Annotated in this window: 18 protein-coding genes (2 of these 18 running past the window's edge); 8 read left to right on the forward strand and 10 right to left on the reverse strand. The window is 63.4% G+C overall.

Annotated elements, in window-relative coordinates; all coding sequences use genetic code 11:
• The 3 genes from AD666_RS22215 to AD666_RS22225 form a co-directional block, all read right to left on the reverse strand.
• On the reverse strand, positions 1 to 32,098 hold the 5' portion of the coding sequence (locus AD666_RS22215; protein ID WP_053156856.1) for a non-ribosomal peptide synthase/polyketide synthase. Its footprint begins 11,492 nt before the window's first position; only the first 32,098 of its 43,590 coding nucleotides appear in the window; it begins with the start codon at positions 32,096 to 32,098; the stop codon falls past the left edge of the window.
• 304 nt (positions 32,099 to 32,402) lie between these two features.
• Positions 32,403 to 34,100 (reverse strand): cyclic peptide export ABC transporter, encoded by a 1,698-nt coding sequence (locus tag AD666_RS22220; protein WP_053156859.1) that lies wholly within the window; start codon positions 34,098 to 34,100, stop codon positions 32,403 to 32,405.
• A 34-nt stretch (positions 34,101 to 34,134) separates the two neighbouring features.
• Entirely contained in the window at positions 34,135 to 35,178 is a 1,044-nt protein-coding gene (locus AD666_RS22225; protein ID WP_053156862.1) for a TauD/TfdA family dioxygenase, read from the reverse strand.
• Between the two features lie 336 nt (positions 35,179 to 35,514).
• Between AD666_RS22225 and syrB1 the strand changes: the two genes are divergently transcribed.
• The 3 genes from syrB1 (at position 35,515) to syrC (ending at position 39,588) form a co-directional block, all read left to right on the forward strand.
• Positions 35,515 to 37,362, forward strand: coding sequence for a syringomycin E biosynthesis L-threonine--[L-threonyl-carrier protein] ligase SyrB1 (syrB1, locus tag AD666_RS22230; protein ID WP_053156865.1), 1,848 nt, complete (start codon positions 35,515 to 35,517; stop codon positions 37,360 to 37,362).
• 17 nt (positions 37,363 to 37,379) lie between these two features.
• Positions 37,380 to 38,315: a syringomycin E biosynthesis L-threonyl-[L-threonyl-carrier protein] 4-chlorinase SyrB2 gene (gene syrB2, locus AD666_RS22235; RefSeq protein WP_053156868.1), complete on the forward strand. Its 936-nt coding sequence runs from the start codon at positions 37,380 to 37,382 to the stop codon at positions 38,313 to 38,315.
• A 61-nt stretch (positions 38,316 to 38,376) separates the two neighbouring features.
• The gene (gene syrC / locus AD666_RS22240; RefSeq protein ID WP_053156872.1) at positions 38,377 to 39,588 is read left to right on the forward strand and encodes a syringomycin E biosynthesis aminoacyltransferase SyrC; all 1,212 of its coding nucleotides are present in this window, start codon (positions 38,377 to 38,379) and stop codon (positions 39,586 to 39,588) included.
• Positions 39,589 to 39,642: 54 nt separating this feature from the next.
• On the opposite strand, the gene AD666_RS22245 is transcribed toward syrC, so the two are convergent.
• The 4 genes from AD666_RS22245 to AD666_RS22260 all read right to left on the reverse strand — a co-directional run bounded on the left by AD666_RS22245 (position 39,643) and on the right by AD666_RS22260 (position 41,731).
• Complete coding sequence (locus AD666_RS22245; protein WP_053156875.1) at positions 39,643 to 40,002, reverse strand: GFA family protein; 360 nt, start codon at positions 40,000 to 40,002, stop codon at positions 39,643 to 39,645.
• Between the two features lie 195 nt (positions 40,003 to 40,197).
• Positions 40,198 to 40,452 (reverse strand): DUF2790 domain-containing protein, encoded by a 255-nt coding sequence (locus tag AD666_RS22250; protein ID WP_053156878.1) that lies wholly within the window; start codon positions 40,450 to 40,452, stop codon positions 40,198 to 40,200.
• A gap of 109 nt (positions 40,453 to 40,561) precedes the next feature.
• On the reverse strand, positions 40,562 to 41,032 hold the full coding sequence (gene cynS / locus AD666_RS22255) for a cyanase (protein ID WP_053156882.1): 471 nt from the start codon (positions 41,030 to 41,032) through the stop codon (positions 40,562 to 40,564).
• Between the two features lie 39 nt (positions 41,033 to 41,071).
• A complete protein-coding gene (locus tag AD666_RS22260) occupies positions 41,072 to 41,731 on the reverse strand; it encodes a carbonic anhydrase (protein ID WP_053156884.1) in 660 nt (219 codons plus the stop codon).
• Between the two features lie 110 nt (positions 41,732 to 41,841).
• On the opposite strand from AD666_RS22260, the gene cynR reads away from it, so the two are divergent.
• The 4 genes from cynR to AD666_RS22280 all read left to right on the forward strand — a co-directional run bounded on the left by cynR (position 41,842) and on the right by AD666_RS22280 (position 44,701).
• Positions 41,842 to 42,729: a transcriptional regulator CynR gene (cynR, locus tag AD666_RS22265; RefSeq protein ID WP_053156887.1), complete on the forward strand. Its 888-nt coding sequence runs from the start codon at positions 41,842 to 41,844 to the stop codon at positions 42,727 to 42,729.
• A 129-nt stretch (positions 42,730 to 42,858) separates the two neighbouring features.
• A complete protein-coding gene (locus tag AD666_RS22270; RefSeq protein ID WP_053156890.1) occupies positions 42,859 to 43,557 on the forward strand; it encodes an AzlC family ABC transporter permease in 699 nt (232 codons plus the stop codon).
• The gene (locus tag AD666_RS22275) at positions 43,554 to 43,865 is read left to right on the forward strand and encodes an AzlD domain-containing protein (RefSeq protein ID WP_053156894.1); all 312 of its coding nucleotides are present in this window, start codon (positions 43,554 to 43,556) and stop codon (positions 43,863 to 43,865) included. The genes AD666_RS22270 and AD666_RS22275 overlap by 4 nt, the downstream gene beginning before the upstream one ends.
• Before the next feature lie 8 nt (positions 43,866 to 43,873).
• Entirely contained in the window at positions 43,874 to 44,701 is an 828-nt protein-coding gene (locus tag AD666_RS22280; protein WP_053156897.1) for an AraC family transcriptional regulator, read from the forward strand.
• Positions 44,702 to 44,805: 104 nt separating this feature from the next.
• Here the strand turns inward: AD666_RS22280 and AD666_RS22285 are convergent, their stop codons facing one another.
• The 3 genes from AD666_RS22285 to AD666_RS22295 all read right to left on the reverse strand — a co-directional run bounded on the left by AD666_RS22285 (position 44,806) and on the right by AD666_RS22295 (position 47,945).
• Entirely contained in the window at positions 44,806 to 45,417 is a 612-nt protein-coding gene (locus AD666_RS22285) for an aspartyl/asparaginyl beta-hydroxylase domain-containing protein (protein ID WP_047700989.1), read from the reverse strand.
• A 156-nt stretch (positions 45,418 to 45,573) separates the two neighbouring features.
• Complete coding sequence (locus tag AD666_RS22290; RefSeq protein WP_053156900.1) at positions 45,574 to 46,944, reverse strand: MFS transporter; 1,371 nt, start codon at positions 46,942 to 46,944, stop codon at positions 45,574 to 45,576.
• The gene (locus tag AD666_RS22295) at positions 46,941 to 47,945 is read right to left on the reverse strand and encodes a cupin-like domain-containing protein (RefSeq protein WP_053156903.1); all 1,005 of its coding nucleotides are present in this window, start codon (positions 47,943 to 47,945) and stop codon (positions 46,941 to 46,943) included. Before AD666_RS22295 ends, AD666_RS22290 begins: the two co-directional genes overlap by 4 nt.
• Positions 47,946 to 48,310: 365 nt before the next feature.
• Here AD666_RS22295 and AD666_RS22300 point away from each other — a divergent pair, with 365 nt between their 5' ends.
• Positions 48,311 to 57,671 carry the 5' portion of a non-ribosomal peptide synthetase gene (locus AD666_RS22300; RefSeq protein WP_053156907.1) on the forward strand. It continues 6,752 nt past the right edge of the window, so the window shows 9,361 of its 16,113 coding nt (coding positions 1–9,361); its start codon is at positions 48,311 to 48,313; its stop codon lies beyond the right edge, outside the window.

Here is a 57,671-nt window from a genome sequence, read left to right on the forward strand (position 1 = left end):
GCGAATGGCCGCCCAGTTCGAAGAAATGGTCGTGGCGACCAACCTGCGGCAGACCCAGCAGCTCTTGCCAGATCTGCGCCAGGGTGGTTTCGATCTCGCCTTGAGGGGCTTCGTAGCCACGGGTAATCACCGAATCCTGATCCGGCGCCGGCAACGCCTTGCGGTCGAGTTTGCCGTTGGGGGTCAGCGGCAGCGCATCCAGGCGCACGTAGGCCAAAGGCACCATGTATTCCGGCAGTTGCGCTTGCAAATGGCTGCGCAGACTTTCGATGTCCGCCGTTGCCGATTCGGTGAAATAGGCGACCAGACGCTTGTCGCCCGGTACATCTTCACGGGCCAGCACCACGGCTTCCTTCACGGCATTGTGTTGAGCCAACCGCGCCTCGATCTCGCCCAGTTCGATCCGGAAACCGCGGATCTTCACCTGATCGTCGTTACGATCCAGGTATTCGATATTGCCGTCCGGCAGGTAACGCCCCAGGTCGCCGGTCTTGTACATCCGGGCGTTCGGAACAGCGCTGAACGGATCCGTTAGGAAGCGCTCGGCCGTCAAGTCATCGCGATTGAGATAACCGCGAGCCACCCCAGCGCCACCGATGTAGATCTCGCCCGGCACGCCCAAGGGCACCAGTTGCCGGTGTTCATCCAGCAAGTAAAACTGGGTGTTCGCCACCGGTTTACCGATGTGCGCGGCGAAACCATCTTCACGGGCCATGGATACCCAACTGGAGTAAGTCGTGGTTTCCGAAGGACCATAGAGGTTGCACAAGCGCTTGACGGTGGTCTGCTCGAACAACGCTTCCACCAGACTGCGCTTGAGCGCTTCGCCGGCGACGTTGACGGTGTCCACGCCCTCACCCAAGCCACCGGACTCCAACAACGCCTTGAGCGCCGAGGGCACGGTGTTGATCAGGGTGATGTCGTGCTCGCCCTGTTGCAGTTCCAGCACATTAGTGACCACGTCGATGCTGCCGCCACAGGTCAGCGGCGCGAAGCATTCGTAAACCGCGAGATCGAAGTTCAGCGAGGTGGAGAACAGGGTTTTCGACAAGGTGTTGGTATCGAACGAACGATGAGCCCAGGTCAGGAAATTCACCGTGTTGCGGTGTTCGATCATTACGCCTTTCGGCAACCCGGTGGAACCGGAGGTATAGATCACATAGGCCAAATGCGACGAAGTCAGTTCAGGCACCTGAGGGTTGGGGGCTGCTTCGTCCTGCCAGACACCTTTATCGAGGTCGATCACCGGCGCTGCCGTCTCACCCAGCAAGGCCCGCGTGCTGCCTTGCACCAGGATTGCCGCCGGGGCGCTGTCCTGAAGCATGTAGGCGATCCGATCCGCCGGATACGCTGGATCCAGCGGTACGTAACCACCGCCCGCCTTGAGAATCGCCAGCAGCCCCACGACCATGTCGAGACCGCGCTCGACACAGATCGCCACCCGCGAATCCGGCTGCACGCCCTGTTTTTGCAGGTAATGCGCCAGCCGGTTGGCAAGCCCGTTGAGTTCCCGGTAGTTGAGTCGCTGCCGGCCATGGCGCACCGCCACGGCATCCGGCGTGCGCCGTACCTGTTCCTCGAACAGGCCATGGATCGTTTGTTCCTGTGGATACTCCGCTTCAGTGGCGTTGAAGGTTTCCAGTAACTGCTCGCGCTCCACTGCCGGCACGATTGCGATTTCACGCAGTGCCGTGTCAGGGGCCTGCTCCAGCGCTTGTACCAAGCCTTCCAGTGCCGTGTGCATGTAGCCGCAAACACGTTGCGCACCCACCTGCGCCACTGCCTGGGCCGTGAGCAGGAAGCCCTCGCCCAGGTCATCCACCGACAACATCAATGGATAGTTGGTGCGTTCTTCCATGCTCAGGGTATGGATCCCGTGCCAGGCCGAGATGGCCGGGTCGGACGGCGTTTGCGCCGCGCTGTGCCGGTAGTTCAGCAAGGCGCTGAACAGCGGCAGCGACGCCGGCACGCCACTGCAGCGTTGGGCCAGGGATAACGAGGCATGCTCGTGCCCCAGCAGCGCCGACAAGCGCCCGTGGGTCGCCCGGACGCCGGCACGCACCCCTTGTGTGCCCACGCTGATGCGCAACGGCAAGGTGTTGATGAACATGCCCAGGGCACGGTCAGTCCCTTCACCGCCCTGCATCCGGCCCATCAGGACCGTGCCGAACACCACCTCTTCGCGGCCCGAGACGCGCCCGATCACCTGAGCCCACGCCAAATGGACCAGGCTCGCCGCGCTTACGCCAAGCTGACGGGCCTGAGTCCGTAGACGCTCGGCCAGTTCGGCGTCCACCGCCTGCTGCGTCTCTTCGATACCGCTGCCATCACCCTGCACGTCCTGCAGGCCGAACGGCAGCGTCGGCTCGTCAATGTCAGCGAGCATGTCGCGGAAAAACGCTTCGTGTTGTTCACGACTCACGCCCAAGCGGGCCTGCGCCACATGATTGCGGTATGGCACGGCCGGTGCGAGCTGCTCCGACTGGCCCAGCAGGTTGGCCTGCATTTCATGCACCACCACCTCGAGGGCTGTATGGTCCAGCGCCATGTGATGGAACAGCAGCATGCCGACCCAACGCTGGTTCGCCAGGTCCTGCGCGTAGGCCACACGCATCAATGGTGCCTGGGCGATATCGAGCCGGTAATGCCGAGGATCGAAACGCTCGTGCAACTGCTGCACCACATCGCCCGCTGTGGCGTCCACCTCGATCTCTTCGAGCGCCAGCGTTGCATGGCGCCAGACCACCTGCACCGGTGCCGGCAACCCTTGCCACGCCATGCTGGTGCGCAGGATATCGTTTCGCGACACCACGCTTTGCAAGGCCTGGGCAAAGGCTTGCAGTCGCTCGCGGTTGTCAAAGCCGAACATCACCTGCAACACATAGGGATCGCCCTGCTCCGCGGCCAGGTGATGGTAGAGAATCCCTTCCTGCAACGGCGCCAAGGCATAGATGTCCTGCACATTGGCGACGCCACCGGGCACGGTTGCCACGATCCGGTCGATGGCGTCCTGGTCCAGGTCGGCCAACGGCAGCATGTCCGGGGTGATCCGCGAACAATCGTCCGGAATCAGATTCAATGGCACCACCACTTCGCGCGCACCGCCAACGGCTGCCGCCAACGCGGCCAGTGTCGGCTGACCGAACAACACCCGCACGTCGGCGGCCAGCTCGACCTGGCGCATGCGCTCGATCAATTTCACCGCCAGCAATGAATGCCCGCCCAGCTCGAAAAAGTTGTCGTGGCGACCGACCTGCTCGACCTTGAGCAAGTCCTGCCAGATCCGGGCAATGGCAATTTCGATTTCGCCTTGCGGGGCCTCGTATCCGCGGCTCACCACCGCCGACTGATCGGGTGCCGGCAACGCCTTGCGATCCAGTTTGCCGTTGGTGGTCAGCGGGAAGGCGTCGAGCAACACGAAGGCGCTCGGCACCATGTAGTCCGCCAGCGAACCCAGCAACTGGGCACGCAGGTCGGCTGCGGATGGCTGCGCGTCTTCTTTGGCGATCACATAAGCCACCAGGCGCTTGTCACCCGGTTCGTCTTCACGAGCGATGACCACGGCCTCGCTGACGCCTTCGCAGGCCGCCAGCGTAGCTTCGATTTCACCCAGCTCGATACGGAAACCACGGATCTTCACCTGGTCGTCGTTACGGCCCAGGTACTCGATGCTGCCGTCCGCCAGCCAGCGACCCAGGTCACCGGTCTTGTACATCCGTGCGTTCGGTTCACGGCTGAACGGGTTGGCGAGGAAGCGCTCGGCCGTCAGCTCGTCGCGGTTCAGGTAGCCACGGCTGACGCCCGCGCCACCCACATACATTTCGCCCGCCACGCCGACCGGCACCGGCTCGCGCTGGGCGTCGAGCACGTACAACTGCAAGTCAGGGATGCGCTTGCCGATGGGGCTCACGCCGGTCAGTTGTGCGTCGGCGGCTTCGAGGGCGCGGTAGGTCACGTGCACGGTGGTTTCGGTGATGCCGTACATGTTCACCAGTTGCGTGCCGGCATTGATTGCCCGGGCGTACCACGGTTTGAGGATGCCGGTTTCCAGGGCTTCGCCACCGAAGATCACCTGGCGCAGGCTGTGGCGCAGATCACTTTCACCCTGGGCCGCGATCAACTGGCGGAACGCGCTCGGCGTCTGGTTCAGCACCGTGACACCGGTCTCGCACAGCAACGCATAGCAGTCCTGCGGCGAACGGCTGACCAGTTGCGGCACCACCAGCAGGCGGCCGCCATGGGTCAAGGCGCCCCAGATTTCCCAGACCGAGAAGTCGAAGGCAAAGGAATGGAACAGTGCCCAGACGTCCTGCGGGCCGAAGTCGAACCACGATTGCGTGGCCGAGAACAGCCGCACGACGTTGCGGTGTTCGACCATCACGCCCTTGGGCAGCCCGGTGGAACCGGAGGTGTAAATCACATAGGCCAGATGGCTGGGATCCAGACCAGGCACCTGCGGATTACCGACGGACTCGTCCTGTCCGGCGCGGCTATCCAGATCGACCACAGGCACCGTGACGCCGGCCAACAATCGACGTGTCGCGGCCTGCGCCAGCACCGCCACCGGCGCACTGTCGTCCAGCATGAAGGCCAGGCGCTCCGCCGGATAAGCCGGATCCAGCGGTACATAACCGGCGCCGGATTTGAGAATGCCCAACAGGCCGACAATCATGTCCAGGCCGCGCTCGACGCAGATCGCCACCCGGTCATCCGGACGGATCCCCAGGGCCAGCAAGCGATGGGCAAGCTGGTTGGCGCGGGCGTTGAGCTCGCCGTAGGTCAGTGCGCGATCCTCGAACATCACCGCCACCGCATCGGGTTGCGCGGCGGCCTGAGCTTCGAACTGCCCGTGGATCAGCGCGTCGTGGGCGTAGCTTTGCGGCGTGGCATTCCAGGTTTCCAGCAGTTGCCGGCGCTCGGCCTCTGGCAGGATCTGCAATCCGTTCAGCGGGGCCAGGGGCGACTGCTCCAACGCCTGGACCAGATTCTCCAGCACACATTGCACGTAGTTGCAGACCCGTCCGGCGCCAATCGGTGCCTGGGCCATGACGGTCAGGTTGAAATCCTCCCCCAGGTCGTCCACCGACAAGGTCAGCGGATAATTGGTCCGCTCCTCGCCGTCCAGCACCTGGATACCTTCCCAAGCTGCCAGGGCTTCGCTGGTGGCCGTCTGCGTACCGAGATGTCGATAGTTGAGTAAGGCACTGAACAGCGGCGCCGGCGCCGCCACGCCGCTGCAACGCTGCGCGAGGACCAGCGAGGCATGCTCATGCCCCAGGAGAGCGGTCAGTCGGCCATGGGCGGCCTTGACGCCGGCCCGTACCCCCTGGCCTTGCAGATTCACCCGCAACGGCAACGTGTTGATGAACATCCCCAACGCTCGGTCAGCGCCCTCGCCGCCTTGCATCCGGCCCAGCAACACGGTGCCGAATACCACATCGTCCTTGCCCGACACGCGGCCCAGTACCTGGGCCCAGGCCAGGTGATACAGGCTGGCCGCACTCACGCCCAGCTGACGAGCCTGGACCCGCAGGCGCTTGCAGAGCGAGGCATCGACCCGCTGCCGGACCTCTTCGATCCCGTGCCCGTCACCCTGCACGTCCTGCAAACCGAACGGCAGCGTCGGTTCGCTCACATCGCCGAGCATGTCGCAAAAGAATGCTTCGTGCTCCTCGCGGCTGACGCCCAGTCGCGCCTGGGCCACGTAATTGCGATAAGGCACGGAGGCCGGCAACAAATGCCCGCGCCCGACCACATGGGCCTCGATTTCCGCCGTGAGCATGCCCAGGGATGTCGCGTCATCGACCATATGATGGAACAGCAACATGCCGACCCAACGACCGTTCGCTGCATCTTCGGCATACCCGAGGCGCATCATCGGCGCCTGGCGGATGTCCAGGCGGTAATGACGGGGGTCCAGGTGTGCCCGCAGTTGTTCGGCGATATCGCCCGCCGCGGGGTCCAGCACCACTTCATCGAGGCCCAGCGGCGCTTCGCGCCAGACCACCTGTACCGGCTCGTCCAATCCTTCCCATACCACCGCCGTGCGCAGGATGTCATGCCGCGACACCACGCCTTGCAAGGCCTTGGCGAAGTCATCCAGCCGTGCGCGACTGTCGAAAGCGAACAGAATGTATTGCAAATAGGGGTCGCCTTGAACCGCAGCGAGGTGGTGATACAGAATCCCCTCCTGCAAGGGTGCCAGGGCATAGATGTCCTGCACGTTGGCCACGCCGCCCGGCACCGTCGCCAGCACGCGGTCGATGCCGATCTGGTCCAGGTCAGCCAGCGGCAGCATGTCCGGAGTGATTCGCAGGCAGTCATCCGGAATGACATTGGCCGGCACCCGGATCTCATGACGTCCCCCCACGGCCGCCGCCAGCGCCGCCAGGGTCGGCTGTCCGAACAGCACGCGTACGTCGGCCGTCAGGTCGACCTGGCGCATGCGCTCGATCAGTTTCACCGCCAACAGCGAATGGCCGCCCAGTTCGAAGAAATGATCATGGCGACCGACTCGCTCCAGGTGCAGCAGGTCCTGCCAGATCGCGGCGATGACCGTTTCGACTTCGCCTTGCGGGGCCTCGTATTCACGGCTCACCACCGCTGACTGGTCGGGCACCGGCAAAGCCTTGCGATCGAGCTTGCCGTTGGTGGTCAGTGGGAACACCGTCAACATCACGAAGGCGCTGGGCACCATGTATTCGGCCAGGGAACCCAACAGTTCGGCGCGCAGCTCAGCCGCCGTAGGAGGCTCGCCATCTTCGGCAATCACATAGGCCACCAGGCGCTGATCGCCCGGCGTGTCCTGGCGCGCCAGCACCACGGCTTCCCGCACACCCGTGCACGCGGCCAGTTTGGCTTCGATTTCGCCCAGCTCGATACGGAATCCGCGAATCTTCACCTGATCGTCGTTACGCCCCAGGTATTCGATGCTGCCGTCCGCCAGCCAGCGACCCAGGTCGCCGGTCTTGTACATCCGGGCGTTCGGTTCGCGGCTGAACGGGTTGGCGAGGAAGCGCTCCGCCGTCAACTCGTCGCGGTTCAGGTAGCCACGGCTTACGCCTGCGCCACCCACGTACATCTCGCCGACCACGCCGACCGGCACCGGCTCGCGCTGGGCGTCGAGCACGTACAACTGCAAGTCAGGGATGCGCTTGCCGATGGGGCTGACGCCGGTCAGCTGTGCGTCGGCGGCTTCGAGGGCGCGGTAGGTCACATGCACCGTGGTTTCGGTGATGCCGTACATGTTCACCAGTTGCGTGCCGGCATTGATTGCCCGGGCATACCACGGCTTGAGGATGCCGGTTTCCAGGGCTTCGCCGCCGAAGATCACCTGGCGCAGGTTGTGGCGCAGGTCACTTTCGCCCTGGGCTGCGATCAACTGGCGGAAGGCACTCGGCGTCTGGTTGAGGATGGTCACCCCAGCCTCGCACAGCAATGCATAGCAGTATTGCGGCGAACGGCTGACCAGCTGCGGCACCACCAGCAGGCGGCCGCCACGGGTCAGCGCGCCCCAGATTTCCCAGACCGAGAAGTCGAAGGCAAAGGAATGGAACAGCGCCCAGACGTCCTGCGGACCGAAGTCGAACCATGGCTGGGTGGCCGAGAACAACCGTGCGACGTTGCGGTGTTCGACCATCACCCCTTTGGGCAGGCCGGTCGAGCCCGAGGTGTAAATCACATAGGCCAGATGACTGGCGAGCAGACCCTGCACATCAGGGTTGTGCGACGGTTGCTGGCCGATGACATCGAGCGGGTCGAGCATGACGATCGGCACGCTGATGGGTGGCAGGTTGTCGCTGCATTGCGACTGAGTCACCAGGGCCACCGGACGGCTGTCGTGCAGCATGTAGGCAAGGCGTTCCGCCGGATACGCAGGATCCAGCGGTACATAGCCGGCGCCGGACTTGAGGATGCCCAGAAGGCCGACGATCATGTCCAGGCCGCGCTCGACACAGATCGCTACCCGATCATCCGGACGGATCCCCAAGGCCAGCAGGCCATGGGCCAACTGGTTGGCCCGCCCATTGAGCTGGGCATAGGTCAGTGTCTGGTCTTCATACGCCACGGCTACCGCGTCAGGCTGGGTGACGGCCCAGGCCTCGACTTGACGGTGGATCAGGGCGTCCCCGGCATATTCGATGTCGCAGCGGTTCCAGGCATCGACCAGTTGCTGGCGCTCGGCCGCGGGCAGGATGGACAAGGCTTGCAAGGGCGTCTGTGGCGCCTGCTCCAGGGCCTCGACCAGATTATTCAGGGCTGTCTGCATATAGCCGCAGATACGCGCCGCACCGATGGAGGCGTCCACCAGGGCCGTGAGGGAAAAATCTTCGCCAAAGTCGTCCACGTTCAGCGTCAATGGATAATTGGTTCGTTCATCACCGTTCAGCGCCTCGATCCCGCTCCAGGCCGAGCGCGCGTCCTGGCTCACCTCGACGGCGCTGTGCCGGTAGTTGAGCAAGGCACTGAACAACGGCGTCGGCGCGGCCACGCCGCTGCAACGCTGGGCCAGGGCCAGGGAAGCATGTTCATGCCCCAGCAGCGCTGTCAGCCGGGCATGGGTCGCCCTGACGCCGGCGCGAACATCCTCGGCCCCCACGTCCACCCGCAACGGCAACGTGTTGATGAACATCCCCAACGCCCGGTCGGCACCCTCGCCGCCCTGCAGACGCCCCAACAGCACCGTACCGAAGACCACCTCCTGCCGGCCGGAGACCTTGCCCAATACCTGGGCCCAGGCCAGATGCACCAGGCTGGCGGCAGTGACGCCCAACTGGCGTGCCTGCGCCCGCAGGCGCCGAGACAGTGCCGGGTCCACGGCCTGGCGGGTTTCATCGATCCCGTGTCCGTCACCCTGCACATCCTGCAAGCCGAAAGGCAGGGTCGGCTCGTCGATATCGCCAAGCATTTGCTGGAAAAACGCTTCGTGCGCGGCTTCGCTCGCCCCCAGACGCGACTGGGCCACGTAGTTGCGATAAGGCATCGCCTCACCCAACTGCGCCCCCTGCCCCAGCAGGAGCAGTTGCATTTCATGCTGCATCACGTCCAGCGCGGTATGGTCCAGCGCCATGTGATGGAACAGCAGGATCGCCACCCAACGGTCCAGCGCCTCGTCCTGGGCATAGACCAGCTGCAGCATCGGCGCCTGATGCAAATCGAGACGGTAATGCCGCGCATCGAACCGGGTCGCCAGTTGCGTAGCCACGTCGCCGGCGGTGGCCTCGGGCTCGAAGCGTTGCAGCGTCAGTTGCACCTTGCGCCAGACCAGTTGCAGCGGTTCGTCCAGCCCTTCCCAGACGAGGCTCGTGCGCAAAATGTCATGCCGATCGATCACGGTTTGCAACGCTTCGACGAACGCCTCGAAACGCGCCAGGCTGTCGAAGGCGAACTGCGACTGCAGCACGTACGGGTCGCCCTGCTCGGCGGCCAGGTGGTGATAGAGGATCCCTTCCTGCAACGGCGCCAATGGGTAGATGTCCTGCACATTGCGGGCACCGCCCGGCACCGTAGCCACCACCCGATCGATCGCATCCTGGGTCAGGTCCACCAGCGGCAGCAGGTCCGGGGTGATGTGTGCGCAATCGGCCGGAATACGGTTGGCCGGCACGCGGATTTCCTTGCCACTGCCCACCGCCGCCGCCAGTGCCGCCAGGGTTGGCTGGCTGAACAGCACGCGCACGTCGGCGCTCAGACCGGCCTGGCGCATGCGCTCGATCAGCGTCACCGCCAGCAGCGAGTGACCGCCCAGTTCGAAGAAGTGGTCATGCCGCCCGACCTGCTCGATCTTCAGCACATCGGCCCAGATCTGCGCCAGGGTGCTCTCGATCTCGCCTTGCGGGGCTGCGTATTCGCGGCTGGCATAGGCCTCGGCATCCGGCGCCGGCAGTGCACGACGGTCCAGCTTGCCGTTGGCGGTCAGCGGGAAGGAGGACAGCACGACAAAGGCGCTCGGCACCATGTAGTCGGCCAGGGTGCTGGCCAATTGGCTGCGCAGGTCATGCACCGACAGGGTGATGCCCGGCTCGGGAATCACATAGCCCACCAGGCGCTTGGGCCCGGTTTCGTCCTGCCGGGCCAGGACCACGGCGTCTTTTACGCCGGCACATTGACCCAAGCGGGCCTCGATTTCGCCCAGTTCGATACGGAAACCGCGGATCTTCACCTGGTCGTCGTTGCGGCCCAGGTAATCCACGGCGCCGTCAGCACGCCAGCGTGCCAGGTCGCCGGTGCGGTAAAGCAAGGCTGCCGGATCGGCGCTGAACGGGTCGGCGACGAACTTCTCGGCGGTCAGCTCAGGGCGATTCAAATAGCCTTTCGCCACGCCGTCGCCACCGATATACAGCTCGCCCGCCACGCCCACTGGCACAGGCTGTTGATGAGCATCCAGCACGTAGACCCGGCTGTTGCCGACAGGACGGCCAATGGGAATACCGCCCTCGCCCACGCTTCTGATTTCGTGGGTGGTGGTGAAGGTGGTGGCTTCGGTCGGGCCGTAGCCGTTGAGCAGGTGCTGCGGCGCGCCCTCTTTCAGCACGCGACCGATCACCGCCGGATCGAGCACGTCGCCGCCGACGATCAGGTAGCGCAACTGTTTGAACACCGACATCAGGCCGGCGGCGTATTGATGGAACAGCCCGGCGGTCATCCACAGCACGCTGACCCGCTGTTCCGTCAGCAACTGGGCAAAACGCGCCTGGGTCAGCAACACGTCCTGTTCGACCACCACCACGCATCCGCCGTTGAGCAACGGCGCCCAGACGTCCAGGGTACTGGCGTCGAACGCCGGGTTCGAGGCGAATGCCACCCGGTCCTGGGCGGTGAAATCCGCATAGCCATTGTTGATCACCAGGCGATTGATGGCCCGATGTGGCACCAATACACCCTTCGGCGTACCGGTGGAGCCGGAGGTGTACATGATGTAGGCGACCGACTCGGCGCTCTGGGGCAGATCGAGGTTGCCGCAGGCTTCATCCAGCGTCACACGGTCCAGGTCGACCCGCACAGGGCCTTGCGCCACAGTTGCAGAACTCAGGGCCAGCAGGACTTTCGCCCCGCTGTCTTCAACCATGAACTGCTGGCGCTCCAAGGGTGCGTGGATATCCAGCGGCACAAAGACCGCGGCGCACTTGAGCACGGCCAATTGGCTGACCAGCAATTCAAGGGAGCGCTCCAGCAGGATCGCCACGCGCTCACCCGGTTGCACACCCAGGTCGACCAGATGACGAGCCAGTTGGTTGGCCCTGGCGTTGAGCTCGGCGTAAGTCAGGCTGTGGGGCTGATGCACCGCTGCCAACGCCTCGGGGTTGGCCTGGGCCTGGGCTTCGAACAGCCCGTGGACAGTCCTGTCCTGGGGGTAGCGACGAGTGGTGGCGTTGAAGTCCAGCAGCAGTTGGCGACGTTCGGCCGGCGGCAGGATCGACACGCTCGCCACCGGTGTAGAGGGCGTCTGCTCCAGGGCAGCCACCAGGTTCTCCAACGCCACATTCATATAGCCGCAGACTCGCTGCGCACCGATCTGCGGCACCGCCAGCGCGGTCAGGCTGAAACCTTCGCCCAGGTCGTCCACCGACAGGGTCAGTGGGTAGTTGGTGCGTTCCTCGTTGCCCAGGATCTCGATGCCGTGCCAGGCCGCCCGTGTATCGGCCGAAGTCACATCCACATTGCTGTGCCGGTAGTTGAGCAAGGCGCTGAACAACGGCATCGGCGCAACCACGCCGCTGCACCGCTGGGCCAAGGCCAGCGAAGCGTGTTCATGACCCAACAGGCCGGTCAGCCGGGCATGGGTCGCCTTGACACTGCCGCGCACATCCAGCTCGCCAATGTTCACCCGCAGCGGCAAGGTGTTGATGAACATGCCAAGCGCATGCTCGGCGCCGTCGCCGCCCTGCATCCGCCCCATCAGCACCGTACCGAACACCACGTCCTGCTTGCCGGACACCTGGCTCAGGACACGCGCCCAGGCCAGGTGATGCAGGCTCGCCGTGCTCACGCCCAACACCCGGGCCTGGGCGCGCAGACGGCGGCTCAAGTCGGCACAGAGCTGCAACCCGGCCTCTTCGATGTCGCTACCGTCGTTGCGTACCTCCTGCACGCCGAAAGGCAGCGTCGGTTCTTCGATGTCACCGAGCATCTGGCGGAAGAAGACCTCGTGCTCTTCGCGGCTGACGCCCAGGCGCGCCTGGGCCACGTAATTGCGGAAAGGGGCCGCTTCGCCCAGTCGATCGGCCTGGTCCAGCAGATGCGCCTGCATTTCATGGCGCACCACTTCCAGCGCCGTATGGTCGAGTGCCATGTGATGGAACAACAGCAACGCAACCCAGCGCTGGTTCGCGCTGTCATGGGCAAACGCAATGCGCATCAGCGGCGCCTGTTGCATGTCGAGACGGTAGTGCAGCGTGTCGAAGCGCTTACGCAGCTGAGCGACGATGTCCCCCGCCTCGGCCGCCAGTGTCACCTCTTCCACAGCCAATTGCGCCTTGCGCCAGACTACCTGCACCGGCTCGTCAAGACCTTCCCAGACCACCGAAGTACGCAGAATGTCATGGCGGTCGATGACCGCCTGAAGCGCGTGGGCAAAGGCATCCAGGCGCTCACGGTCGGCAATGTTAAACGTGGCCTGCAATACATAGGGATCGCCCGTGGCCGCCGCGATGTGGTGATAGAGGATGCCCTCTTGCAGCGGCGCCAGCGGATAGATGTCCTGCACGTTACGCGCACCACCCGGCACCGTCGCCACGATACGGTCGATGGTCTGTTGGTCCAGATCGACCAGCGGCAGCATCGACGGGGTGATCCGGGTGCTGCCCAAGAGGATGCCATTGTCCGGCACCTGGACATCGCGACCGCTGCCAATGGCGGCCGCCAGTGCCTTCAAGGTCGGCTGGCCGAACAACACGCGGATGTCCGCCGACCAGCCCAGCTGGCGCATGCGCCCGATCAGGCTGACGGCCAGCAAGGAATGACCGCCCAGTTCGAAGAAATGGTCGTGCCGGCCGACCTGCGGCAGGCCCAGCAGCTCCTGCCAGATCTGCGCCAGGGCGACTTCGACGTCGCCTTGGGGGGCTTGGTATCCACGGGTAATCACCGAATCCTGATCCGGCGCCGGCAAGGCCTTGCGGTCGAGTTTGCCGTTCGGGGTCAGCGGCAAGGCATCCAGGCGCACATAGGCCACGGGCACCATGTATTCGGGCAGTTGCGCTTGCAGGTGGCTACGCAGGGATTCGATGTCCGCCGTTGCCGATTCGGTGAAATAGGCGACCAGACGCTTGTCGCCCGGTACGTCTTCGCGGGCCAGCACCACGGCTTCCTTCACGGCATCGTGTTGAGCCAACCGCGCCTCGATCTCGCCCAGTTCGATCCGGAAACCGCGGATCTTCACCTGGTCGTCGTTTCGGCCCAGGTACTCGATGTTGCCGTCCGGCAGGTAACGCCCCAAGTCACCAGTCTTGTACATCCGGGCGTTCGGTTCACGGCTGAACGGATCCTTGAGGAAGCGTTCGGCGGTCAGGTCATCGCGATTGAGATAACCGCGCGCTACGCCAGCGCCACCGATGTAGATCTCGCCCGGCACGCCCAAGGGCACCGGCTGCCGGTGCTCATCCAACAGGTAGAACTGGGTGTTCGCCACCGGCTTACCGATGTGCGCAGCAAACCCGTCTTCGCGGGCCATCGACACCCAACTCGAATAGGTCGTGGTTTCCGAAGGACCGTAGAGGTTGCACAAGCGCTTGACGGTGGTCTGCTCGAACAACGCTTCCACCAGACTGCGCTTGAGCGCTTCGCCAGCGACGTTGACGGTGTCCACGCCCTCACCCAAGCCACCGGACTCCAATAACGCCTTGAGCGCCGAGGGCACGGTGTTGATCAGGGTGATGTCGTGCTCGCCCTGTTGCAGTTCCAGCACATTAGTGACCACTTCGATGCTGCCGCCACAGGTCAGCGGCGCGAAGCATTCGTAAACCGCGAGATCGAAGTTCAGCGAGGTCGAGAACAGGGTTTTCGACAAGGTGTTGGTATCGAACGACCGATGGGCCCAGGTCAGGAAGTTCACCGTGTTGCGGTGTTCGATCATCACGCCTTTCGGCAATCCGGTGGAACCGGAGGTGTAAATCACGTAGGCCAGGTGCGAAGAGGTCAGCTCAGACACCTGCGGATTCGAGACGGATTCGTCCTGCCACAGCCCGCTACCGAGGTCGATCACCGGCATCGTTGCATCAACCAGCAAGCCAAGGGTCGCCGTCTGGGCCAACACCGCCGCCGGGGCGCTGTCTTGCAGCATGTAGGCAATCCGATCCGCCGGATAGGCCGGATCCAGCGGCACGTAACCGCCGCCGGCCTTGAGGATTGCCAGCAGGCCCACGACCATATCGAGACCACGCTCGACGCAGATCGCCACCCGCGAATCCGGCCGTACGCCCTGCTTGCGCAGGTAATGCGCCAGGCGGTTAGCCCGCTCGTTCAGTTCGCGATAATTGAGATGCTGTTCGCCGTGCAGGACGGCCACATCGAGTGGAGTCCGTTGCACCTGTTCCTCGAACAAGCCATGAATGGTCTGCTCAAGCGGATACTCCGCTTGCGTGGCATTGAATGTCGCCAGCACCTGTTCGCGCTCGGAAGCCGGCAGAATCGGCAGGCGATACAATGCCGCCTGCGGTGTCTGCTGCAACGCCTCCACCAGATTCTCCAGCGCTGCCTGCACATACCCGCAGACCCGCTGCGCGCCGATCCGGGCGTCCACGAGCACCGTCAGGCTGAAGCCGTTACCCAGGTCGTCGACGTTCAGGGTAAGCGGATAGTTGGTGCGCTCCTCGCCATCCAGGGCCTGGATACCGCGCCACGCGTGCATCGCAGGTGCCGAAACCGTGCCGGTGACGCTGTGTCGGTAGTTCAGCAAGGCGCTGAACAGCGGCAACGGCGCCGCCACGGCGCTGCATCGCTGGACCAAGGCCAGGGAAGCGTGCTCATGCCCCAGCAGGGCCGTCAACCGCTCGTGGGTGGCCTTGACGCCCGCCCGCACCCCTTGCTGCCCGACCGCCACGCGCAATGGCAGGGTATTGATGAACATGCCCAGCGCCCGGTCGGCGCCCTCGCCGCCCTGCATCCGGCCCATCAGCACGGTTCCGAACACCACGTCCTGGCGACCGGACACCTTGCCCAGCACCTGGGCCCAGGCCAGATGCACCAGGCTCGCGACGCTCACGCCCAATTGCCGGGCCTGCTGACGCAGGCGCAGGTCCAGGGCCGGATCCAATGCCTGCCGGGCCTCTTCGATATCATGACTCTGACCCTGTACATCCAACAGGCCGAACGGCAATGTCGGCTCGTCGACATCACCGAGCATGTCGCGGAAAAACGCCTCGTGCTGTTCACGACTCACCCCCAGTCGTGCCTGCGCCACGTAGTTGCGATAGGGCACCGTGGCCGCCAGTTGTGCGGTTTCGCCCAGCAAGTACGCCTGCATCTCCTGCTGCACCACTTCCAGCGCCGTGTGGTCGAGCGCCATATGGTGGAACAGCAGGGTCGCCACCAGTCGACGATTGGCCTCGTCCTGCCCGTAGACCAGGCGCATCAGCGGGGCCTGGCCCACGTCCAGGCGATGGTGACGCGGATCGAAGCGCTGGCGCAGCTGCGCCACGGCATCGCCGGCGGTCGGGTCGAACTCCACCGCATCGAGGTGCAGCTTCGCCTCGCGCCAGACCACTTGCACCGGCGCCGTCAGGCCATCCCAGACGACGCTGGTACGCAGGATGTCATGGCGATCGATCACCGCTTGCAACGCCTGGACAAACGCCTCGAGACGCTCACGGTCGTCGAAGGCGAACTGCGCCTGGAGGACGTACAGGTCGCCCTGTTCAGCCGAAAGATGGTGGTAGAGAATACCCTCCTGCAACGGTGCCAGCGGGTAGATGTCCTGCACATTGAGCGCACCACCCGGCACCGTCGCCACGATGCGGTCGATGGCCTGCTGGTCCAGGTCGACCAATGTCAGCATCGATGGGGTGATCCGGGTGCATCCCGGCACGATACCGTTGTCCGGCACCTCGACTTCGTGACCGCTGCCGATGGCGGCCGCCAGTGCCTTCAAGGTCGGCTGGCCGAACAATACGCGCACGTCCGCCGACCAGCCCAACTGGCGCATGCGCCCGATCAGGCTGACGGCCAGCAACGAGTGACCGCCCAATTCGAAGAAATGGTCGTGGCGACCGATGCGTTCGACCTGGAGCAGGTCTTGCCAGATCTGCGCCAAGGTGATTTCGGTTTCACCTTGAGGGGCTTCGTATCCGCGGCTGATGACCGAGTCCTGATCCGGGGCTGGCAGCGCCTTACGGTCAAGTTTGCCGTTGGGGGTCAGCGGCAGTGCGTCGAGGCGTACATAGGCCACGGGCACCATGTATTCGGGCAGTTGCGCTTGCAAATGGCTGCGCAGACTTTCGATGTCCGCTGTTGCCGATTCGGTGAAATAGGCGACCAGACGCTTGTCGCCCGGTACGTCTTCGCGGGCCAGCACCACGGCTTCCTTCACGGCATCGTGTTGGGCCAGTCGAGCCTCGATCTCGCCCAGTTCGATCCGGAAACCGCGGATCTTCACTTGGTCGTCGTTTCGGCCCAGGTACTCGATATTGCCGTCCGGCAGGTAACGCCCCAAGTCGCCGGTCTTGTACATCCGGGCGTTCGGTTCACGGCTGAACGGATCCTTGAGGAAGCGTTCGGCGGTCAGGTCATCGCGATTGAGATAACCGCGAGCCACGCCGGCACCGCCGATGTAGATTTCGCCCGGCACGCCCAGCGGCACCGGTTGCCGGTGTTCGTCCAACAGGTAGAACTGGGTGTTCGCCACCGGCTTGCCAATGTGCGGAACAAACCCATCTTCGCGGGCCATCGACACCCAACTCGAATAGGTCGTGGTTTCCGAAGGACCGTAGAGGTTGCACAGGCGCTTGACGGAAGTCTGCTCGAACAGCGCCTCAACCAGACTGCGCTTGAGCGCTTCACCGGCGACGTTCACCGTGTCCACGCCGTCACTCAGCCCACCCGACTCCAGCAACGCCTTGAGCGCCGACGGCACGGTATTGATCAGGGTGATGTCGTGCTCGCCCTGTTGCAGTTCCAGCACGTTGGTCACGACTTCGATGCTGCCGCCACAGGTCAGCGGCGCGAAGCATTCGTAAACCGCGAGATCGAAGTTCAGCGAGGTCGAGAACAGGGTTTTCGACAGCGTTTGAGCGTCGAACGACCGATGGGCCCAGGTCAGGAAGTTCACCGTGTTGCGGTGTTCGATCATCACGCCTTTCGGCAATCCGGTGGAACCGGAGGTGTAAATCACGTAGGCCAGGTGCGAAGAGGTCAGCTCAGGCACCTGCGGATTCGAGACGGATTCGTCCTGCCACAGCCCGCTACCCAGGTCGATCACCGGCATCGAGGCACCGGCCAGCAAGCCAACCGTGGCCGCCTGGGCCAATACCGCCGCCGGGGCGCTGTCTTCCAGCATGTAGGCAATCCGATCCGCCGGATAGGCCGGATCCAGCGGCACATAACCACCACCGGCCTTGAGGATCGCCAGCAGGCCCACGACCATGTCGAGACCACGCTCGACACAGATCGCCACCCGCGAATCAGGCTGCACACCCTGCTTGCGCAGGTAATGGGCCAGGCGGTTGGCCCGCTCGTTCAGTTCGCGATAATCCAGGCGCTGCCCACGGTGGAGCACCGCCAGCGCGTCCGGCGTACGCTCTACCTGAGCCTCGAACAAGCCGTGAACGGTCTGCTCAATCGGATACTCCGCTTGCGTGGCATTGAAGCCATCCAGTTGCAGGCGTTCGGTATCGCCCGGCAAGACGATTTCACTGACTACGGCACGGGCATCGGCCACCATCGCCCGCAACATGCGCTCCAGATAACCGAGGTAGCGTTCCATGGTCGTCCGGTCGAACAACGCCGTGGCATATTCCAGGGTGCCTGAAATCAGGCCATCCACTTCACCCAGGTTCAACGACACATCGAACTTGGCGCTACGCCCCGGTGCCTCCACGGTTTGCAGAGACAAGCCTTCCAGCACAAGGCTGTGCCCATCGGCGGCCAGCCATGACAGCATGGCCTGGAACAGCGGGCTATGGGACAGGCTGCGCACCGGCTTGACCCGCTCCACCACTTGCTCGAACGGCAAGTCCTGATGGGCCTGGGCGCTCAAGGTCTGCGCCTTGACCCGCTGCAGCAGCGTTTCGACATTCGGCCGTCCCGATACGTCGATGGGCACGGCCAGGGTGTTGACGAAGAACCCGATCAACTCCTCGACCTCGGCACGTCGACGGTTCGCCGTCGGCGAGCCAATGACGACCGTGTCCTGCCCCGAGAGCCGGCCGAGCACGGCGGCCCAGGCAGCCAATACCGTCATGTAGAGCGTCGTGCCGTGGCGCTGACTCAACGCTTTGAGATCCGCCGTCAGCGCTTCATCGAAAATCACCGACAGGGTCGCGCCGGCATAATCCTGCTGCGCGGGTCGCGGACGGTCCGCGGGCAACGTCAACAGAGGCGGCGCGTCTGCCAGGGTCCGTTGCCAATAGGCACTCTGTTCGCTCAACACCTCCCCGCTCAGCCAGCGGCGTTGCCACACGGCAAAATCGGCATACTGGATCGGCAGCGGCGATAACGGATCGGCTGTGCCATGCAGGCAAGCCTGGTAGAGCGCGCCCAGTTCACGGGTCAGCACGCCCATCGACCAGCCATCCGAGACAATGTGGTGCATCGTGACCAGCAGGACATGCGCCTCCTGCGCCAATCGCACGAGGCGACCGCGGATCAACGGCCCTTGGTGCAGATCGAATGGCGCGTGTGCTTCTTGCGCAGCCAGCCGGGCCAACTCATCCTCGGCGTCGACGCGATTGGACAGGTCATGGAATGTCAGAGCAAAGCCGCTCTCTTCGGCGGCAATGCGTTGCACGACGTCACCCCCGACCTTGTCGAACGTGGTGCGCAAGGCTTCATGACGCGCCACGATCCGGTCCAGGGCATCACGCAGAGCCTGCGGTGCCAGCCGGCCATTGAGGCGAAGTCCACCGCAGATATGATAGGCGGCGCTGCCACCCTCCATCTGCGCCAGGAACCACAGGCGCTGTTGCGCAAACGACAAGGGCAAGGGCTCGTTGCGAGACACCGCCACGATGGGCGGCAATGTACTGGCCGTCGCCTGCGTGACCCAGGCTGACAAGCCCATCAGCACCGGGTTGGCGAACAGCTCCGCCAGGCTCAGTTCCACGTCCAATTGCTGGCGCACCTGAGACATCAAGCGCACTGCCAGCAACGAATGCCCGCCCAGCTCGAAGAAATCGTCATGACGACCAACCTGCTCCACGCCCAGCAAACGGGACCAGATCTCCGCCATGCGGGTTTCCATCTCACCCACTGGCGCTTCGTAGCCGCGGCTTGAATAGGCATCGCTGTCAGGCGCCGGCAGCGCCCGGCGATCAAGCTTGCCGTTGGCCGTCAGGGGCAACGCGTCGAGTCGTACGTAGGCCGATGGCACCATGTGCCGTGGCAAGTGCACCTGCAACCGGGCACGCAGGTTGTCGGCCGTCAGGTCGTGATGTTCGCCTTCGTGTGTCGTGTAGTAGGCCACCAGGCGCATGTCATCCGGCGTCTCCCCAAGGGCAATCACCACCGCGTCGCGCACACCGGGACAATCGCCGAGCCTGGACTCGATTTCACCGAGTTCGATACGCAAACCGCGTATTTTCAACTGACCGTCGTTGCGCCCCAGGTAATCGATATTGCCGTCAGGCAAGTAGCGCCCCAGGTCGCCGGTACGGTACATCTTCGCGTGCTGCACAGGGCTGAACGGGTCCTGCACGAAACGCTCGGCCGTCAGTTCAGGCCGGTTCAAGTAGCCCCGCGCAACCCCCGCGCCGCCGATATAGAGTTCCCCCGTCGCGCCAACCGGAACCGGTTGCAAGTGGGCATCGAGCAGATAGACCCGTGTATTGCCCACCGGCTTACCGATATGCAGCTGCGCCTCGCCGGCGTCGATCCGGCCTGAGGTGGCGACCACCGTGGTTTCCGTGGGTCCATAGTTGTTGATCAGCGTGAAGCCCGGGTCGATGGGCAGCTTGCGCAGGCGGTCACCGCCAATCAGCAAGGTGCGCAAGCGCTCATGACCCAGGTTGCGGCCAAACGCGTATTCGGCAATGGGGGTGGGCAGGAAGCACACATCCAGCGCCTGGGCCTGCCACCAATCGAGCAATGCATCGACATTGTCACTGCCCGCATGGGCCGGCGGCAGCAACAGCGTGGCTCCGACGCACAGCGCCGGCCAGATCTCCCAGGCGGCGGCGTCGAAACCGAAGCCGGCGACGCTGGAGGTGCGGCTGCCACGTTTCACATCGAAAGCCTGGCAATGCCAGCCCACCAGGTTGTTGAGGTTGCGATGCTCGACCATCACGCCCTTGGGCAGGCCGGTCGACCCCGAGGTGTAGATGACGTAGACCAGATGACTCGGATCGAGGCCCGGCACCACCGGATTGGCGACCTCTTCGTCCTGAGCGATGTCATGTTCAAGATCAAGTACCGGCAACGTGTCCCCCGCCATGAGGGCTTTGGTCACCGGGTGCACCAGAACCGCTACCGGTGCGCTGTCTTGCAGCATGTAGGCGATACGTTCTGTCGGATAGGCCGGGTCCACGGGTACATAGCCCGCGCCGGACTTCAGGATGCCCAGCAACCCGACGATCATGTCCAGGCCGCGCTCGACACAGATCGCCACCCGGTCATCCGGGCGAACACCCATCGCCAGCAAGCGATGAGCGACCCGGTTCGCGCGGGTGTTGAGTTCGCCATAGGTCAATGCCCGACCTTCATGCACCACCGCCGTCGCCTCGGGCTGCGTCACCGCCCGGGCTTCGACCTGGCGATGGATCAACGCTTCATCGGCGTACACCGCCGCCGTCGCGTTCCAGGTTTCGAGCAATTGCCGACGCTCGACCGCAGGCAAGATTTCCAGGCTGTGCAACGGTGTTTGCGGCGCCTGCTCCAATGCGTCGACCAGGCTCTCCAGAGCCCTCGACATATAGCCACAGATACGCTGGGCGCCGATCCGGGACTGGACCTGCACCGTCAGGCTGAAGCCTTCACCCAGATCATCCACCGACAGCGTCAGCGGATAGTTGGTGCGCTCCTCGCCACCCAGGGCCTCGATCCCCTGCCAGGCCGATGACGACTGCAGCGCGACGGGCTCGGCCACCGTATGCCGGTAGTTGAGCAACGCACTGAACAAGGGCGTCGGGGCAGCCACACCGCTGCACCGCTGGGCCAACGCCAGGGAAGCGTGTTCATGGCCCAACAGCCCGGTCAGCCGATCATGGGTTGCCCGTACACCGGCGCGCACATCCTGTTCGCCCAGCCGCACGCCAATCGGCAGGGTGTTGATGAACATCCCCAATGCCCGATCGGCGCCGTCGCCGCCCTGCATGCGACCCATCAACACCGTGCCGAACACGACATCCTCGCGACCCGATACCCGGCTCAGCACCTGAGCCCAGGCCAGGTGATGCAGACTGGCGGCGCTCACGCCCAACTGGCGCGCTTGCCGGCGCAGACGGCGGCTCAGGTCTGCGGGGATGTCCTGCCTGGCTTCTTCGATGGCATTGCCGTCGCCGCGCACATCCTGCAAGCCGAACGGCAGCGTCGGCTCGTCGATCTCGCCGAGCATTTCGCGGAAGAACCCTTCGTGCTCCTCTCGACTGACACCCAGGCGCGCCTGGGCCACGTAGTTGCGATAGGGCACCGCCTCGCCCATCCGGTCGGCCTGGCCGAGCAGATGCGCCTGCATTTCGTGGCGCACCACTTCCAGCGCCGTGTGGTCCAGCGCCATGTGGTGGAACAGCAGCGTCGCGACCCAGCGCTGGTTGACGGCATCCTCGGCAAAACGGATGCACATCAGCGGTGCCTGGCGGATGTCCATACGGTGGTGCCGGGCGTCGAAACGGGCCTGCAACTGGCCGGCGATATCGCCGTCCTCATGGTGCAACTCCACATGCTCGATCCCCAGCACCGCCTCGCGCCAGACCACTTGCACCGGCTCGTCCAGGCCTTCCCAGGCCATGGAGGTGCGCAAGATGTCGTGGCGATCGATCACGGCCTGCAAGGCCTGGGTGAACGCGTCGAAGCGTTCGCGGCTGTCAAAGGCGAATTGCGCTTGCAGCACGTAGGGGTCACCCTGTCCGGCTGCAAGGTAGTGATAGAGGATGCCTTCCTGCAACGGCGCCAGCGGATAGATGTCCTGCACGTTGCCCGCACCGCCCGGTACCGCCGCCACGATGCGGTCGATAGCGTCCTGGCTCAACGAGACCAACGGCAGCATGGCCGGGGTGATGGCCGCGCAGCCGGAGGGGATCAGATTCGCCGGGACAGTGACTTCGTTGCGGTCATGGTTGCCGACAGCCGTCGCCAAGGCAGCCAGGGTGGGCTGGCTGAACAGGATGCGTACATCGGCACTCAAGCCGGCCTGGCGCATCCGTTCGATCAGGCTGACGGCCAGCAACGAGTGGCCGCCCAATTCGAAGAAGTGATCGTGACGACCGACCTGTGGCAGACCGAGCAGCTCCTGCCAGATCTGCGCCAGGGTGGTTTCGATCTCGCCCTGCGGGGCTTCGTATCCACGGGTAATCACCGAATCCTGATCCGGGGCCGGCAAGGCCTTGCGGTCAAGCTTGCCGTTCGGAGTCAGCGGCAGTGCGTCGAGGCGTACATAGGCCACGGGCACCATGTATTCGGGCAGTTGCGCTTGCAAATGGCTGCGCAGACTTTCGATGTCCGCCGTTACCGATTCGGTGAAATAGGCGACCAGACGCTTGTCGCCCGGTACATCTTCGCGGGCCAGCACCACGGCTTCCTTCACGGCATCGTGTTGAGCCAACCGCGCCTCGATCTCGCCCAGTTCGATCCGGAAACCGCGGATCTTCACCTGATCGTCGTTACGGCCCAGGTACTCGATATTGCCGTCCGGCAGGTAGCGACCCAGGTCGCCGGTCTTGTACATCCGGGCGTTCGGTTCACGGCTGAACGGATCCTTGAGGAAGCGCTCGGCCGTCAGATCGTCGCGGTTCAAATAACCCCGAGCCACCCCAGCGCCACCGATATAGATTTCGCCCGGCACGCCCAAGGGCACCGGCTGCCGGTGCTCCTCCAACAGGTAGAACTGGGTGTTCGCCACCGGCTTACCGATGTGCGCAGCAAACCCGTCTTCGCGGGCCATCGACACCCAACTGGAATAGGTCGTGGTTTCCGAAGGGCCGTAGAGGTTGCACAGGCGCTTGACGGAAGTCTGCTCGAACAGCGCTTCCACCAGACTGCGTTTAAGAGCCTCACCCGCCACGTTGACGGTATCCACACCCTCACCCAACCCACCCGACTCCAGCAACGCCTTGAGCGCCGACGGCACGGTATTGATCAGGGTGATGTCGTGCTCGCCCTGTTGCAGTTCCAGCACATTAGTGACCACTTCGATGCTGCCGCCCGACGTCAGCGGCGCGAAGCACTCGTAGACCGCCAGGTCGAAGTTCAACGAAGTCGAGAACAGGGTTTTCGACAAGGTGTTGGTATCGAACGATCGATGAGCCCAGGTCAGGAAGTTAACCGTGTTGCGGTGTTCGATCATCACGCCTTTCGGCAACCCGGTGGATCCCGAGGTATAGATCACATAGGCCAAATGCGACGAGGTCAGTTCAGGCACCTGCGGATTCGAGACGGATTCGTCCTGCCACAGCCCGCTACCCAGGTCGATCACCGGCATCGAGGCACCGGCCAGCAACCCAACCGTGGCCGCCTGGGTCAGCACCGCCGCCGGGGCGCTGTCTTCCAGCATGTAGGCAATCCGATCCGCCGGGTACGCCGGATCCAGCGGTACGTAACCGCCACCGGCCTTGAGGATCGCCAGCAGCCCGACGACCATGTCGAGGCAACGCTCGACACAAATTGCCACCCGTGAATCCGGCCGTACGCCCTGCTTGCGCAGGTAATGGGCCAGGCGGTTGGCCCGCTCGTTCAGTTCGCGGTAGTTCAGATACTGTTCGCCATGCAGAACGGCCACATCGAGTGGAGTCCGTTGCACCTGTTCCTCGAACAAGCCATGAATGGTCTGCTCAAGCGGATACTCCGCCTGCGTCGCGTTGAATGCCTGCAACACTTGCCGGCGCTCTTCTTCGCAGAGAATCTCCAGCTCATTGACGGCCGATTCGGGGGCAAATTCCAGCGCCTCCACCAGGCTCGCCAGGGCGGTCTGCATGTAGGCGCCGACCTGCCGGGCATCGACCCCGCCAGCGGTCTGTACGCTTAGCAGGAAGCCTTCACCCTGGTCGTCCACGGACACCATGCACGGGTAGTTGGTCCGTTCCATGACCTCCAATACCTGCATCCCCGCCCAACGGTCGACCTCGTCGCCTTCCGGCAGCGGACTGTGGCGGTAATTCAGCAAGGCACTGAACAGCGGCAACGAGGCCGGCACGCCGCTGCAACGCTGGGCCAGAGCCAGCGAGGCATGTTCATGGCCCAGCAAGGCCGTCAGTTGTGCGTGGGTCGCCTTGACCCCGGCACGCACGTCCTGCCCACCGACATTCACCCGCAGCGGCAGGGTATTGATGAACATACCCAAGGCCCGATCCGCGCCCTCGCCGCTCTGCATGCGGCCCAGCAGCACGGTTCCGAAGACCACGTCTTCACGGCCGGACACCCGTCCCAGCACCCTGGCCCACGCCAAGTGATGCAGGGCCGCGGCACTCACGCCCAGCCGTCGCGCCTGCTGCCGCAAGCGCCGGCACAGGCTCGGATCCAGGTCCAGCTTCACCTCCTCGATACCCCGGCCGTCACCCTGCACCTCTCGCAGGCCGAATGGCAGGGTCGGCTCCTCCACGTCACCGAGCATGTCGCGGAAGAAACGCTCGTGCTGCTCGCGACTGACGCCCAACAATGTCTGCGCCACATAGTTGCGATAGGGCATGGCGGCCCCGAGGCGGTCGGCCTTGCCTTCGAGGCACGCCAACATCTCCTCCTGCATCACATCGAGCGCCGTATGGTCCAGAGCGATGTGGTGGAACAACAGAATCGCGACCCAGCGCTGATGGGCTTCGTCCCAGGCACAGGCGAGACGCATCAGCGGCGCCTTGCCCAAGTCCAGGCGACAGTGCCGGGGGTCGAACAGCGCCTTCATCTGCATGGCGATGTCGCCTTGGGCCGGATCGAGCGTCTGCTCTTCAAGCACCAGATGAGTGCTGCGCAGAACCACCTGCAAGGGCGCTTCGAGGCCCTCCCAGAGCAAGGCGGTCCTGAGAATATCGTGCCGATCGATCACGGCCTGCAGCGCTTGCACGAAACCGTCGAGTCGGGCCCGGCTGTCCATGGCGAACGCGGCTTGCAACAGATAGGGATCGCCCTCTTCGGCGGCGATGTGGTGATAGAGGATGCCCTCTTGCAGCGGCGCAAGCGGGTAGATGTCCTGCACGTTAGCCACACCGCCCGGCACGGTGGCGACGATGCGGTCGATGGTTTCCTGGTCGAGCTCGACCAGCGGCAACATCGCCGGCGTGATCCGATCGCAACCGGCGACAATTCCGTTGGCCGGCACCACGACATCGACACGAGCGCCCACAGCCGCAGCAAGCGCCGCCAGGGTGGGTTGACCGAACAGCACCCGGACATCGGCACCCAGGCCGGCCTTGCGCATCAGCTCGATCAGTTTCACCGCCAACAGCGAGTGCCCGCCCAGTTCGAAGAAATGGTCGTGCCGCCCCACCTGCGCGACGCCGAGCACGTCAGCCCACAACCGCGCCAGCGTGTTCTCCAGCTCTCCTTGCGGCGCTTCGTATGCACGGCTGGCGAAGGCATCCGCTTGCGGGGCCGGCAACCCACGACGGTCGAGCTTGCCGTTGGGCGACAGCGGCAGTTTTTCCAGGCGTACGTAGGCCGCCGGGACCATGTAGTCCGGCAACAGGGCTTGCAGGTGTGCGCGCAAGCCATCGGCCCCCACCGAGGCATCGGTCGCCTGTACGGTGATGTAGGCCACCAGGCGCTTCTCGCCAGGGCTGTCTTCACGGGCGACCACCGCCGCCTCTTTTACCTCGGCGTGCTGGCAAAGCCTGGCTTCGATCTCGCCCAGTTCAACGCGGAAGCCACGGATCTTGATCTGATCATCGTTGCGCCCCAGGTACTCGATATTGCCGTCGGGCAGGTAACGGCCCAGGTCACCGGTCTTGTACAGGCGCGCTTGTCCCTCGGTGGCGAACGGATCCTGGATGAAACGCTGCGCGGTCAAGTCGTCGCGGTTCAGGTAGCCACGGGCGACACAAACGCCGCCGATATGAATCTCGCCAGCCACGCCGACCGGAACAGGTTGCAGCTGTTCGTCCAGCAAGTAGATGCGGGTATTGGCCACCGGCCTGCCGATGGCCGGCAGCGTCGGCCACGCCGCGACATCGTCGGGCAACGTCAGCGCGGTGGTGACGTGGGACTCGGTCGGGCCATAGTGGTTGTGCAGGCGACAGCCGTCCAGGCGCTCGAACATTGCCCGGATCTGCGGCGTAACGCGCAATTGCTCGCCCGCTGTGATGACATCTCGCAAGCCACAGGCCGACAGCGCGGCATCACGCTCACCGGCCACCGCTTCGGCCAGGGCCTGCAAGGCGATGCAAGGCAGATAGAGCCGTTCGATTCGCTGTTCACGGATGTGCTGGAACAGGCGATGGAAGTTCAGTCGGGTATCGGCATGGATCAGCGACAGCTCGCCGCCCGCGCACAGCGTGCTGAAGATTTCCTGGAACGCCACGTCAAAACCCAGGGCAGCGAACTGCAAGGTACGTGCGGCAGCCCTTCCCTGTTGTTGCGATTGCTCGATCTGCCACTGCATCAGGTTGACCAGGGCACGGTGTCCCATCGCCACGCCCTTGGGCTGGCCGGTGGAACCCGAGGTGTAGATGACGTAGGCCAGGTTGTCGCAAGTCAGTCCGTTCGCCTGCGCATCCGGGTTCGAAGACGGTTGGCTGCCGACACCGGCGGCGACACGTTCCCGGGCATCGAGCAACAGCACAGGCACGCGCAACGACGGGAAACGCCCGTGCAGGTCACGTTGGGTCAACAGCGCCTTGGGTGCGCTGTCTTCCAGCATGTAGTCCAGGCGCTCCGCCGGATAAGCCGGGTCCAGCGGCACATAAGCGGCACCGGCCTTGAGAATGCCCACCAGCCCCGCGACCATCTCCAGGCTGCGCTCGACACAGATCGCCACGCGGTCATCCGGCCGGATACCCAGCCCGATCAGGTAATGGGCGATCTGGTTGGACAGTTCATTCAGTTGCGCATAACTCAGGCACTGGCCCTCACAGGTCAGCGCAATGGCGTCTGGTCGAGCCCGGACCTGGGCCTCGAACAGCTGATGGACCAGCAGCCCGGTCGGGTACGCGACATCGAAGGCATTGAACGTCTCCAGCAACTGCCGGCGCTCGGCGTCAGGCACCAGGGCCAGGCTGTGCAGCGGTGCGTTCACGTCCTGGTCGAGTGCGTCAGCCAGGGCTTCGAGTACCGTGCACATGTAGCCGCAGACGCGCTCGGCACCGATCCCCGCAACCGCTTGCACCGTCAGCCCGAACGATTCGCCCAGGTCGTCCACCGACAGCGACAACGGATAGTTGGTCCGTTCTTCGCCCCCGAGGATCTGCGCCCCGGCCCAGATACGTGCCTGGCCCGCTTCTTTCGGGGCCTGGGCGGCGACGGCGGTCTGACGGTAGTTCATCAGCGCACTGAACAACGGCGTCGGCGCCGCCACGCCGCTGCAACGTTGCGCCAGCGACAACGGCGCGTGTTCGTGGCCCAGCAGCGTCGCCAGGCGTCCGTGGGTCGTCTTCAACGCGGCCAGTACGCCCTGGTCGCCCGCTTCGACGCGCAATGGCAGTGTGTTGACGAACATGCCCAAGGCATGCCCGGCCTCTTGCCCGCCGTGCAGACGGCCCATCAGCACGGTGCCGAACACTACGTCCCGGCGGCCGGACAAGCGACCCACCACCTGCCCCCAGGCCAAGTGATGCAGACTGGCGGTACTCACGCCCAGGCGACGTGCCTGAGCACGCAGGCGCCCGGCCAGCCCGGCATCCAGCGCCAGGGTGGCTTCCTCGATGCCGGCGCCATCGCCCTGCACATCCTGCAGACCGAACGGCAGCGTGGGCTCGTCCACATCCCCGAGCATCTCGTTGAAGAACGCCTCATGCTGCTCCGGATGGCTGCCCAACCGGACCTGGGCCACGTAATTTCGGTACGGCACCGAGGGTGGCAGCGCGGCCGAACGGCCCTCCAGGTGCGCCTCGATTTCCTTGCCCAGCATGCCGAGGGAGGTGGCGTCATCGATCAGGTGATGGAACAGCAACACCGCGACCCAGCTGCCATCGGCGGCATCTTCGGCGAAGTGGATGCGCATCATCGGCGCCTGGCGCAGATCGAAACGGGTATGGCGTGGATCGAAGCGGGCCTGCAACTGTCCGGCAACATCACCTGCGGCCGGCGAGAGATCAAGTTCCTCGACCACCAGGCGGGCTTCGCGCCAGACCACCTGCACCGGCTCGCCCAACCCTTCCCACACCACCGAAGTGCGCAGGATGTCGTGTCGGGCAATCACTGCCTGCAGGGCGTGCCCGAAAGCCTCCAATTGCTGACGACTGCCAAACCGCAACAGCGCCTGCAACAGGTACGGATCGCCTTCGTCGGTCGCCAGGTGGTGATACAGGATGCCTTCCTGCAACGGCACCAGTGCGTAAATGTCTTGCACGTTGCCGACGCCACCGGGCACCGTGGCGATGACGCGGTCGATTTCTTCCTGGGTCAGGCTCGCCAGCGGCAGCATGTCCGGACTGATGCGTTCGACATCCGGAGCAATCCGGTTCGGCGGTATCATGATGCCGTCGCTGTTGCCCGTGGCGGCCGCCAGGCTCGCCAGGGTCGGCTGACCGAACAGCACCCGCACATCGGCGTGCAGGTTGACCTGGCGCATGCGTTCGATCAGCTTGACCGCCAGCAGCGAATGACCGCCCAGTTCGAAGAACCGGTCGTGCCGTCCCACCTGCTCAATGTCCAGCAGTTCGGCCCAAAGGGCCGCCAGGGTGATTTCCACCGCACCGACAGGCGCTTCATAGCGACGCCGGACAACAGCTTCTGAATCGGGAGCAGGCAGTGCCTTGCGATCCAGCTTGCCGTTGGTGGTCAACGGGAAGGCTTCGAGCAGCACGAACGCGCTCGGCACCATGTAGTCCGCCAGCGAACCCAACAGTTGGCCACGCAGGTCGGCCGCCGAGACAGACGCGCCTTCTTGCGCGACGACATAGGCCACCAGGCGCTTGTTCCCCGGCTCGTCCTCGCGAGCGATCACCACCGCTTCGCGCACCTGTGCACACGCCAGCAGTTTCGCTTCGATCTCGCCCAGTTCGATCCGGAAACCCCGGATCTTCACCTGTTCGTCGTTGCGCCCCAGGTATTGCAGTTCTCCGTTGCTCAGCCAGCGGCCAAGATCCCCGGTGCGATACAGGCGTGCATTGGCGCTGCGCTCGAACGGGTCGGGAAGGAAGCGCGTTTCGTTGAGCTCCGGCCGGTTGAGATAACCCCGCGCCACACCGGCACCGCCCACGTACAGCTCCCCCGTCACGCCCTTCGGTACCGGTTGGCCGTGTTTGTCCAACAGATACAGGCGCAAATCGGGAATACGCTTGCCAATGGGGCTGACGCCGGTCATCTGCGCATCCGCCGCACACAACGCACGGTAGGTCACGTGCACGGTGGTTTCAGTGATGCCGTACATGTTGACCAGTTGTGTGCCGGCGTTGATTGCCCGGGCGTACCAGGGTTTCAGAATGGCCGTTTCCAGCGCCTCCCCACCGAAAATCACTTGCCTCAAGCTGTGGCGCAGGTCGCTTTCGCCCTGGGCCGCGATCAACTGGCGGAACGCGCTAGGCGTCTGGTTCAGCACCGTGACACCGGCCTCGCACAGCAGCGCATAGCAGTCCTGCGGCGAACGGCTGACCAGTTGCGGCACCACCAGCAGGCGGCCGCCGTGGGTCAATGCACCCCAGATTTCCCAGACCGAGAAGTCGAAGGCGAAAGAGTGGAACAGCGCCCAGACGTCCTGCGGGCCGAAGTCAAACCACGGCTGGGTGGCCGAGAACAGCCGCGCGACGTTGCGGTGCTCCACCATCACCCCTTTGGGCAGGCCCGTGGAACCGGAGGTGTAAATGACATAGGCCAAATGGCGCGAAGCCAGGGTGCCGATGTTCGGATCGTGCCTTGGCTGCTCGGCGATCCCGGCGGCGTCAGGCTGATCGAGCAGCAACACCGGGACGGACACCTCCGGCAGTTGGGATTCGAGCGATGACTGGGTAAGCAGCGCCACCGGCGTGCTGTCGTCGAGCATGAAAGCCAGGCGCTCCTGGGGATAGGCCGGGTCCAACGGCACGTAACCCGCGCCGGACTTCAGGATGCCCAACAGGCCGACAATCATGTCCAGGCCGCGTTCGACACAGATCGCCACCCGATCATCCGGGAAAACCCCCAATGCCAGCAGACGATGGGCAACCTGGTTGGCCCGCGCATTGAGCTCGCGGTACGTCAACGTCTGGCCTTCGCATACCACCGCCACCGCTGCAGGCTGTGCAGCGGCCCGTGCCTCGAACAGGCCGTGGATCGTACGGTCATGTTCATACGACTGTGGATCACCCGCGCTCCAGGCCTGGAGCAGACGGGATTCGGCCGGCGTCGGCAGGACAAACCCATGGACCGGCAGCGTGTCGTCTTCCAGCCCTTGCTCCAGCACGTGCAGGAAGCGCTCGGCCATCGCCTCGACTTCATCGGCCTGCAAATACGCCTGGTTGTAGATCCAGTGCAGCCAGGCAGTGTCTTCGTGAGGGTTGGTCCGCAGGTGGATGGCCAGGGGCATCTGTTCCTGGCCGTTGGAACTCTTCACCGAATAGGCAGTGGCGTCGCCGAACCGGTACAGGTGATTCTCCTCTTCATAGGAGAATGACACATCGAACAGCTGTGCCCGATTGTCACGCCGCAGTTCCAGGGAACGATGGATATCACTCAAGGGAAACCGCTGGTAGCGATAGTCCTGCTTGAGTGCGCGCGCCACTTCACGGATCAAGTCGCCGAACGACAAGTCGTCGGCGAACCTCAGACGCATGGCGCTGACTTGAGTGAACAAGCCCACGGTTTGCTTGAAAGTGGGATTGGAGCGATTGAGGATCGGCAGGCCGACCACCAGTTCGTCGCGTTGGGTGGTCCGGACAAAGTACACGTACAGCGCGGCCAGCAGCACCGGGAAACGCGAAACCTGATGGCTGAGCGCCAGGGCGTCGATCCGCTCGTTCAGCGTCTGGGGGAATGACGTCATGGCATGGGCACTGGGCACCACGGCTTCGGCGTGACGATCCCGGTAACGGGCGGTGAACAACGGTTCCGGCACATCCCGGTACTTGTCCAGCCAATAAGCCTGGTCCCGCAGATAGCGATCCGAGCCGTGATAGCGGGCATCCTCCTCGATAAACCCGGCATAGGACGGTGCCGACAGGTCAGGCTCGCGGTTTTCCTCAAGGGCGGTATAAAGCTCGCTGAGCGAGGCAAGCATCAAACCGATGCCCCAACCGTCCTGGATGATGTGGTGCAGGTTCACCACGAAATAGAACGAAGCGTCATCGAGCTTGACCAGATAGAAACGGAACAGTGGGCCCTTATCCAGCGCAAAGGGCACCTCCAGCCCCTGCTGCACCCAGGTCTGGGCCGCTGCCTGCGGTTCGGGACGATTGGAAAAGTCGATCAGCGGAACCCGCACATCCAGAGATTCCACCAGCGTCTGCATCGGCACACCGTCGCCGCCGGCGTCACAATGCAACACGGTGCGCAGGGCATCGTGCTTGCGCACCAACAGGGCGACCGCCTGCTGCATGCGCTCCGGGTCGACAGCACCGCGGATATGGACATAGCCGCCCATGGTGTACAGGGCAGAATCGCCCTTGGTCATCTGGTCCAGCCAGATGTCCCGCTGGGACGCCGTCAGTGGGTAGGTAGCCGCAAGCTGCAGGGACTGGTTCATACCCGGCCCTCCGGAACTTGTACACCGGCAGGGCTGGAATTGTGGTTGGCCGAAAAATCGGTTGCGACAGCGACGTCCACAGCAAAGATAAATGTCATACGTTCCTTCTCAGAAATTTGTCAGTGCTGCCCGGACAAACAACCGGCGCAGTACGGGTCGAACGGGTGGATGGCGGATGCACAACATCGCCACCCGACGGCGGATCCGCGGTGTCGGGTGGGGTCAGGTCAGGCGCCTTTCAAAGGTTTGCGCAGGGCTCGTCGCGACAACATCGCCAGCCGGAGGACAATCCGGGGGCACTCATTCAGGCTCGCTTGTCGCGGATGGCGCAGTTGACATCGGAAACGATCTGCCCGTCCGCCAACTTGATGATGCGATCGGCCAGCTGGAAGTACTGATCATCATGGGTAATGATCAACACCGTCTTGCCGCGGCGCTTGAGCTCGGGCAGCAATTCCTCGTAGAAGAATTTCTTGAACGGCGGGTCCTGGTCGGCGGCCCATTCGTCGAGCACGTAGACCGGGCGGTCCTCCATATACGCGCACACCAGGGCCAGGCGTTTCTGCTGCCCATAGGACAATGCCTTCAGGGTGGAGTAACCGAGTCCTTCGATCTTGATCTTGTCGGCCAGCCCGAGGGTTTCCAGATACTTGCTCGCCAGGACCGGGTTGCCGTCCTCTTCGTCCGGACCGATCAAGCGATTGAACAAATGGAAGTCGGAGAACACCGCGGAAAACAGATCGCGGTAGTCACTGCGGCTTTCATCGGTGATGGCGACCCCATCAAGCAGCACCTCGCCACTTTGCGGGATGTAGAGCCCGCAGAGCACCTTGGCCAGGGTGCTTTTACCGCAGCCGTTGCCGCCGACGATGTAGATCAACTCGCCCGACTGCACCGTCAGGTCGATAGGGCCCAGGGAGAATCCGCTGTCGGCCTGCACGTCGTGATAATGCATCTGTACGCTTTTCAACTCGATGCTGTCCCAGGACTTCTTGTGCTCAAGCAGGTGTACTTTCGACGTTTCGGCCACGACGGGATCCGGGTGCGGATCGTTGATCGCAAAACCGAACTCGGCGAGACGGGTGCAGGCGACACGCCCCGCCGCCAGCACCGGCATCGCCCCCACCAGCAGCGAGAGAGGCCCCATGATGTAGAGCACCGCCAGCACGCTGGCCGTCATCACCTTCGGATCGACCGCACTGACCAGTGGCGCGGCAAACAACAGGCAACCAATCAGCAATGACAAGGTGAACTGGCCAACGTTGTCGGCGGCGGTGTACCACAGGCGCTCGACGAAGTTGTAGCGCGCCACCCGAGTCGAAGAGGCTTCGATGGCGGAGCGGCCGAACCAACGGCGACGGATGCCGTTGAGCTTCAGTTCCTTGAGGCCGAACACCAACGCATGGGTGTACTCGTTGAATGCGGTGAACTCGTCCCGCACCCGGTTGGTGGACCTGACGCCGCTGGCGAAGAAGAACAGGTAAAGACCCACCCCCAGGATCATCAGCGAAACCGTCAAGGCCAGGACCACCCATGACAGGTACGCCAGGTAAGCGATGCCGAACAGGAACACCGTCATTTCCACCAGTACCGTGGGCATCACCACCAGTGTCGTATTCAGTTGCGGGATGTCATTGGTCAGCATGGTCAGCACGTTGGGAGGGCCACGCCGGTCCACCTCTTCAAGCGGCGTTGCGAGGATCTTGCGGCACAGCGCGATACGCAACCGCGTCATGATCCGCATGCTCGCGTAAGCCGGGAACAACGCCGCGCCGTTACGCAGAATCAGCGCCGTCGCGCTGAGACCGACGAACCAGTACAAGGCCTCCAGGCGTGGCCCATCGTTATGGATCGCCTGGTTGATCACACTCACCACCGCGATGGACGCGACCCCGCTGATGACACCGCAAATCAAGGTGAAGAGCGTCAGCCAGGGATGGTTGCGCCACAGCAGGCGCATGACCGAACCCGGCCGGGTTTTCTTCGCTTTCTGGTCTTTCATGGGTTGCTGTCCTCGAATGGAGTCACGCGATGGCTCACGCCGGTTGCCAGACGTCGCCCCTGGCGGTCATCTCGCCCATGGCCACGACGATCAACCGTGGCTCTTCGTACGGATCCCGTGCATGGGCTGCCAACATGTTGTCGAGCATCACGACATCGCCCTTGCGCCAGGCGAAACGGACGGCGCAGGCCTCGTAGATGTCGCCGACCAGCGCCATGACGTCGTCCTCGATGGGCGTGCCATCGCCATAACTGACCATGCGCGGCAGCCGGTCGGCGCCGAACATGTCGAGCAGGTCCTCGCGCATCTCTTCGCCAAGGCAGAACGGATGGTGCAGCTGTACCTGGTTGAAAAACGCCGGTTCGCCGGTCACGGGATGACGGATCACCGCCGGACAGAGGGTACGGACCTGGAGCGTGTCGTGGTCGAGCCATTCGAAATCGGTGCCCTGCTCCCGGCAACGCTGTTCGACGGCTGCGCGGTCAGTGGTGCCGAAGAACGACTCCCAGCTCGGCTCGACCCCGGCCGTGAACGTGCGGCTGTACATCAGCCCTTTTTGTTCGAAGCGTGCCACCACCTCGGCCGGCAAACGCTGCAGCACCTGTCGAATGTCAGCCAGTGGCGTGGCGCCCCCCACCCGCGAAGGCTGCTCGCAGTAAAACCACTGCTTGCGCGGCCAGCTTTCCAGGTGCGAGCTCTCGTTGTGGTACAGGATCATTTCCCGTTCGGGATAAGGCGTGGAGCGATAGACGTTGCGTCCGCCCTCCTTCTTCGGCAAGTCACCGTAGCTGCCATGCAGTCCCGGCGACAGCGCCTCGGCGAACGCTTCGAAGGCAGTTACCGAGGCGAGGTCGAAACCGCGAAACAGCACCGCACCATGACGACACAGCAACGCCTCGATGGCCTCGCGATGACGACCGGCCCACGCCGACGGATCCAGCCCGGGGTCGACAGGTTCGATGACCACCGGCAGATTCGATCCGTCGGCAAGCAGCGACAGCCTGACCGCCCCGTCGAAGTCCGCATCGAGCAACGATTCGTCGCTCGTGGTGGACGCAGTGTTTGTGTGAAGACTCATGAATGACTCCTGAACCACGGACCCCTCGGATCCACGTCGTATGGGGCAAAACCTATACGCCCCGCTGTCGGGCAAGGATAAAAACATTGATCCGGCGGGATGTCTGGCACCGCAAACCGGGACAGACCCGACGCACCTTGGCGCTGCGTTCCGCCCAAAGCGATTTGTCCCCATTTCCCGCGACAGACGCCGGCACGGACTCGGTGCTGAAATGCGGCAGCTGCGAATCGCACAGGCGCATCAAACGATCCCGTGGGCCGCAGTGACGTCTCGAGTGCAACGGTTTTCGCAAACGCGCAAATACGCTGCACCTGGCAATTAACAGGAGCGTTAGTCATGCCGATTAAGAACACTGGCGGATCGGTCTACCCCGCGCCAGCCCCCCTCACGCCCGGTGCATTCCTGCATGAAATCTTCACCGCCCGGGCCCGTGAGTTTCCCGAGCGAACGGCGGTTTCAGACGCCACGCGTTCGTTGAGTTATGCGCAACTCGATGCGGCTTCGTCGCAGTTGGCCGCCCGTCTTCGCCAGGAAGGCGTCAAGGACGGCATGCTGGTCGGGATGTGCCTGGCGCGCAGCGTCGATCTGGTCATCAGCCTGCTGGGCATCCTCAAGGCCGGCGGCGCTTACGTCCCGGTCGATCCCCAGTACCCCGGCAAGCGCGTCGAACACATCGTGCGCGACAGCGGCATGAGCCTGCTGATCGGTGAGCTCGCCGACCTGCCCCGGTCTCCGTCCCTGCGTGTCCTGTCGCTCGCCGACCTGCTGGCCGGCCCAACCCTGGAACCTTTGAGCGACGTGGACCGCCGCAACCCCGACAGCTCGGTGGCCTACGTGATCTATACCTCCGGCTCCACCGGTGAACCCAAGGGTGTACTGGTGGCCCACGGCAACGTCAGCCGCCTGCTGGAAAGCACCCAACGTGAATACGCTTTCAACGAGCAGGACGTCTGGTCGATGTTCCACTCCATCGGCTTCGACTTCTCGGTGTGGGAAATCTGGGGCGCCCTGGCCCATGGCGGTCACGTTGCCGTGGTGCCTTACGACGTGTCCCGTTCGCCAGCGGCCATGCGCCAATGGCTCGTCGACCAGGGCGTAACCGTCCTGAGCCAGACCCCTTCGGCCTTCCGTGGCCTCGACGAAGCCGACCGTCAGCCCGGCGCACCGTTGGCGCTACGCTACGTGGTGTTCGGCGGCGAGGCGCTGCCGGCCACGGTGTTGCGTCCCTGGGTGGAACGTCATGGCGACCAGAAGCCTGCGCTGATCAACATGTACGGCATCACCGAGGCCACCGTCCACACCACGTTCAAGCGCGTGCTGGGCCAGGACCTCGAAAGCGCCGCCATGGTGTCCATCGGTGCGCCCCTGGATGGCTGGCACCTGAACCTGCTCGACGCCGACCGGCAACCCGTGCCCCAGGGCACCGCCGGGGAGCTGTACATCGAAGGCGCCGGTGTCGCACTGGGCTACCTGAACCGTCCGGCCTTGAACGCCGAGCGTTTCGTGCAATTGCCTGATCGTCCAGGTCGCGCCTATCGCACCGGAGACCTGGTGGTATTGGGCGATGATGGTGAATACCGTTACGCTGGCCGTTGCGATGAGCAACTGAAGATCCGCGGTTTCCGCATCGAGCCGGGCGAAGTCGAAGCCTGCCTGCAAACCAGCCCGGCCGTGGCAGCCGCCCACGTCGCCGGTCATGATTACGGTAATGGCGACTGGCGCCTGGTCACCTATGTGGTGCCAACCCAGGGCGTACAGGCCTGGACCGAACAGACCCGCAGCGAAGTCGCCGCCCTGGTGGCCGCCAGCCTGCCGGACTATATGCGCCCCTCGGCCTACATTCCCCTGGCGCAACTGCCGGTGACCGCCCACGGCAAGATCGACAAGCAACGCCTGCCCTCCCCCGACTCGGTCGCCGCCACCGTGCAGCACGCAGACGAAGCGGGCCTCACCGAACAGGAGCAGTTCGTGCTCAAGGTCTGGTCCCAGGACCTTGGCCTGAAGAACATCGGCTTGAACGATGACTTCTTCGACTTCGGCGGTACCTCCCTGGCCCTGATCCGCTCCCTGAGCACCTTCAAGGCCCACTACCAGGTCAACCTGGACCCGGGTGTGCTGGCTAACGGCGCGACCGCCAAGGTGTTGGCCGATTGCATCCAGCGCTCCCTTGTCCAAGCCCATTGACTGAAAAGGAAAAGCCCATGAGCAAGAAATTCGCCCTGACCCCCGAAGAACGCGCGTCCTTCGAGAAGAACGGTTTTATCGGACCTTTCGACGCCTATTCGCCAGAAGAAATGAAGGAAGCCTGGAAACGTACCCGCCTGCGCCTGCTCGACCGTAGCGCTGCCGCCTACCAGGATCTGGATGCGATTTCCGCCGGCACCAACATCGCCAACTACGATCGCCACCTGGATGACGATTTCCTCGCCAGCCACATCTGCCGTCCTGAAATCTGCGACCGCGTCGAAAGCATCCTCGGCCCGGATGTGCTGTGCTGGCGCACCGAGTTCTTCCCCAAATACCCGGGCGACGAAGGCACCGACTGGCACCAGGCCGATACCTTCGCCAACGCCTCGGGCAAGCCGCAGATCCTCTGGCCGGAGAACGAGGATTTCGGCGGTACCATTACCGTCTGGACCGCCTTTACCGACGCCAACATCGCCAATGGCTGCCTGCAATTCATCCCCGGCACCCAGAACAGCATGAACTACGATGAAACCAAGCGCATGGCCTACGATCCCGATGCCAACAACAGTTCGGTGGTCAAGGATGGGGTACGCCGCGGGTTTTTCGGCTACGACTATCGCCAGCTGCAGATCGACGAGAACTTCAAGCCCGACGAATCCGCCGCCGTGCCCATGCAGATGAAGGCCGGCCAGTTCATCATTTTCTGGTCGACACTGATGCACGCCTCCTACCCCCATAGCGGTGAGACCCAGGACATGCGCATGGGCTTTGCGTCCCGTTACGTTCCGTCCTTCGTGAAGATCTACCCGGACTCCGATCACATCGAGGAGTACGGCGGTCGCATCAGCCTTGAGAAATACGGCGCGGTCCAGGTGATCGGCGACCAGACCCCGTCCTACAACCGCCTGGTCACCCACACCACCCGAGGCAAGAAATTCGAAGCGGTCTGATTTTTTCAGTGCCATACGACAGTTGGCATGAGCAACGTGCCTGACAGGAGTCCCCCAATCCATGACTATTTCCACCGACGCAGCCACGCGCCTGTGCGAGACCGTGAGGATGCTTAGGCACCTTGCCATCCATCTGCCCGATCCCATTTGCCTGAGCTTCCTCGCTCGGGCAAATGAACCGTCACCTGACCAGGCCTCACCCAGCGTGAGAGCCACGGAACGGGCGGTCAGCGCCGCCTTCGCACGCATCGGCGTCAAAGCCGTGCAATACGTGCATGATGGCGAGGCGCAGCTGTCGTCCTTCGAGATGTTTATCAGCAAGAAAATCTGCCAGGCGCTGGATTATTCCTACGACCACTTCGACGAGTTCGACAGTGTCAGGGACTTCGGGCGCCTGGTCAGACACTACGATTTCAGTGGTGCGGTGCCAGAGGTTGAAACCGTGCACCTCATCACCCGAGACAACGTCGCGTTGTCGGTCCATGCCAGTATCGACCGGCAGCGCCCGGCCATTGTCCTGGCCCTGCCCTGCGGCATGCCTTTCGATCTGTGCCGCGACTGGTTCAATGCACTGAGCGAGCGGTTCTTCGTGGTCACTTGGGAAACCCGGGGGCTGTTCGGGTCTTGCACCTCGTTCGATCAACTGTCGGTGGACACCGACGCTCAGGTCGGCGACCTGATCAACGTGATGAACCACTTCGGACTGTCCAGCGCGCATCTGATGGGTATCTGCGGTGGCGCGGTGATCGCGTTGAGCGCCGCCGCCATCCACCCCGAGCGGGTGAATTCCCTGAGCCTGTGGCACGGCGATTACAACCTGGGCGACAACAGCCTGCGCACCGCTCACCAGCAGAATTTCGAATGGCTGATGGAGTCGGCCGCCGTCGACCGAAACGAGGCCAGCGACCTGCAAGCGTTGTTCCTGGACCAGGCGACACTGGCGACCATCCCGGACTCGATTGCCCATGCAGCGCTCTACCCCTACGTCAACGAGGAGCTGTTCTACCGTTATGCGCGGCTCAACGATGCGTTGAACAAGACCGAGCTGCAATCCAAGCTGGAACGCATTACCGTACCGACGCTGGTGGTGGCCGGTGATGCCGATGAAACCACCCACATCGGCGGCTCCCAACGCATTGCCGAGTCCATCAGCGACGCCCTGCTGCATGTGGAGAGCAATGGCAGTCACCTGGCATTTTTCGAATCGACCCACCGTTCGAAACAGACCGCGTTCCAATTCCTTGAGTCGACGCTGGAGTCAGTGGCTGTCTGAGGCTGGGGCTTGAAACCTGGGGTGTCGACCCTTGAAGTCGGCACTCCATCTCGCTCAAGGTGGGCTGATCAAGCTTCGACTCTTGCCATCGACACGACGCAATGGCAGCGCCTGGTAATCCAATCCATCGATACAGCACGCATTGACGCTGAGAATCTCAGGATTACTGCGACGTCGATGGTAGACATAGATACCGCACGTACCGCAAAAGTAATGCTGGGCCACGCCGCTGTTCCAGCGATACAGACGTAATGCGTCCTGACCACGGGTAATGCAAAAATGCTCCCGTGGCACCGTAGCCATCAACGCATTGCGCTTGCTGCACAGCGAACAGTCGCAACTGATCAGCTCTTCAAGTTCGGCCTCAAAAGCGAAGCCAACCGCTCCACAGTGACAGGCGCCCGTGTAGTTCATCGTGGGTATGTCTCCATTGTCGTGAGTTCGCCGTCTCATCGTAGTGGATTGTCCACCGCGCTATTCTCACCTGAGCATGATGACCAGCTTAACGCTTACTCCCACAACCGGGCCCTGGGGAACGAACGCCCGCGTGCGGGTAGTTCCCGCCCCTGATGCCACCACTGGGCATCAGGCAGATGTGTCGATGCTGGATCAGTTCGTGCAGCCATTCCCCATAACGTGATACTCCATGATGTGCCGGTCGCCCTTGGAATCATCATAAGTCATCTGTATCGGCACTACAGCGCAGACATCGGTTATCTGTGTAATCGCCACAACGTGGGCGATATCCAGGTTCTGAGAATACCGATAGGGCTCGACTGTAATCCGTGCGGTCTTAGTCGCCTGCTCATCGGCCATAGCGACAGAACCAAAGCAGCCCAGGAATAAAACGAGTAACAGTTTCATAGCAATCACCTTATCGTGGACGTGAAAGAGCCAAAGCACGTGAGCGGTGCTCAGCCGTAATAAAAGTCGGGGGTAGCCCGGTCGCCGTCAGACGCCGGGCTGAGTTACATCAGAAAGGCTTGGTAGGCAGATACTTGCCATCCAGCGTGATGACAGCGCGGTGGCCGCCATCCGGATCTTCGACTTTCTTGATGTCCAGCTTGAAGTTGATGGCGCTGATGATGCCGTCGCCGAACTTTTCGTGAACCAGCGCTTTGAGGGTCGTGCCGTATACCGACATCATTTCGTAGAAACGGTAGATAGTCGGGTCGGACGGTACGCCGTCAAAAAAGCTGCCGCGAATTGGCATCGTTTGCAGCAAAGCGATTTGGTCAGCATCAAGGTCGAGCTTCCTGCCCACGACATTTGCGGCGTCATATGGCAATGGGTGCTGGCCAAGCAGGGCTGCTGTCACGAAAGCTTCGGACAGGCCGGTGCCTTCAACAATCTCGGCGAATGAGAGGTCTTTGCGAGACTTGGCCAAAATGATGGTCTCGGTCAGTTCCTGGCGAGCGGTGCGGGTAGCTTGGGTCTGGATCACGATGAATCTCCTGATTAGTAAAAGGTGCCTGTAGAGGTTTCAGGCGACGTGCCTGGGTTGTTGGGAAACAGCGTAAACATCGGGGTTCTCTGCGAGGGACACGAAGGCCCCGGTGCTGCCATCGAAGGCGTCGATACGCCCGCTTCCGATGTCATAGATCCAGCCATGCAGGGTCACGCGGCCCTCTTCAAGAGCCAGGCGAACGGATGGGTGTGTCTGGATATTGGTCAGTTGCGCGATGACGTTTTCGCGCACCATGGAAGCGACTTTGGTTGGCTGATCCGGGTGTTTGCGAGCTTCGTTAACAACCTTGGCGGAGTCCGCGAACCGCAACCAGCCGGCCACGGCGGGCATGTGGTCCAGGCACTTGCAGGTGGCGATGGCGGTCATCGCGCCGCAATCGGAGTGGCCGCAAATCACTATGTCCGCGACGCCGAGTCCGGCGACCGCATATTCGACGGAGGCCGAAACCCCGCCCGGCTCCGGGCCATAGGAAGGCACGATATTGCCGGCGTTGCGGATGACAAACAGATCGCCAGGCTCGCGCTGGGTGACCAGCTCAGGTACCAGTCGGCTGTCAGAACAAGAGATGAACAGTGCTTTTGGGCTCTGCTGGTTGGCCAGGTCCTTGAACAGTTTGACCCGCTCAGGGAAGGCGTTTTGTTGGAATTTCAGAAAACCGTCGATGATCGCTTTCATGGTTGCTGTCTCAGCGTCGCTGGGTGTGAGACAAAGATTAAGCAACGCATTACATAAGATAAAAGTCTCATTTATTATGCTGTAGATCAGATTATCTTATGAGTTAAGCCATGCTCGCTCGACACATTCAGTATTTCCTTGCGGTCGCGGAACACCTCAGCTTCACGAAGGCGGCTGCGGCGCTGCACGTATCTCAGCCAGCCCTTTCGCAGCAGGTAAAACAGCTGGAAGAGAGCCTTGGAGCCCAGTTATTCGACCGCTCAGGACGCACAACGCGTTTGACTGATGCCGGAGATGTCTATCTTCTCCATGCGCGTCGTGCCTATCAGCAATTACGGGAAGCCAAAAGCGCCATCCATGACGTGAGCGACCTCAGCCGTGGCTCATTACGCGTAGCCGTGACACCGACGTTCACGACCTATCTGGTTGGGCCGCTGATCGAGGCATTCCACAGCCGGTACCCCAAAATCACCCTCAACCTGAAAGAGATCTCCCAGGAGCGCATCGAGGAGCTGCTTTTGGCAGGCGAACTGGACTTGGGGATCGCGTTCGATGAAATAAATACGCGGGATATCGAGGCCGTCCCCTTGCTGAAAGAAACCCTGGCTTTAGTGGTGAACCGCAAGCACCGCCTGGCCGAGGAACGTTCCATTGGATTGCAGGACCTGAGTGCCGAGTCTCTGGTCCTGCTCAGTACAGAGTTTGCCACTCGCGAACAAATCGACCGTTACTGCCGCATACACGAGATTCGCCCCCAAGTGCTGATGGAGGCCAATGCGCTCGGCGCAGTGATCGAAATCGTTCGTCGGACGAATCTGTCGACGTTATTGCCTGCCAAAATCGCGTTGTCCCATGATGATCTGGTGGCAATTACCCTGGAGCCAGAACGCTTGCAGCGAACCGCCGTTCTAATGCGGCGAAAGGACGCCTTTCTGAGCGCGGCGGTGCGGGTTTTCATTGAGCTGGCTAAAGAAGTCTCCAGCGATCTTGATGAGTGAGGCTGTGCGCGACTTCGCTGAGGATTGCGCGCCCAACCACCCAACGCCCCCAAACAGCAAGATCGTTCAATACGGCAGCCGCACAATCCAAGATGCTGAAACCCCGTTCATCATCGATGTGCACCGCTCATGGATTCCACCCTTTCACCTTATCAAGCCTTCTGCAAAGGCTCGATGGCTGTGATTCCATTGTCCCTGGCCTGTGCGCCCTGGGGCTTGCTGGTTGGCTCATTGGCGATCGATGCCCAGATGACGCCTCTGGAAAGCCAAGGCTTCTCGGCCATCGTTTTTGCCGGTGCCGCCCAGCTCGTCGCCATTGGCATGATCAAGACAGGGGCCAGCCTGTCCTCGATTCTTGTGACGACCCTTCTTTTGACGTCGCAGCACCTGCTTTACGGTTTGCACATGCGCGCCACCCTGTCCTCGCTGTCTTCGCGATGGAGAATAGGCCTCGGCTTCCTTCTGACCGACGAGTTTTTCGCACTGAACAGCCGGTATGATCAAAAGACGTTCAGCCGTTGGTTTGCGCTGGGGGTCGGCCTCAGCTTTTACCTGGCGTGGAATCTGTTCACCCTGGCAGGGATCCTGTTGGGCAAGCGCATTCCGAACCTTGAGTCGCTCGGGTTGGAGTTTTCCATCGCTGCAACCTTCATCGCGTTGGTCACCCCTGCGGTGAAATCGGTCCCGACGACAGTGTGCGTGCTCGTATCCCTTACCTGCTCGGTGCTGCTCAGTTATTGGCATTGGGAGTCTGCGCTGGTGGTGTCGGGGTTGGCTGGCATGACGGCGGGTTTCGTCTGCAAGCGGTTACTGGAGGGGCGCTCATGATCCTCGCCGTTATCGCTGGGATGGGGGTGATTGTCTTCCTCAACCGCTACCTGTTTCTGGAGCCACGCTTACCGTTTAGACTGGGCCATGGCATCCGGGATTTCCTTTCCTTCGCGGTGCCAGGGATGCTGACGGCGATCTGCGGGCCCATCATTTTCCTGCCAGGCCATACGCTGAGCCTGAGCGTCTTGAACCCGTATTTGCTGGGTGGGCTCTGCACCATGGTTCTCATGCTCTGGACGGGACGGGTACTGACGAGCGTCCTGATCAGCATGGGCTGTTTCTACCTGTTCAGGTCAATGCTCTGAGGTGAACCGTGGCCAGCAAGATTGAAAACACGCGTTTCTGGCAAGCCTCAAGCCTGGGCGGCGTGGAGTTGCTGCACGCTCAATACTACCAGCAGCGCTTCACCCCTCACGTTCACGACAGTTTTGTCATCTCGGTCATCGAGTCGGGGGCGCAGCGGTTTCGGCATCGAGGCAGTGAACACGTTGCCCCCATCGGTTCCGTGGTCCTGATCAATCCGGACGAGCTGCATACCGGTGCCACCGCCCACCATGAGGGATGGCGCTACCGAGGTTTTTACCCCACCTTGACGCAGCTTGCCGAGGTCATGGCTGAGCTGGAGATACGCTTCAACGGCTCTCCCCGCTTTATCAGCAGCGTCGTGACCGACTCACAAGTGGCGCGTGCGTTCAGTAACGTTCATTCGTTTGCAGAACATGAGGCCTCGGCATTGCTGCAGCAAACCGCCTGGAGGGAAGCCGCGCTGATGCTGTTCCAGCGGCATGCCGGGATCGGTCCGGTCGCTACGCCCGGGAAGGAGCCTGTAGCGGTGCGCAGAGCCAGGGAAATACTGCTTGAGCGCCTGGCGTTTCCCCCTTCGCTTGAGGAGCTTGCCTCTGGCGTCGGTCTGTCTCCTTTTCACTTTGCCCGGGTGTTTCGCAAAGCGACCGGCCTGCCTCCCCATAGCTGGGTCACGCAAAAGCGCCTGGCGTGTGCGCAAGTGTTGTTGAAGCAAGGCATTGCGCCATCAAGGGTTGCCGCGGAACTCGGCTTTGCTGATCAAAGCCATCTCACCAGGCAGTTCAAACAGGCTTTTGGCATAGGACCGGGTGCTTACCGGTCTGCCATGATGAGGTAATGCAGGGACGACGTTCCCATTTCAACGGAAAGCCTGCTCGCGATGACGTCGGCTGACACTCACCTTCCACGAGCAGACTTGCACCCGCCCAACCAAGTGGGCCCTCATGCCGCCATGTGCTTCTCGCGATAGAACTCAAGATAAAGCACGGTACGGTGAGCCCGGGAAGCATTGACGGCAAAGTGGTCGAGAGAGCCGTCGAAGATCACCAAGTTGCCGTTGGTGCTCTGGTTGAAGCTGCCATTGACATTGAGGTAGGCGTAGTTCTGAGTGGTCGGTGCATCGATGGTCAGCTGCATGTGCAACAGACCTTCCTCCCAAGTGCCGGTATGGGAGTGGGTACCGAGGAAGACGTTGGGCTCCATGCGCAGCAAGGCGCAGAGCTTGATTCCCGGAATCTTGCTTAACAGGTCGATGGTCCCGGGCATGGCGGCACGTGCATAGGGAATCGGCGTGTCATAGGCGACCAGGCCATATTGAGTCCACTCCGGCATGACGTCCATGTCATCCCCCCAGCCCCAGAGCCAGCCATATTCGCCGCCGGCCTCCATGTGCGCGGTGACTTCATCGACGATTTCGGTGATCGACTTGCCCACGCGGTTGATGGTCAGGGTCGGTGCGTCGAGGGCCAGGAATTCTTCACGGATCACCTCCCAGTTATCGGCAAGGTTCTTCAGGTGCGGAAAACGGCTGGAATCATAAAACGACGGGCGCATAGGTGCTCCTTTTCTGGGTGAGGGTTGTCGATTCCGATGAGGTGGCGATACCGTCCTGTCCGTCCGGAAACGGGCGGCAGAAGCGTCTGCAAAGGTTGACCCACCGGGCCTGGCCTGTCTGTCACGGGAATCCGGTACAGCACGCCAGGCCAGGCATTACAGGGGCTCGACCTGGGGGTTGGCGGCCACTGAGACGACGGTCCCGTGGGTCGGCGATTCGTCCAGGCGCCGCATCGGCCCGTAGAGCAGGACACTCAAGGGCAGCAGCGCGAACAACGCGCCGGCTACCACGAATAGCAGGCCGACGCCACGCCCCGGCCCTACGCCGAGCCAACGTCCGATCGAATCGGCATACAGGCCACCCGGCATCAGCGCCGGCTGGAACCAATGGTCAACCAGGAAGCCACCGACGATGACAGACAGGCTGGTACCCGCGATGGTCAACATGCTGATCAAGGCAAAGACACTGGCGCGGCTGCCAGCGGGAATCCGACGCATCCACAGCGAGTTCACGCTGGCATCGGCGATGCTCGCCATGGTGATCGCGATGAAAGCCAGAGCACAGTAGGCAACAGCGTGCGAGACCACGCCCAAGGCGATGACGCACCCGGCCAGGAGCAGATCGGCCCCCGCCACCAGCGCCATCAATCGCCTGGGATTGCCCATGGAAATCAGCAACCCCGCCCCGGCCAGGCCACCCAGGGCGGCCCAGGTATAGGCCATCCCCAGGGTCTGGCTGCCCAAGGTCGACAGCAGCAATGGCGTCATCATCAAGGTCGCCAGGGCCAACACCGCGCCGCGCATCATGGTGTACACCAACAGCCCGGCCATCAGCCGCTCGGCGGCGAAGAACCTCAGTGCTGCGGCGATATTGCCCAGGGCGCCTCCAAACACACTGCCTTTGGCGGCGCTGTCGTGATGGACCGAAGCCACCCGCGCGTGGGAGAACGCCTTGATGACCAGCAACGTGCCGGAGCAGAACGTCAGCAGGTCCACCGCCAGGATCGTCACCAGCCCCGCCTTCGCCATGATCGCCCCCGCCAGCAGCGGCGCCACCAGGGCCGAGGCGTTCTTGCTGATGCTGACCAGGCCGGAGGCCCGGGTGAATTTGTCGGGAGCGACGATCGTGCTCACGGCAGCCTGGTACGCCGGCTTGCGGAAGGCCCCGACGATCGAGGCCAGGCAGTTGAAGACATACAGATGCAAAGGCTCCAGGCGCTCGTACCACAGCAACGCCATGACCCCCAGCAGCAACACGGCCAGGCTCACGTCGCAGCAGACAATGATGACCCGGTGGCTGATCCGGTCGGCCAGCCCTCCCGCCAGCGGCAGGAACAACACCGCCGGCAACGTCGCCGCCAGCACCACGTTGGCGAACGCCACCGCCGAGCCGGTGTGGGTATACACCCACACACCCAACGCGAACTCCATCAGTGCCGTGCCTACTACGGCCAACGACTCGCCGCACCAGAGGAAATAAAACCCCCGCCCCAGATCGAATCCCCGACGGCCATCCACCAGGCTCATGTGCGCACGTCGCGCGGCGTGGCGACACCGATCAGCTTGCTCATCAGCCGATAGGCCAGGGAATACACCACCGCACCGAAGACCAGGGGCGCGTATCGGGAGAACAGATAGGTGCGCAACACCCGCCGAGCGATGGGCGAGCTGATGTCGCCACTGACGTGCAGGGGCGTCGGGAACGTCGCTGCGACCGTGGCGCCGAACGCGTCGTCCATCGACTGCACCGCATGCCACCAGTAGACCGGGATGTACAGCGCATCGCCCGGCTCCACCACCGTGCGCAGGGCATGCAGATCGCGCGTACCGGGAAACCGCCCGGTGTCGATGTCATACAGGTAGCCCGCCTCTTCGATCACCGGCCGCAGCGCCCGCCAACTGGTCTCGTCCGGCGGCAGCAGCAAGACCTCCTTGGCCCCCACCACCTGAGCCATGAACGTCTCGTCGGTCACGTGAAAGTGCCAATCGGTGTAGGAGTTGCGGTACAGGAAACTGCGATGGGACGGATAGGCCCGGGACTTGCCCAACTGCGGCATGAACGGCAAGCCGCCCACGTCCTCTTTCATCGGCTCGATGGCCGAGCCCTCGGAGAAGCGACAGCTGTCGGCCACCAGCGGCCCATCGCCTTCGCACAGGTTGTCGAGAAATTCGTGGAACGGCATTTCCCGATAGACCGTATTGGCGTACTCGGTCAGCTCGGCCTTGACCTTTGGATTGGACCAGCCAATGACCTCGGAGACGATTTGCGAACGGACCACCACCGCCTGGTTGCGCGAGTGAGCCTTGAGGTAGTCCAGGCGATTCCACTTGTGAAACGCCGGCCAGTGCCGCACCGCATTCTTGATCAGGCAGGGGCGGTTGCGATTGACGTAGCGGCGGGTGAAATCCTCCTTGGAAATCGCCAGCGCATCGATCACTTCGACCGCGCCTGCATGGGGATGATTGGGAAAACGGGACAGGCTCCAGAACTTGGATACCGGGCGATCCGATTCGGCGATCAGTGGCATTTCAGACCCTCGCAAGCACACTCAGGGTCGTTGGTATAACAGAGTCGCATGACCACGCCCAAGCGCCGCAAAGCCCGGTTTCCCGCCGTTGTCCCTGCTTCCCATGACAGACACCGTGCAACGGATCCTCTAATTTTTTCCCACCTTGTGAAGGGATATCAGGCGCGGTCGGAAGGCAATGCGACCCATCGAAAGGCCACGACACGCCCCGCGACGACGCCATCGCATCAGGCCCCTGTCCACCCGCCCCGATGTCCCTGCCCACAACTATTTGCATCCCGCCGATTGGCAGTCGCCCAGGCCTCCATGCACCGCCATTCGAACGGAGACAAACCTCAATTGATTCTGCCTGCAGGTGCTCCGAAATGGATTCGTCGACCCAAATGTTGCCCACGCAAGACTGCGCCACCCACGAACTGGCCTCTGTCCAGCAGGGCATCTGGCTCGACCAGATCGCGCACCCGGACCTGCCCTACTACAACATCGGCATGTCCCTGGAAATCAAGGGCGAGATCGACATCCCGCTGTTCGAGAAAGCCATCGAGCTGGTTGCCAACAACCACGACGCACTGCGTCTGAGCTTCAGCCATGAGGGCGGCATGGGTCGCCAACGGGTCTTGCCCGAAGTCAAGGTCAAGCTGGAGGTGGTGGAATTCACCGAGGCCGAAGCCGACGCTGGCCTGGCCATGGAGTACCTGCGCAACGCCTTCCGCCAGCCGTTCGAGTCGCTGACCGGTCAACTCTGGGAAGCACGCATGGTGCGCTGCGGCCCGAACCGTCATTACTGGCTGAACCGTTACCATCACCTGGTGGCCGATGGCATCAGCGTGGCACTCATCGGTCACGCTGTGGGAGCCGCCTACAATGGCTTGCTGGCAGGTCACGAGGAAGTGCCGGAAGGTCACTCCTATCTCTCGTTCCTGGAGGACGACCGGGCCTATCTGCAATCGTCCCGCTATGAGCGTGATCGCGAGTTCTGGCAGGAAACCTACGCACAACTGCCGCCTTCGCTGCTGCAACGCCGGGCCGACTTCAAAACCGGCCAGGCCAATGAGCTGGCCCCCAGTGCCCAGGTCCAGGCGATGCTGCCCCGGGCGCTGTACAACGCCCTGACCCAGTTCGCCAGCGAGCGCAGCCTGTCGGTGGCCCATGTGCTGATCAGCGTCGTCGCCACCTATTTCTGCCGCACCGTGGGCGTCGATGAAATGGTCATCGGCATGCCCGTGCACAACCGCACCAACGCTCGCACCAAGGAAACCGCAGGGATGTTTTCCTCGGTCAGCCCGATTCGCCTGCCCGTCGACACGGATGCTTCGCTGCTGGACTTGATGAACACCGCCGGTAGTCAATTGCGTCGCTGCTACCGCCACCAGCGGTTCCCGATTGCCGAACTCAATCGCTTGCTGCGCCTGGCACAGACCGGCCGCCGGCAGCTCTTCGATGTTTCGCTGTCGTTCGAAAGCCTGGACGGGGACGATCAGTTCGGTGGCACCTCGTCCACGGTGATCACCATGGACAACGGCTACGAACAGACGCCCATGGCGATCTTCGTGCGTGACTACCATCCTTTCGAAGACGTGCACCTGGACTTCAACTTCAACACCGCCTATTTCAGCCTGGAAGAAGCCCGGTACCTGCAAGATCGCATTGTCTCGATGCTCGAAGCGGTACTGGAGCATCATGACACCCCGGTGGGACGCTTCCCGCTCATGAGCCAGGCCGAGCGGCGCCACCTGCAAGTCGACTTCAACACCACGACCCGCGACTACCCCCGCAATGTGCTGATCCATGAACTGTTCGAGCAGCAGGCCGAACAGCGCCCGGAAGCCTGCGCGGTGCGCGGCGACGGCGGGCCGTTGCTCAATTACGGCCAGCTCAACCGCCAGGCCAACCAGTTGGCCCATCGCCTGATCGAACTCGGCGTGAAGCCGGATGACCGGGTGGCCGTGTGCCTCAGGCGCGGGGCGGACATGGTGGTTGCCCTGCTGGGCATCCTCAAGGCCGGTGGCGCCTACGTGCCCATCGACCCGGACCTGCCGAGCGCTCGCCAGGCCTACATGCTCGACGACAGTGCGCCCCGCGCCGTGCTGAGCAGCCAGGCGCTGCGCGAACACCTGCCATCGATGAACGTGCCGGTACTGGCGCTCGACGATGACAAGCGTGTCGCCCATCCCGAACACAACCCTGACCCGCAAGCCCTCGGCCTGACGCCGAAGCACCTGGCCTATGTGCTCTATACATCCGGTTCCACCGGCATGCCCAAAGGCGTGATGAACGAGCATCTGGGCGTGGTCAATCGCCTGCTCTGGGCGCGGGACGAGTATGGCGTCGACACCAGCGACCGGGTCCTGCAGAAAACCCCGTTCGGTTTCGATGTATCGGTCTGGGAGTTTTTCCTGCCGCTGCTGGCCGGTGCCGAACTGGTCATGGCGCGTCCCGGCGGCCACCAGGAACCGGATTACTTGGCGCACGTGATGCGCGAGGCAAGCATTACGATGCTGCACTTCGTGCCATCGATGCTCGACCTGTTCCTGGAACACCGCGACAGCCGGGACTTCCCCGCGTTGCGCCGGGTGCTGTGCAGCGGCGAAGCCCTGCCTCGCAGCCTGCAACGTCGCTTCGAAGGTCAACTGGCCGGTGTCGAATTACATAACCTGTACGGGCCGACCGAGGCGGCCATCGACGTGACCGCCTGGCACTGCCGCCCCAGCGATCCCGGTGAAAGCGTGCCCATCGGCAAGCCGATCGCCAACATTCAGATGCACGTGCTCGATGCCCGTGGCGAGCCCCAACCACTGGGCATCGCCGGGGAAATCCACATCGGCGGCATCGGCGTCGCCCGAGGCTACCTGAACCAGCCGGAACTGAGCGCCGAACGTTTCATCGCCGACCCGTTCAGCAGTGACCCGAATGCACGCCTGTACAAGACCGGCGACCTGGGCCGCTGGCTGGCCAATGGCGCGCTGGAATACCTGGGCCGCAATGACTTCCAGGTGAAGATCCGCGGCCTGCGCATCGAAATCGGTGAAGTCGAAGCGGCCCTGGCGTTGTGCCCAGGCGTCCGTGAGGTGGTGGTCATCGCCCGCGAGGACAGCCCCGGCCAGCCCGACAGCAAGCGCCTGGTGGCCTATCTCTGCGGCGAGCCGGTGCCGGTCGCGCAACTGCGCAGCACGCTGCTCAAGCACCTGCCCGAGTACATGGTGCCCAGCGCCTTCGTCCACCTGGACGCCCTGCCCCTGACCGCCAACGGCAAGCTCGACCGCCGCGCCTTGCCCGCTCCCGGCCTGGAAGCCCTGGCCAGCAAGGCCTACGAGGCACCGCAAGGCGACACCGAAGTCGCCATTGCCGAGATCTGGAAAAACCTGCTGCACCTGGATCAGGTCGGCCGTCACGACGGCTTCCTCGAACTGGGCGGCCATTCGCTGCTGACCGTGCAACTGCAAGCCCGCCTGCATCAGGACCTCGGGGTCGAGATCGACCTGCGCACGCTGTTCGCCCAGACCTCGTTGAGCGAACTGGCCCGGCAGGTGGAACAGGCCGGCACCTCGCAGCTCCAGGCCATAGCCTTGGTCCCCCGCGACCAACCGCTGCCGCTGTCCCTGGCCCAGCAACGCCTGTGGTTCCTCGACCAGTTGGACCACGCCGCCAGCGTCGCCTACCACATGCCCGCCGCCTTGCACCTGCGCGGCCATCTGGATCGCATCGCCCTGCAACGGGCCCTGGACCGCATCGTCGCCCGTCACGAAAGCCTGCGCACCACGTTCCAGCACATGGACGGTGAAGCCCGCCAACGCTTCACCCCGGCCGACATCGGCTTCACCCTGATCGAACACGACCTGCGCGCGCTGGACATCGACGCCCGGCCCCACGCCGTCGAGCAGCTGACCCAGGACGAAGCCCGCGAAGCCTTCGACCTGAGCCAGGGTCCGCTGATTCGCGGACGCCTGCTGCGCCTGGCCGACGACGAACACATCCTGTTGGTGACCCAGCACCACATTGTCTCCGACGGCTGGTCGGTGGCGGTGTTGATCGGGGAGTTCAACGCCCTGTACGCCGCGTTCTGTCAGGGCCTGGACGATCCGCTGCCGCCCCTGGCGCTGCAATACGCCGACTACGCCGCCTGGCAACAACAGCACCTGCAAGGCGAACGCCTGCAAGCCCAGACCCGTTTCTGGAAAGATCACCTCGACGGGGCGCCGGCCCTGCTGGAACTGCCCGCCGACCATCCACGACCCCAGGTGCAGAGCTATCGGGGCGCCGCCCTGGCGCTGCAACTGCCCGCGCCGTTGAGCGCCAGGCTGCGCCGCTTCAGCCAGGAACAGGGCCTGACCCCGTTCATGACCTTGCTCGGCGCCTGGTCGATCCTGCTCTCGCGCCTGAGCAACCAGCCGCAGGTCGTGGTCGGCACTCCGGTCGCCAACCGCACCCGCCAGGAAACCGAGGCGTTGATCGGCTTCTTCGTCAACACCCTGGCCCTGCGCATCGACGTCCAGGCCCACCGCCGCGTCGATGAACTGCTGCAACGGATCAAGGCCACCACCCTCGACGCCTACAGCCATCAGGACCTACCCTTCGAACAGGTCGTCGAAGCCCTGCAACCGGAGCGCAGCCTCGGCCACAGCCCGCTGTTCCAGGCCATGCTGGTGCTCGGCAACACCCCACATGACCAGGCCCTGGCCCTGCCGGGACTGAACCTCACCCCACTGGCCCAGCCCACCGGCACCACCCAGTTCGATGTGAGCCTGTCGCTCAACGACGACGGCGACGTCATCAGTGGCCAGTTCGAGTACGCCACCGACCTGTTCGAGGAATCCACCATCGTCCGTTGGGGCCGGCATCTGCTGCACCTGCTCGAGGCGATACTGGACGACGCCAGCCAACCGCTGGCGACCCTGCCGTTGCTGGATGACGCGCAACGGCGCGAACTGCTCGGCCGCTTCAACCAGACCCACGCAACGTTCCCCGAGGGGCAACTGTTGCAGGAATGGTTCGAGCAACACGTTCAGGCGCAACCTCAAGCCATTGCCGTGCAGGCAGAAGACATCAGCCTCAGCTATGCCGAACTCAACGCGCGGGCCAACCGTATCGCCCATCGCCTGATCGCCGCCGGGCTTCGCCCGGATGAGCGGGTGGCGCTGCTGGTCGAACGCAGCCCGGAGATGATCGTCGGCATGCTGGCCATCCTCAAGGCCGGCGGCGCCTATGTGCCGCTGGACCCGAACTATCCGCAGGATCGCTTGCAGCACATGCTCGACGACAGTTCGCCACGGGTGCTGCTGACCCAGGGCGCCCTGGCCGCCCCCTTCCATTCGCTGCAAATACCGCGATTGCTGCTGGACGACGCCACAGAGGGCGATGACAGCAACCCGCGCATCGAAGGCCTGACTTCACGGCACCTGGCCTACGTCATGTACACCTCCGGCTCCACCGGCAAGCCGAAAGGTGTGATGCTCGAACACCGTTCGGTGTGCAACCAGATCGGCGCCCTGCAGGGACGCTACGGCCTCAATCCCCGGGATCGCATCCTGCAATTCGCCAGCATGACCTTCGACATGTCGGTGGAAGAAATCTTTGGCGCCTTGCTATCCGGCGCCACGCTAGTGCTGCGCAGCGATGCCTGGATCGCCGGCACGGCGGCCTTCGCCATGCTGTGCGAGCAACACGCGATCAGCGTCGCCAACCTGCCGACCGTGTTCTGGCAACAGGTGAGCCGGGACGCTCACGTCGCCCTGCCCACCTGCCTGCGCCAGTTCATGATCGGTGGCGAAGCGGTGGGCAAGCAGGCGGTGACCCAGTGGTTCGCCCGCGCCGGTCACCGTCCGGCGCTATTCAACGCCTACGGTCCGACCGAGGCCACCGTGAATGCTTCGATCCGCCGGATGGAAAGCGACCGGGACGATTTCCGTTCCATCGGCAAACCGCTGCGCAACACCCAACTGCATGTGCTCGACGCCACGGGCAATCTCGCGCCTTTGGGCGTCTGCGGAGAAATTCATATCGGCGGCGTCGGCGTCGCTCGCGGTTACCTCAACCGCCAGGCACTGACAGCCGAGCGCTTCATTGCCGACCCGTTCAGCACCGATCCGGACGCACGCCTGTACAAGACCGGTGACCTGGGTCGCTGGTGCGCCGATGGCACCCTTCAATACTTGGGACGCAACGATGACCAGGTGAAAATCCGCGGTTTCCGTGTGGAACTTGGGGAAATCGAAGCCGTCCTCGCCCGCTGTGCCGGTGTGCGTGAAGCGGTGGTGGTTGCCCAGGAAAGCAAGCCGGGCCAGTCCGACAGCAAGCGTCTGGTCGCCTACCTGTGCGGTGAGCCGGTACCGGTGGAACAACTGCGTGCCGCATTGCTCGCGGCGCTGCCTGAGTACATGGTGCCCAGCGCGTTCGTACAGCTGGAGGCCATGCCCTTGACGCCCAATGGCAAACTTGACCGTCGCGCCCTCCCCGCACCGGGCCAGGAAGCCTTCGCCAGCCGGGCCTACGAGGCGCCACGGGGCGAGATAGAGCAACTTGTCGCGAACGTCTGGCAAGAGCTGCTGGGTCTGGAACAGGTGGGTCGTCACGATCGCTTCTTCGAGCTCGGCGGGCATTCGTTGCTGGCGGTGAGCCTGATCGACCGCCTGCGCCAGCATGGCTTGAGCGCCACGGTGCGCACGGTGTTCACCGCACCCAGCGTCCGGGAAATGGCCCAGGCCCTGGGTCGCAGCGATGAAACGCCATTCCTGGCGCCGGCCAACCGCATCCCGGCCGACTGCACGACCCTGACGCCGGACATGTTGCCGCTGGTGGAACTGACCCCGGCCCAGCTCGACCGCATTGTCGCCGCCGTGCCCGGCGGTGCCGCCAATATCCAGGACATCTACCCCCTGGCTCCGCTCCAACAAGGCATCCTGTTCCACCACCTGCTGGGGCATGAAGGCGATGCCTATCTGGTGCGCTCGATGATCGAGTTCGACAGCCGTTCGCGGCTCGACGCTTTTATCGGCGCCTTGCAGCAGGTGATCGATCGCCACGACATCCTGCGCACAGCCGTGCATTGGGCCGGCCAGCCGCAGCCGGTGCAGGTGGTGCAACGCCAGGCCACGTTGCCTGTGCAACTCATCACCCTGTCCGCCGATGAAGATCCGCGTACCCGACTGGAACGCTTGAGCGATCCGCGGCATCTGCGCCTGGACTTGCAACAGGCGCCGCTGATGCGCGCCTGCATCGCCGGGGATCCACACTCTGAGCGCTGGTGGCTGAGCCTGCTGGACCACCACATGATCAGTGACCACGTGTCCCTGGCGATCGTGCTCGAGGAGGTCCAGACACTGCTGCAGGGCGACGCCGTGAGCCTGCCGGCGCCGATGCCCTACCGGGAGTTCGTCGCGCAGGTCCTGGCAACGCCGCCCCAGGCCCACGAAGCCTACTTCAGCAACCGGCTGGCGAGCGTCGACGAACCCACGGCGCCCTTCGGCGTACTGGACGTTCAGGGCGACGGCAGCCAGGTCGCGGAAACCAGCGTGCGACTCGAACCCACCCTGAGCCAACGGATCCGTGCCCAATCACGCACCGCCGGCGTCACCCCGGCGGTGCTGTTCCACATTGCCTGGGCCCAGGTACTCGGGCGCTGCACCGACCGTGACGATGTGGTATTCGGCACGGTGGTCGCGGGTCGCCTGCAAGGCACGATGGGCGCCGACCGGGCGCTCGGTGTGTTCATCAACACCCTGCCGGTGCGGGTGCGACTGGCCGGGGCCTGCGTCGGTGCGCTGGTGGATGAAACCTATCGCGACCTCAGCGAACTGTTGTCCCACGAGCAGGCTTCCCTGGCCCTGGCCCAGCGTTGCAGTGGCGTCGGCGCTGGCTTGCCGCTGTTCACCACGCTGCTCAATTATCGTCATCAGACCGACGGTGGCTCGCTGGCCAACGAAGGGCAGGTGCTGGCCTGGGACGGCGTACGCTTCTTGAGTAACGAAGCACGCACCAACTACCCGATCGAGGTGGCCGTCGCGGATGAAGGCGATGACTTCTCCATCACCGCCCAGTCCATCACCGGCATCGACCCGCAGCGCATCGCCGCCTACCTCGGCCAGGCCGTGGCTGCCTTGGTGGAGGCCCTGGAGCAGACGCCCGATCGCCTCGCCAGCAGCCTGGAGGTGCTGCCCGACGCCGAACGGCAATTGCTGCTCAAGGACTTCAACCGCACCGCCACGGATTTCGGACCGGCCCAGCCGATCCATGCCCTGTTCGAAACCCAGGTGCAGCTCAACCCCGACGCCGTCGCCCTGGTTTGCGAAGACCGTCAGTTGAGCTATCGCCAGCTCAATCGCCGCGCCAACCACCTGGCCCGCCAGTTGCTCGCCCTGGGCGTGCAACCTGATCAACGCATCGCCCTTTGCGCCGAGCGCAGTCTGGAGATGATCGTCGGCCTGCTCGGCGTGCTCAAGGCCGGCGCGGCCTACGTGCCCATCGACCCGGCCCACCCCGCCGACCGCATGGCCTTCATGCTCCAGGACAGCCAGCCGCAGGCATTGCTGACCCAATCAGCGCTGTCCCTGCCAGCCGGCGATCTGCCGCTGTTGCTGCTCGACACCGACGCCTCCCTGCAGGCGGCGGACGATGCCGCGTTCGACGCCAATCCGCAGGTACCTGGGCTGACGCCGGAACACCTGGCCTACGTGATCTACACCTCCGGCTCCACCGGTCAGTCCAAGGGCGTGATGGTCGAGCACCGTTCGGTGTTCAACTTCTGGCAGGTGATGACCCGTACTACCCACCGGTATTGCCCGACCCCGGCCACCGTGGCCCTCAATGCCGGCTTCTTCTTCGACATGTCGATCAAGGGCATCGCCCAGCTGTTCTCCGGCCATCGCCTGGTGATCATCCCGCAACTGATCCGCGCCAGCGGCCAGGAACTGCTGGACTTCCTCGAACAGCACCAGGTCCACGCCTTCGACTCCACCCCGTCGCAGCTCGACACCCTGCTCGCCGCCGGCCTGCTGGAGCGCCAGCGCTACCAGCCGGTCAGCGTGCTGCTCGGTGGCGAAGCGATCAATGCCGCGACCTGGGAAAAGCTGCGCAACTGCCAGACCATCCGTTTCTACAACATGTACGGCCCCACCGAATGCACGGTGGACGCGACCATCGACCTGATCCGCGACCTCGGTGAGCGCCCGAGCATCGGCCGGCCGTTTGCCAACGTGCAGGTCCATGTGCTGGATGCGCGGGGTGAACCGGCGCCGCTGGGCGTGGCCGGGGAAATCCACATCGGCGGTGTCGGCGTGGCCCGGGGTTACCTGAACCGACCGGAACTGAGCGTCGAACGCTTCATCGCCGACCCGTTCAGCAATGACCCGAATGCACGCCTGTACAAGACCGGCGACCTGGGTCGCTGGCTGGCCGACGGCACGCTGGAATACCTGGGCCGCAATGACTTCCAGGTGAAGATCCGTGGCTTCCGCATCGAGTTGGGCGAGATCGAGAACGTGCTGCTCGGCTGCGCCGGTATCACCGACGCGGTGGTGATCGCTCGCGAAGACAACCGACTCGTGGCCTACCTGTGCGGCGAGCCGGTGCCGGTCGCGCAACTGCGCAGCACGCTGCTCAAGCACCTGCCCGAATACATGGTGCCCAGCGCATTCGTCCATCTGGACGCCCTGCCCCTGACCGCCAACGGCAAGCTCGACCGCCGCGCCCTGCCCGCACCCGGTCTGGAAGCCCTGGCCAGCAAGGCCTACG

Source organism: Pseudomonas sp. Pf153 (assembly GCF_001269775.1).
Lineage (GTDB): Bacteria > Pseudomonadota > Gammaproteobacteria > Pseudomonadales > Pseudomonadaceae > Aquipseudomonas > Aquipseudomonas uvaldensis.

Bases quoted from the DNA above. Each gene is read 5' to 3' on its own strand.
- AD666_RS22220 (WP_053156859.1), bottom strand. From the start codon at position 34,100: ATGAAAGACCAGAAAGCGAAGAAAACCCGGCCGGGTTCGGTCATGCGC.
- AD666_RS22225 (WP_053156862.1), bottom strand. From the start codon at position 35,178: ATGAGTCTTCACACAAACACTGCGTCCACCACGAGCGACGAATCGTTG.
- syrB1 (WP_053156865.1), top strand. From the start codon at position 35,515: ATGCCGATTAAGAACACTGGCGGATCGGTCTACCCCGCGCCAGCCCCC.
- syrB2 (WP_053156868.1), top strand. From the start codon at position 37,380: ATGAGCAAGAAATTCGCCCTGACCCCCGAAGAACGCGCGTCCTTCGAG.
- syrC (WP_053156872.1), top strand. From the start codon at position 38,377: ATGACTATTTCCACCGACGCAGCCACGCGCCTGTGCGAGACCGTGAGG.
- AD666_RS22245 (WP_053156875.1), bottom strand. From the start codon at position 40,002: ATGAACTACACGGGCGCCTGTCACTGTGGAGCGGTTGGCTTCGCTTTT.
- AD666_RS22250 (WP_053156878.1), bottom strand. From the start codon at position 40,452: ATGAAACTGTTACTCGTTTTATTCCTGGGCTGCTTTGGTTCTGTCGCT.
- AD666_RS22260 (WP_053156884.1), bottom strand. From the start codon at position 41,731: ATGAAAGCGATCATCGACGGTTTTCTGAAATTCCAACAAAACGCCTTC.
- cynR (WP_053156887.1), top strand. From the start codon at position 41,842: ATGCTCGCTCGACACATTCAGTATTTCCTTGCGGTCGCGGAACACCTC.
- AD666_RS22270 (WP_053156890.1), top strand. From the start codon at position 42,859: ATGGATTCCACCCTTTCACCTTATCAAGCCTTCTGCAAAGGCTCGATG.
- AD666_RS22275 (WP_053156894.1), top strand. From the start codon at position 43,554: ATGATCCTCGCCGTTATCGCTGGGATGGGGGTGATTGTCTTCCTCAAC.
- AD666_RS22285 (WP_047700989.1), bottom strand. From the start codon at position 45,417: ATGCGCCCGTCGTTTTATGATTCCAGCCGTTTTCCGCACCTGAAGAAC.
- AD666_RS22290 (WP_053156900.1), bottom strand. From the start codon at position 46,944: ATGAGCCTGGTGGATGGCCGTCGGGGATTCGATCTGGGGCGGGGGTTT.
- AD666_RS22295 (WP_053156903.1), bottom strand. From the start codon at position 47,945: ATGCCACTGATCGCCGAATCGGATCGCCCGGTATCCAAGTTCTGGAGC.